Genomic DNA, 56,373 nt, shown 5'->3' with positions numbered 1-56,373 from the left:
TTGTTCGGGCAGCGCGCGAGGCGCGTCGGGGTCGGTGACGTTGCGGCTCTTGGCTTCGGCGGCGCCGGCCAGGCTCAGCGCGAGCAGGGTGACGAGCAATGCGGGACGGAGAATCATGGGTGGCTCCGCGACAAAGCGCCCGTGGGCGATGGCGGAATTGTCCGCCCGCGCGCGAACGCCCGCAAATGCCGGCCTTGCGGCGTGTCAGCTCGCGCTCAGCGTGTCGATCAGGGCGCGCGCCGCCGCCGACAGCTGCCGGTGCGGGGCGTAAATCAGCGAGAACGCACGCGTACGGCCGCGCGACTGCGGCAGCACTTCGACCAGGCGGCCGGCGTGCACACGCTCGCCGACGATGAAGTCGTAGCTATGGCAGATGCCCATGCCCTGTTCGGCCAGCGAGACCATGCCGATCGGGTCGTCGGACACCAGCACCTGGCCGTTCGGCGTCCAATCGCGATCATGGCCGTCCTCTCGCAGCACCCAGGCGAAGGGACGGCCGGTGCTGGGCATCAGGAACGACAGGCACAGGTGCTGCGCCAGGTCGTCGATGCGCTGCGGCACGCCCGCGCGCCGCAGGTAATCGGGCGAGGCGACCAGGCAGGTCGGCGCGTCTTCCAACTTGCGCGCGACCAGGCCGCTGTCGGGCAGATCGCCGAGGCGAATGGCGAGGTCGTAGCCCTCGGCGATCAGGTCGACGTTGCGATTGGCGATGCTCAACTCGATCCGCACGCCTGGGTGGCGTTGCGCGAACGCCTGCAGCTTCGCCGGCAGGCGGTAGTGGCCGTAGGTGGTCGGCACGCTCAGGCGCACGCTGCCGCCGAGTTCGCCGCCCTGGCCCTGGATCGCGCGTTCGGCGTCGTCGATCAGGGCGAACGCGGCGCGGGATTGTTCGAGGTAGAGGCGGCCGGCGTCGGTCAGGCCCAGGCGCCGGGTCGTGCGTCGCAGCAGTTGCACGCCCAGGCGCGTTTCCAGGCGGGCGATGGCGCGGCTGATCGCCGAGGGCGTGGTGCCCAGCGCGGTCGCGGCGGCGGTCAGCGAACCGCGCTCGACCGCGGTGGCGAAGGCTTCGACATCGGCGAGGTGGTCGTAGTGGCGGCTCATTCTTGCGGTCTGCGCACGAGTAATTTGTCCTGAAGCGAGTTTATCGCCATGAGTGGCAGGAATAGAGTGCCTGCACCGGGTCGCCCCGCCGACCTTCCTCAACCAGGATCCCCGCCATGACCGCTTTGTTCGCCGCCGCCCTGTTCGGCCTGGCCGCCACCGCCACCGGCTCCGTGCCGGCTCCCGCCGGCAAGCCGGTATTGATCGTCCTGACCAGTCACGGCACCAAGGGCAGCACCGGCCAGCCCACCGGTTTCTACCTGGGCGAAGTCACCCATCCGCTGGCCGTGTTCGACGCCGCCGGCATCGCGGTCGAGTTCGCCTCGATCCAGGGCGGCGAGCCGCCGGTGGACGGCGTCGAGCTCGACGATGCCACCAATGCGCGCTACTGGAACGACGCCGGCTTCCGCGCCGCGATCCGCAACACCGCGCGCCTGGATCAGGTCGACAGCAAGAAGTACGCGGCGGTGTTCTACGCCGGCGGCCACGGCGCGGTTTGGGATTTCCCGGACAGCCCGGCGGTGCAGCGGGTGACGCGCGAGATCTACGAGTCCGGCGACATCGTCGCCGCGGTCTGCCACGGCCCCGCCGCGTTGGTGAACGTGAAGCTCAGCGACGGTACCTATCTGGTCGCCGGCAAGCGCGTCAGCGCGTTCACCGACGACGAGGAGCGCGCGGTGAAACTGGAGAAGGTGGTGCCGTTCCTGCTCGCCAGCACCTTGAGCGAACGCGGTGCGCTGCATCAGGCCGCGCCGGACTGGACTTCGAAGGTCGTCGTCGACGGTCGCCTGGTCACCGGCCAGAACCCGCAGTCGGCGACCGCCACCGCCGAGGCGGTGCGCGATCTGCTGCGCAAGTCCGACGCTGCGAACTGATCGAGCTCCGATGAAGTCCCGCTCCCTCTCCCGTATGCGGGACAGGGAGCGGGCGAGCGCCGAAATGAGGCGCAGGTCATCCGAAGGTCCCATACCCCGCGTCGCAGCAAGCTCTACACTCGGACTCACCTAACGCTCTGGGGAGAGGCTGGTATGAAGCTACGCAACGCCGCGTTGTCCGCTGCATTGTCCTTGGGTCTGAGCCTGGCGCCGGGCGCGCAGGCGCAGAATGGCGTACCGATCTACGTGCTCAAGGCTGCGCACCTGTTCGATGGTCGCAGCGGGCAACTCGTCTCGCCCGGCGTGGTGGTGGTGCGCGGGGACCGCATCGTCGGCGTCGGCCGCGACGCCACGGTTCCGGTCGATGCGCAGGTGATCGATCTGGGCGATGCGACCCTGCTGCCCGGTTTCATCGACGCCCATACCCATCTCGCGTCCGACCACAGCGAAAACTGGGCGCAGGGGTTCTACGAGAGCATGCTGCGCTTCCCGACCGAGCAGGCCTTCCATGCCCAACGCAATGCGCAGGCGGCATTGATGGCCGGCGTCACCAGCGCGCGCGAACTGGGCGCGCCGGACTTCGTCGACATCGGCCTGCGCAACGCGATCAACGCCGGCCTGGTGCAGGGCCCGCGCCTGATCGTCGCCGGCCATGCCCTGGGGTCCACCGGCGGCCATTGCGACAGCGTCAACGCGCCGCCGGACCGCGTTCGCCCGGCCGGTCCGCTGGAAGGCGTGTGCAACGGCGCCGAGGAGTGCCGCCTGGCGGTGCGCCAGCAGATGAAGTACGGCGCCGACGTGATCAAGATCTGCGCCTCCGGCGGCGTGCTGTCCGAATCCGATCCGGTCGACGTGCCGCAGCTCACCCCCGCCGAGCTCGACGCGATCATCAGCGAGGCCCACAACTGGGGCCGCAAGGTCGCCGCGCACAGCCATGGCGACGTCGCCGCGCGGCTCGCGGTCGAGGCCGGCATCGATTCGATCGAACACGGCAGCTTCCTGACCCCCGGCACCTTGCAGCTGATGAAGAACAAGGGCGTCTACCTGGTGCCCACGCGCATGACCCAGCTGTGGGTGAACGAGAAGGCCGATACCTACCCGCCCAAGATCGGCGAGAAGGCGCGCGCCGCGGCCGCGGCCCACACCCAGATGTTCCGTCACGCGCTGAAGATCGGCGTGCCGATCGCCTACGGCACCGACTCGGCGGTGTTCCCGCACGGCCTCAACGCGCGCGAGTTCGGCGATTACGTCGACATGGGCATGACCCCGGCCGCGGCGCTGATGACCAGCAGCCAGGGTTCGGCCAAGTTGTTGGGCATCGACAAGGACACCGGCACCCTCGAAGCCGGCAAGGCCGCCGACATCGTCGCCGTGCCGGGCGATGTGATCGAGAACATCCGCGCGACCGAGAAACCGGTGCTGGTGATGCGTGCGGGCGTGGTGGTGAAGGGCGGCGCGCCGTAAACCCGGATCGCCTCCAAAAAATCCGGGACGGCGCGCGGGCCCATCCGCGTGCCGCCCCGGAGATCTCCCTGACGAGGAGACGGACAGCTTGCCGGCGCGCTGTCGCAACAGCCGAGACTGCACGTCGATTGGATCGTGCCTGGACAACGCCGTAACCGGCCGCGGTTCAAAATCGGCGCTCCCCCATATGCCGTAGCGTCGGCGCAGGAGCGTGCATGGCATCGATCCAGCAGGAAATCTGGGTGGACGCGCCCGCGGAGTTCGTCTGGCAGGCCCTGCGCGATGTCGGGCGCATCCACGAGCGGCTGGTGCCGGGCTTCGTCACCGACTGCCGCCTCGAAGGCGATACCCGCATGGTGACCTTCGGCAACGGCCTGCGCGTGAGCGAGCCGATCCTGGACGTCGATCCGGTGCGCCGGCGCGTGGCCTGGGCGGCGGTGGGCGACCCGTTCCGCCACTACAACGCCTCGGTGCAGGCGTATACCGAGAACGGCGGTACCCGCCTGGTGTGGATCGCCGACCTGTTGCCGAACGAACTGACGGCGCAGGTCGCCGGGATGATCGACGTGGCCCTGCACACCATGAAGCGCACCTTGGAGCGCGACGCCGGCGGCGCCAAGCAGGGCGCCGGAGCCTGATCGGCCTGCAAACGCAATCAGGGCAGGAAGCGGCAAGACGCGGTCGCAGCGCCTGCTGCGACCGCAACAACTAAGAACTCAGGCGCCGACCCGGCGCCGAACTTCGCCCAGATCGCGCACCGGGCGCACTTCGATGCAGCCGGAGTCGGCCCAGGGGAATTCGGCCGCGATGCGCAGGGCCTCGTCCATGTTCTCGGCTTCGATCAGGTTGAAGCCGCCCAGGTATTCCTTGGTTTCGGCGAAGGGGCCGTCGGTGATCGTGGTGCGGCCGTTGCGCACGCGCACCGATTTGGCGGTGACCGGCGCTTCGAGCTGTTGCGAGTCCAGCAGGTAGCCTTGGTCGCGCAGCTCGTCGGCGTGGCTCAGACAGTTGCGCATCATGGTGTCGGCCTCGGCGGCGGGGATCTCGCCGAGCAGGCTGTGGTCGTTGTAGATCATCACCAGAAACTTCATGCGGGTACTCGTGGCGGAAGGGAGGCCGACAATGTGCAGCCACCGTATCCGCACCGCAAGGCACCCGGCCGGCAGAATCGTGTTCAAGCATCGATACGTCGACGGCGAGGCTGTCGCGAGCGGGGTCGGCGGCGGTCAGGGTTGCCGGCGCTTGCGGCCGGCGGATTTGCGCGCGGGTTCCGGCGCCGGCCGGGGCGTGGCGGCGAGGTAGGGGGCGGGGCGTTCGAGCCGGACTTCGCTGGAGTGCTGATCGATCCATCGCTGCGCCGCGCCCAGGCCGTCGCGGTCGAGCCGACAGGTGCGCACCCGGCCGGTCTTCTGGCTGCGCACCAGGCCGCTGTCCTCGAGCACCTGCAGATGCTGCACCACGGCGGCCAGCGACATCGCCAGCGGTTGCGCCAGCTCGCTGACGGTGGCGGGACCGGTGTCCAGGCGCTCGATCATCGCGCGCCGGGTCGGGTCGGCGAGGACGTGGAACACCCGGTCCAGGTTCGGTGAATAGTCAAGCATGCGCTTGAGTTTAGACCGGCCCCGGCAATTGTAAAGCGGTCGCTTGACTATCGGTCGCCGACCATGCGCGTCGCTTGGGCCTCATGCGCACCCCGTCGTGCAGCGCGCGCGCAGGCGTGAAAGCCGATGGCGAAGCTGAATCCGCGCATTCCCACTCGGAATCTCCACGACGCCTCTGCTAACGTCGGCTAGTCCGTCTTGGGAGGGGAAGCCCATCCGTCGTCTGCGTAGCCCTGCCCGTCTGGCGCTGCTGGTACTGCTGCTGGGATTGGCCGGCGCGGTGATGGTGGGCTTGCGCCAGCATTCCGGGAACCAGGAGCGCACCCAGCGCCTGCTCGACCGCCTGGTGCAGAACGCGGCGGCCGACTTGGCCGTGCGTTTCCAGACCTATGAGTACGGCCTGCGCGGGGCGCGCGGCGCGGTCATCGGCGCCGGCGGATCGATCAATCGCGAACGTTTCCACCGCTACATGGAGTCGCGCGAAGTCGCGCACGAATTCCCCGGCACGCGCGGCTTCGGCTACATCGTGCGGGTGCCGGCCGGTCGCGAATCCTCGTTCCTGGCCGGGCTGCGCGCCGAAGGCCTGCGCGACGTCAAGGTCCAGCAGCTCGCCCCGCACAAGGGCGAGAAGTTCCTGATCAAGTACATCGAACCGGAAGCCGGCAACCGCGTCGCGTTCGGCCTGGATATCGCCTCCGAGCGCAATCGCCGCGAAGCCGCGCTGGCCTCGCTCAAGAGCGGCCGTCCGACCCTGACCGGACCGATCACCCTGGTCCAGGCCAAGGGCAAGCCCAACCGCAGCATGCTGTTCCTGCTGCCGGTGTACGAAGGCACGCAGAACCGCGCTCCGGCGCAGGCCGAAGCGGCGGGCATCGGCTGGGTCTACGCGCCGCTGGTCACCGACGAGATCCTGGCCGACTTCGGCGCGACCCATGCCGACTACGGCTTCGCCCTCACCGACGTCACCGACCCGGCGCGCAGCGAGCGCATCTACGCATCCGACGGTGCCGCCGACGGCATCGACGAAAGCCGCTCGCGCTCGCAGGTGCTGCCGATGTACGGGCGCCAGTGGCGCCTGGATGTCGAAGCCCAGCCGGCGACCATCGCCGCGCTGGACCTGCCGCAGCCGCTGCGCGTGGCCGCGTCGATCGCCGCCCTGGGCGCGCTGCTGGCGGTGATGCTGTACGTGTTCCTGGGCGCGAACGAACGCAAGCGCCGCTCGATCGCGCAGAGCGCGCGCCTGGCGGCGATCGTGGAAAGCTCGCACGACGCCATCATCGGCACCTCGCCCGACGGCCGCGTGACCGAGTGGAACCGCGCCGCCGAGCAGATGTTCGGCTACAAGGCCGAGGAGGCGATCGGGCGCTCCCTGGTCGAACTGGTGGTGCCGTTCGAACGCATACGCGAGGACGGCCAGATCCTGCAGCGTGCTCTGGCGGGCGAGGAAGCGGTTGCGATCGAGACCATCCGCCGCCACCAGAATGGCTCGCTGCTGTACGTGGAGATTTCCGCCGCGCCGATCCGCAGCGGCAGTGGGCGCGTGGTCGGCGTGGCCTCGACCCTGCGCGACATCGCCGAGCGCAAGGAATCGCAGGCCGAGATCATGCAGCTCAACGCGACGCTGGAGCACCAGGTCGAGGAGCGCACCGCCGAGCTGCAGGCCTACTCGGCGCTGCAGCGCGCGATCCTGGCCAACGCCGGCTACGCCATCATCGCCTCCGACCCGGAAGGCAGGATCACCCTGTTCAATCCCGCGGCCGAGGCGATCCTGGGCTACGCCGCGGACGAAGTGGTCGGGATCGAAACCCCGGCGCTGTTCCACGACCCGATCGAAATGGCCGAGCGCGCGCACACGCTGCAGATGGAGCTGGGCCGGCGCATCGATCCGGGCTTCGAGGTGTTCGTGGCCAAGGCGCGGATCGAGCCCGATTCCAACGAGTGGACCTACATCACCAAGAGCGGCGAGCGCATCCCGGTACTGCTCAACGTCAGCGCCCTGCGCAAGAGCGACGGTGAAGTGGTCGGCTACCTCGGCATCGCCGTCGACCTGCGCGAGCGCAAGCGCCGCGAAGCCGCGCTGGAGACCAACGAGCGCAAGCTGCGCGGTCTGTTCGAACTGTCGCCGCTGGGCATCGCCCTGACCGACGAGAGCGGCCGCTTCGTCGAGTTCAACGAGGAGTTCCGCACCCTCACCGGCTACACCGACCAGGAACTGCGCACGCTCGACCAGGGCAAGATCACGCCCAAGGAGTACGAGCAGCAGGAGAGGGCGGTCCTGCGCACCCTGCAGAGCAGCGGCCGCTATGGCCCTTATGAGAAGCAGTTCGTGCGCCGGGACGGCGGGCGCGTGCCGGTGCGCTTGAACGGCGTGGCGCTGCGCATCGACGGCAGGCCTTATACCTGGTCGATCGCCGAAGACATCACCGTGCAGCGCACCGCCGAGGCGGCGATGGTGGATGCCGTCGCGGCGGCGGAGGCGGCGAGCAAGGCCAAGAGCGATTTCCTGGCCAACATGAGCCACGAGATACGCACGCCGATGAACGCGATCCTGGGCATGCTGCAGTTGCTGCAGAAGACCAGCCTGGACCTGCGCCAGTTCGACTACGTCAACAAGACCGAGACCGCAGCCAAGACCCTGCTCGGCATCCTCAACGACATCCTCGATTTCTCCAAGATCGAAGCCGGCCGGCAGACCCTGGAGTCGCACGAGTTCGAGCTGGAGCAGGTGCTGCGCGACATCTCGGTGATCCTGAGCGCCAACGTCGGCGACAAGGACATCGAGATCGTGTTCGACATCGACGAACGCGTGCCCAAACGCGTGGTCGGCGATTCGCTGCGCCTGCAGCAGGTGCTGATCAACCTGGTCGGCAACGCGATCAAGTTCACCCACTACGGCGAAGTGGTGCTGATGGTGCGCGTGTCCGCACGCGACGAAAGCCGGGTGTCGCTGGCGTTCGAAGTGCGCGACAGCGGCATCGGCATCGCCGAGGACAAGCTGGCCGCGATCTTCGAAGGCTTTTCGCAGGCCGAGGCCTCGACCACCCGCCGCTTCGGCGGCACCGGCCTGGGCCTGGCGATCAGCCAGCGCCTGGTGCGCCTGATGGGCGGCGAGCTGGGGGTGGAAAGCGAACGCGGCCGCGGCAGCCGCTTCTTCTTCGACATCGCCCTGGATCTGCCCAGCGAGCCGTCCCAGGCCGCGGCCGGGCCGCCGGAACGGCTGCGCGAACTGCGCGCGCTGGTGGTGGACGACAACGACAGCGCGCGCAACGCGATCCTGGCGATGGTGCAGTCGATCGGCTGGAAGGCCGACGCCGCGCGCAGCGGCGAGGAAGCGCTGGAGTTCGTCGAACGCGCCGCCGGCGAAGGTCCGCCCTACGAGGTGATCTTCCTCGACTGGCGCATGCCGGGGCTGGACGGCTGGGAGACCGGCCGCCGCATCCGCGAGCTGATCGGCGGCACTCAGGCCCCGCTGATCGTGATGGTCACCGCGCACGGCCGCGAGATGCTGGTCGAGCGCCTGGGCCGCGAACAGACGGTGCTGGACGGTTTCCTGATGAAGCCGGTGACGGTGGCGATGCTGATCGACGCGGTCGCCGACGCGCGCTCCGGCCAGGGCCTGCCGCCGCCGCTGCCGGATCCGGCGCCGCTGCAGGCCTCGCGCAATCGCCTGGCCGGCATGTCGCTGCTGGTGGTCGAGGACAACCCGACCAACCAGCAGGTGGTGACCGATCTGCTCGAAAGCGAAGGCGCGCGCGTGGCGGTGGCCGGCGGCGGCGCCAAGGCCTTGCAGATGCTGGGCGGCCAGGGCGGCAAGTACCACGTCGTGCTGATGGACATCCAGATGCCGGACATGGACGGCTACACCGCGACCCGGCGCATCCGCAGCAATCTCGGCCTGAACAAGCTGCCGATCATCGCCATGACCGCCAACGTGCTGCCGTCCGACCGCGAAGCCTGCCTGGCCGCAGGCATGAACGACCACCTCGGCAAGCCTTTCGATCTGGACACCCTGGTCGAACGCCTGCTGCATTGGACCGGGAGCGCGGCGAACGGCGCGCCGCCGACATTGCCGCCCGCGTCGAACGACGCGGCCGCATCGCCGATCCGGCCTGCGACCGGCGAGGGCGCGCGAGCGCCGGTCCAGCCTGCGTCCAATGACGACACCGCGGCGCCGCCGGTTCCGGCGAAGTCCACGACTGTCGAGCCGGCGACGACGGAAACCAAGCCCGCGGAATCGGACTCCACGGTATCCGCGCCCGCGGAATCCGCATCCACTGAAGTCGCATCTACGGAGTCCGCATCCACGGAGTCCGAACCCGCCGCCGCGTCCGCACAGTCGGCACCGCCGCCGCCGGCAGCCAGCGATGCCGCACTGGCGGTGATGCCGCCCAGCGCGGAGCCGCCGAGCGACGAGCGACCCGCCCCGGCATCCCCCAAGCCGACGAAGACCGCGAAGTCTGCGAATGGCGAGCCCCCCGTGCTGGATTGGCAAGCCGCGCTGGCCCGCTTCGGCGGCAAGCGCCACGTCTACGCCGACGTGCTGCGCGGCTTCCCCGACGGCGGCACCCAGATCATGGGCGAACTCGCGACCGCGCTGCGTTCCAAACGGCGCGAAGACGCCATGCGCGAGCTGCATACGCTCCGCGGTGTGGCCGCCACGGTCGGCGCGATGCGCCTGGCGCAGTTGGCCGAACTGCAGGAAAAAGCCATCGCCGGCGCCGGCGACGACTGGCTGCGGACCCTGCAGTTGGGCGCCTTGCGCGGTGCCTTGAATGACGCCGCCGCAGACGTGCGCGAGCGCCTGGGAGCGCTGGACGCCGAGCAGCCGCCGCCCGATGCCGACGCCGCGCCGCTGCCGCGACCGACCCTGCAGCGCCTGCGCGACCTGCTGATCGCCTCCAACCTGGGCGCGCTGGACGTATTCCACTCTCTGGAAGCGGGATTGGCCCGCCACCACCCGGGCGAGCATCGGCAGATGGCCGCTGCCCTGGCCCAGTTCGACTTCGCCACGGCAGCCGAGCTCTGCGGTCGCCTGCTGGCCCGATCGGAATGACAAGGATATGAGCGTGATTTTGTTCGACGTAGAAGCCTTGCCAGGAACGGCGACCGCTTCGCGACGTGCGCGATTGCTGGTCGTGGACGACCAGCCGATCAACATCCGCGCCCTGTATGAGGTGTTTTCGCCCGACCACGACGTGTTCATGGCCACCAACGGCGCCCAGGCCCTGGAGTTCTGCCAGCAGACTCCGCCGGACCTGGTGTTGCTGGACGTGGTCATGCCCGACCTCAGCGGTCTGGAGGTCTGCCGCGCGCTCAAGGCCGATTCTAAAACCCAGAGCATCCCGGTGATCTTCGTCACCAGCCTGGACGATCCGGCCGAGGAGGCCGCGTGCTGGGATGCCGGCGGGGTCGACTTCATCACCAAGCCGATCAATGCCTTGACCGTGCGCAACCGCGTGCGCGCGCATCTGACGCTGAAGCACCAGTCGGACCTGCTGCGGCGCATGGCCTGGGTCGACGGCCTCACCGGCGTCGCCAACCGGCGCCAGTTCGACGAGCGCCTGGTGCGCGAATGGCAGCGCTGCCGCCGCGGCGGCCAGCCGCTGTCGGCCGGCATCATCGATATCGACCACTTCAAGGCCTACAACGACACCTACGGCCATCTCGCCGGCGACGATTGCCTGCGTCAGGTCGCTGCGGCGATCGAACGCAGCCTGGCGCGGCCGGGCGATCTGGTCGCGCGTACCGGCGGCGAGGAATTCACCTGCCTCTTGCCCGAGGTCGATCTGCAAGGCGCGCGGATCGCGGTCGAGAACGTCGAACGCGCGGTACGCGCGCTCGGCATCTCGCATTCGGCCAGCGAACACGGCATGGTCACGGTGAGCATCGGCATCGCCACCGCGCTGCCGGCCGGCGAGGAGACCGCCGAAAGCCTGCTGAAGCGCGCCGACAACGGTCTGTACAGCGCCAAACGCGCCGGCCGCGCACGCGTGCGCAGCGACGAGGATCCGCCGGTCGCCAGCCCCTGAGCGCTCGGCGGCGCACGCTTTCGCCCGAACGCAGGCGCAGGTCTAGATTCAGGTGGTCCGATGCGGCGACCAGCACAAGCGGAAATCGAGAGATACGGCGGGCCGGCCCATGCGCGCCGGCGCCGCGCTGGCTAAGCTGCGGATCCGATCGCGGAGGACGACGATGACACGGCTGTCGATACGGCGCAGCGACGCTGCGATGCGCCTGGTTTCCAAGCAGCCGGCTCCGATGCGCACGGGCGCGGATGTCGGCGCGGCGATGTCCGCATGAGTGGCGCCGGGCGCGTCCCGGAACGCTTGAGCTGGATGGCGGACGTGCTCGATCCGCAGCCCGCCGATGCGGTACTGGAACTGGGCTGCGGCAACGGCACGCTGGCCGCGCTGCTGCTGCCGCGGCTGTCGCGCGGGCGTTATCTCGGGATCGACCGTTCCTCTAGCGCGATCGCGGCGGCGGTGTGGCGCAACTCCGACGCGGTGGCTTCGGGGGCGGCGAGTTTCCGCGTCGCCGATATTGCCAAGGCCGATTTTGCCAAGGCTGAACTCGCGAAGGCCGAGCCCGGCCAAGCCTACCAACGCATCGTCGCGGTCAACCTCAACCTGTTCTGGACCGGCGACGCGCCGGAGCTGTCGCGCCTGCGCGGGCTGCTCGCGCCGCAGGGCCGCTTGTATCTGGCCTATCAGCCGCCAAGCGCGGACGCTCTGATCAAGATCGAAGCCATGCTGCGGCAGAACCTGGAGCGCGAGGCGTATGCGATCGAACGGGTAGCGCGCGCGCCTATGCGGCCGATAGGCCAGATACAACCGGCGCTGTGCGTGGTTGCGCGCGCCGTCTGAGCCGCGCTCAGGCCTTGGCCGACAACCAGCGCTGGATCAGCGAGGCGAGCGTCGCCGCCGCCGTAGCCTCGTCGACGCGGCCGCGCTGCCATTCCTGCGCGATCGCATCGCCGGCTCCGATGATGCCCACGCAGCGCAGATGCAATTCCTGCGCCGATAGCGAGGAATAGGGCGCCAAGGCCTCGCGGTAGCGCGCGACGTAGTCGTCGATCAGGCGCTGGTGTTCGCGTTCCATCGCTTCGTCGCCCTTGAGTGCGGCGGCGATCGCCGGGTACTCCGGACCGGCCGTGGTGTAGCAACGCAGATACGCCTCGGCGAGCACGCGTGCCGCGTCGGCGAGCCTGCGCGGCAGGCGCTCGAAGCTGAGTTCCAGCGCCGCGACCTGACGTTCGTCGATGCGCCGGTACAGCGCGATCAGCAGACCGGAGCGGGTCTGGAAATGCTCGTAGGCGATCGGCTTGCTCACGCCTGCGCGTTCGGCCAGGTAGGCCAGGGTCAGGGCGTCGCTGCCTTGCTCGCGCACGATCGCGAACGCCGTGTCGAGCAACTGCTCGCGCCGTTCGGCCTTGGGAAGTCGTCGGGTGGTCGTCTCGCTCATGGAACGCTGTACCGCCGGGTGGCGGGCTGCCGTGGCGCTGCGGCGAGCGTACATTACCAATCRTAACTTACCAATCGTAGTTTGTCGCCGTAGCGGCAACCACCCGAACCCAGGAGTCCACCCATGTCCGCACACCCACTCGCCCCGGTCCTGATCGTCGGCGGCTCCGGCGTCGTCGGCAGTCAGGCCGCGCAGGCCCTGCGCCGCCTGCACCCGGCGCTGCCGATCGCGATCGGCGGCCGCGACCTCGCCAAGGCGCAAGCGGTCGCCGCTGCGGTCGGCGGCGCCGAGGCGACTGCGATCGATCTGCAACGCGCCGATCTCGGCCTGCCCGAGACCGCGCGCTACGGCGCCGTGATCGTGTTCGTGAAGGACGCGAGTTTGAACACCCTGAAGTACGCCCAGGCGCACGGCCTGCCTTACCTGAGCACGTCGAGCGGTTCGTTCGAAATCGCGCCCGAAGTCGCGCGTTACATCCGCACCCCGGCCGGCGCGCCGATCCTGCTCGCCAGCCACTGGCTGGCCGGCGCCGCGACCCTGCCTGCGTTGCACTACGCGCGCGAATTCGCCCGGATCGAGCGCTTCGACCTCTCGGCCCTGCTCGACGAACAGGACATGGGCGGTCCCGCCGCCTACGCCGACTACGAACGCCTGACCACCGCCGCCGGCGCGCAGGTGCTGGAAGACGGGCAATGGCGCTGGCTGCGCGGCGACGAAGCGGTGCGCGACATCGTCAGCGTCGACGGCGAGACGGTGCAGGCCGCCGCGTACTCGCCGCTGGACGTGGTCAGTCTGGCGGCCGCGACCGACGCCCGCTGGATCCGCCTCGACATGGGCCTGGGCGTTACCGCCAGTCGCCGCCGCGGCGAAGCGTACTCGACCGAAATCGCGATCTCGATCGAAGGCACCGGCCACGACGGCGAGCCCTTGCGCGTGCGCCACGAGCTGGTGCACCCGGCCGGGCAGGCGCCGCTGACCGCGCTGAGCATCGCGCTCGGCGTCGAGCGTCTGCTGGGTCTGGCCGGTGGCGCGCCGGTCGCGCCGGGACTGTACTTCCCCGATACCCTGATCGAACCGGACTACTACCTGCAGCGCTTGCAGGAGGCCGGTGTGCGAACGCGACGCGCATGATCCTCGCTGGCGGTCGCCGCGCGCGGCGGCCGTCGGCGCGACGACATGGGTTGCGCACGCTCGGTGACAGCGGCCACGGAATCGGTGGATACTCGGTCACAGTCGGCCCGCTGGGGAAGCGTCCGGCGCCCGCGCTTACCGTCTCCCGGACAGAGGTCCGGACGTACTCCTACCCGACCGCAAGGACAGGCCGTCAATGAGCAAGATCGCGATTCCCGATCTGGTCGAGAAGCTGGCCGGCGTCGCCGCCAAGCCGCTCAAGGATTCATCGGTCAAGACCGAACTGCTGGACTACGCCAAGGGCGTGGACACCACCGCGCAGAGCGGCAGCATCAAGGCGGTATTCGGCGCCTCCGCCGCGGCCGCGATCCACCTGTACAACAGCGCCGACGACGCCGACGAAGACGGCGTGATCGGCAGCCGCGCCGACGCGTCCGATCCGGCCAAGGCGACCACCGACTGGCGCCCGCAGCTCGCGTTCCAGGCGGGCAGCGCCTGGCTCAAGTATTCGCTGGCCGCCTCCGCGACGGCCAAGGCCACCGGCAAGATCGGCACCGCCGGCGGCAGCATCGCCGGCGATCGCTCGCTGCGCCTGCTTTGCTACAAGCGCCACGACGCCGGCGACCGCATCGGCGACGCGATCCTGTCCGACATCGACGAAATCGCCAGCGTCCTGTCCGCGTCCGACATCGCCACGCTGGAGGTCGGCGAAGCGGTCGCGCTGAAGGCGCGCGGCAAACTCACCGCCACCCTCAGCGTGAGCTGGTCGGACATCTTCTCGACGTCGCTGCACGGCCTGGCCGACGTGCTCGGCGCCAGCCAGACCGGTGCCTTCCTGGTCAACATCGGCGCCAGCGCCGGTGCCAGCTTCACCGCCACCGTCGACGACGATTTCAGCCTGTGTTTCGTGCGCGAAAAGGCCTCCGGCGAGCGCGCGTTCCGGGTCGCGCTGCGCAAGAGCGTGGTCCACGACGATCGTTTCGAGGCCAAGGCCGGCGTCCAGATCGAGTTCGCCGACCCCGCCGCGGTGGAGAAGGTGCTGAGCTCGGTCATGGCCGGCGTGCTCGATGCGCCGACCGCCGCCTTGAAGGCGATCGACGATGCGACCTCGCTGGACCGGATCCCCGAGCAATACCAGCCCATCGTCACCGCGCTGGCCGAGCGCTTCGGCCTGGAAGACCTGAACCCGCTGCAGCCGCTGAAGAAGAAGCTGCAGGAACTCACCGCGCTGCTCAGCGAGCGCATCGCCCAGATCGCCAAGACCAAGGTCGCCCTGGGCTTCACCTACGAGTACACGCGCCTGGCCAGCGAGGCTTCGCTGCTCGAAGCCACATTGTCGGAAGAGGCGCTGTCGCGCCTGCACGGCGCGCTGCTGGCCTTCGACTTCGCCCGCGTGCTGAACTACGGCGGCTCCGGCTATGCGCTGGACTTCTACCTGCACCAGAAGACCGTCGAGCGCGTGCGCGCCTGGGGTTTCAGCCTCGGCGTCGGCACCTGGTTCAACCTCAAGAGCAAGCAGGAGCGCAAGGACCGTTTCGTCAGCCGCCGCTATGTGTCGCCGGCCGGGGAAGCGCTGACCCGCGCCTATCTGGGCAGCACCCAGTACAGCGCCAACGCCAACACCTGGAATACCGACTACGGCGCTACCTTCAAAGCCGACCTGGAGGAGGCGCGCGCGCCGCAACAGACCGCTGCGCGCGACTTCAAGTGCGGCCTGCAGCTGTGGTGGGAGGAGAGCCGGATCAAGACCGCGAGCGAACTGCCGCGGGTGGTCGACGACGCGGTGCTGTGGGGCGTGATCGATGCGGCCGCGGCGCCGGCGCTGCACGCGCAGCTGCACGGCGTGCTCGGCGCCGTCGGCGAGTGCAAGCCGCGCCTGAGCCTGATGCTCAGCGACCACGGCCTGCGCCAGGCCATGCGGGTGTTCGCCCAGGCCGACGACGCGGCCTGGGCGCGCCACGTGGCGCGCGCGCTGCCCTGGTACGCCAAGCAATCGGCGCGCGCGAGCTGCGCCAGCCGCGAAGCGGTCTATGCGCCGCTGTTCGAGGGCTACCGCCGCCGCCCGGACGCCAGCGGCACCGCGCTCAAGCAACTGATCGCCAAGAGCCTGCGCGATTACGGCGGCGGCCTGGCCGGGCAGGAGTCGATCGGCGAAACGCCGTGGACCGTCTACCAGGTGCTGCTGCGCTCGGATATCGAGCATCGTCGCTTCTGGAACCGCTGGGAACGCCTGCGCAGCGGCGCGACACGCATGACCGACCTGCTGGACGTGCGCGGCGACTGGAACGACTTCGACGACAACTTCGCGATGCTGCGCGGCGTGTTCGAGCAGACCTTCCTGATCCGCGCGGCGGCCAGTCTGCTCGCCAGCGAACTGCCGGCTTCGGTCAACGACGGCCGCGCCCGCGCCGCCACGCTGACCATCGCCTACCGCGACGGCAATCAGGACAAGAGCCTGGTGGTGGGAGGACGGGGCTGAACCACGGTCCCGGTTGCGCGAGTCCTTAGGGAGGAGGGGCGGACATGCACGTAGTGCTGAACCTGTGGTCGATGGTGTGGCCGGGCCTGAGCCTGCTGGCGGTGCTCGGCCTGTTCTGGTTCGGCGTGCGCATGATCGCCGGCTGGCTGGTGCGACCGCTCGACACCGTGTTGAGCCTGCAACCGGCCGCGTCCGGCCCAGCCGACACCCTGGTCGTCGCCGTGCACGGCATGCCCGGCCTGCGGAATTTCGGCGGCGCGCTGGATCTGATCGCACAGACCCTGCCGGACGCGGACCGCCTGATCGTCGACTATCGCGGCGGCTGGGTGCGCGGCTACACCAGCAACGCCGACGCGCTGGCGATCGCCGACGTGATCGAGCAGGGCATCCACGCCGAATGCAAGCGCGGCGGGTACCGGCGCGTGATCCTGATCGGCTACAGCGCCGGCGCCTCGCTGCTGCGCAAAGCGCTGGTGTGGGGTTACGGCGAGGAGCAGGATCGCGGCGCCTACGGCCGCCGCGGCAAGCGCGAATGGGTGGACAGGACCGAGCGCCTGGTTCTGCTGGCGGGCATGAATCGCGGTTGGAGCGTGGAGCCGCGCCCCGCGCTGATGTCCTGGCCGACCTACCTCTATATCCGCCTGTGCCAGGTCGTCGGCCATTCCCTGGGGATCGGTCGGCTGATCTCGGCCATGCATCGCGGCTCGCCCTTCATCGCCGACACGCGCGTGCAGTGGGTGCGCCTGGCCCGCTCCGAAGCGGTGCTGCAGGGGCAGCTGCATTTTCCGCAGGTGATCCAGATCATCGGCAGCGAGGACGACGTGGTGTCCAAGGAGGACGGCCAGGACCTGGTCGCCACCGCCGGCACCGTGTTCAAGACCCTGGCGCAGACCGGGCACGCGGAAATCGGCGGTGCGCTGGAGGCGGCCGGCGGCCAGGCAGTCGAACAACGCCGCAAGGCGATCGCGCTGGCGCTGCTGGGCAAGCTCGACGAGCTCGAACCGGACCTGGTCGAGTTCAAGGAAGACCGCGACGTCACCCGCCTGGTCTACGTCATGCACGGCATCCGCGACCTGGGCGAGTGGACCGACAAGGTCCGCGACGAGGTCCGGCGCCGCTACGAGACCAGCGGCGAGAAGGTCGCGGTGTTCAGTGCCAAGTACGGCCGCTTCCCGATGGCGCGCTTCCTGCTGCCCTTCGACCGCCAGCGCAACGTGCGCGATTTCATGGACCGCTACACCGAACACCTGGCGCGTTATCCGAACGCCGAGTCGATGGACTACGTCGGCCATAGCAACGGCACCTACATCTTGGCCAGCGCGCTGCTGCGTTATGTGACGGTGCGGGTGCGGCGGGTGTTCTTCGCCGGCAGCGTCATGCCGTACGGCTATCCCTGGGTCGAGCTGGTCGATGCCGGCCGGGTCGAGAGCGTGGTCAACGTGGTCGCCACCCGCGACTGGGTGGTGGCGATCTTCCCCAAGATGTTCCAGCAGCTGGCGGATCTTTTCCGGCTCGACAACCGCAAGGGGCTGCTGGATCTCGGCGGCGCCGGTTTCGACGGCTTCGCCGCGTCCGGCATGACCGCGGCGGTGGACAACCTGGAGTACTCGCGCGGCGCGCATTCCACCGGCGTGGCGGTCGACGATCCGGCCAAGCTCGGCGCGATCGGCGCCTACGTGGTCGACGGCGACCGTTCTAGTCTGCGCACCTTCGAGGCGGCCAAGAGCAAGAACGCGCTGCTCGCTGTGGTGTCCACCCTGTGCGCGTTCGTGTGGGTCGGACTGCTGGCGGCGCTGTCGGCGCTGGGCTACGCGGTGTTCCTGTACTTCGGCGGCGGCAGCGTCCTGCTGGGCGGCATCGCGGTGGCGCTGTACCTGCTGGTGGTGATCCTGCTGCTGTACTGGATCTGATCGCCGCCGCCGTCGCGGCGGCGGCTTAGGTCAGCAGACCATCCATCGCCCGCACCGCGCGGCTGTCCGGGAACACGTGGTTTTCCAGCGCGTTCTCGGGCACCCGCAGGTGCGCGGCCAACAGGCCTTTGAACAGGCCGCGCAGGTCGCTGGTCGCGCGCAGGTCGCGGCCTTCGTTGAGCGCGCCGGGCGCCAGTCCCGGCCAGTCGCCGGCGATGCGGCCGCCCTTGACCGCGCCACCGGCCAGCAGCGCCAGGCCGCCGGTGCCGTGGTCGGTGCCGGCGGTGCCGTTGACCGCGGCGGTGCGGCCGAACTCGCTGACGATCGCAACGACCGTGCGCTCCCAGATCGGCGCGGCGCCGTCCTGGAAGGCGCGCAGGCCGGCATCGAGTTCGCCGAGCTTGCGCGTCAGCACCGCGGCCTGGTTGCTGTGGGTGTCCCAGCCCGAATCCTCGACGAAGCCCAGACGCGGGCCATCGGCGGCGGCCATGAACTTCGCCGCCGCCGCCATGGCCTGCGGCAAGCGGCCGCCGCGCGCGTTTCCGGCGGCCATGCCGGTGCCCTGGTTTCCTGATGCGTTGTCGAGCGCGCGCGCGAACGCGCCCGACAGGCGCGGGTCGGCCGCGTACAGCGGCTGCAGACGCTGCAGCAGGATCGGATTGACGTCCTCGGGCAACGGCGGCGACCAGGTCGTGACGGCGCCGGGGCCGCGCATGATCAGCGGCATCACCGCGGTCACCGACAGCGCTTCGCCGCCGCGCAGGGATTCGGCGCAGCGGTTGAGCCAGCCGGTGGCGGCGCCGCTGGCGCTGGCGGTGCCGTTCTCCAGGCAGTCCTGGGCTTCGAAATGCGAGCGCTGGCGATACGGCGGCGCGATCGCGAGCACCGGCAGCAGTTCCCCGCGGCCGTACAGCGTGTGCGCGAACGCCAGCGAGGGGTGCAGGGCGAAGTCGCCGTTCAGTGGGCGCGCATCCTGCGGGACCAAGGCGCCACGCAGGCGCGCGTAGGCCGCGTCGTCGCGCGGCGGCAGCACATGCAGGCCGTCGACGCCGCCGCGCAGCAGCACCACCAGCAGGCGGGTGTCGGCGGAGGCGGCGCTCGCGCTCAGGCCCGGCCACAGGCTGAGCGCGGTGACCGCGCCGGCCGCTCCGATGAAATGGCGTCGGCTCAGTCTCATCTCAGCTTCTCCATTGGAAGGCAGGGCTGGCGAACAGCAGCGCCAGTCCGTCGCGCGGGGATTCGGCGCGCCGCAGTGCGTCCAGGGTGTCGGCGTCGGCACGATCGGCGAACACCTCGCGGGCGGTCGCGAGTGCGTCCACGCGGACCTCGGGCGCGGACTCGGACAGGCTCTGCGCGGCCTGCACGCGTTTCCACAAGGCGTCCGGTCCGCTCCATTCGGCGGCCTCGTCGGCGTAGCCGGCGGGCGAGCGCGGGGTGAACGGCGGTTGGCCCATGCGTGCGAGCAGGCCGATCAGGGCGCGCGGTTTCTCGCCTGGGGTGGCGCCGCTGACGCGCAGCGCCGACACCACGAAATCGTCCGGCGTCTTGAACTTGCGCGCGTCCTCGCTCCAGGCCTCGGGCGCGTCGATCAGGGCCGCATAGACGGTGGGCAGGTCGCCGCCGCTGCGCTGCCAGGCCGCGCTCAGGCGCGCGACCAGCGCCGGCGCCGGCGCGTCGCCGACGAAATGGCGGGCAAGCTTGTACGACAGATGGCGCGCGGTGGACGGATGCACCGCCAGGTCGCTCAGGATCGCGCGGCCCTGTTCCAGTCCGCCCTCGGTATAGCGGCGCCCGATCACGCTGCGCGCGCCGCCTTCGTGCGCGGCGGCGCGGAACACGAACGCCGAACGCGCGTCGCCGGCCGCGAGTTCGCGCGGCAGGGGCACGCCCCAGCCGGTGATCGCGCGCGCCAGCTCGGTCACGTCGGCCTGGGCGTAGCCGCCGTCGACGCCGAGGGTGTGCAGCTCCAGGATCTCGCGCGCGAGGTTTTCGTTCAGGCCGACCTCGCGCTTGGGCGCCTGCGCGTCCGCGCGCGCCATGCGCCGGCGCGCGCGCTGCGCATAAGGCGAATCGCCGCCGACCGAGCGCACGTTGTCGAGGTAGCGCAGCATGCCCGGGTGCGATTCGACCGCGATCAGCAGATCGGCGTAGCGCGACAGCAGGTGCGGGCGGATCGCCTCGCGCTCCATCGGCGCGGCGTACAGGGAGGCGGCGCGCTTGTCGATCGAGATCGCGAAATGGTTGGACCAGAACCGCACCAGGCGCTCGACGAAGCCGCGTTCGCTGGCGACCGCGACCCGGTAGCGGCGGCCGAACTCGCGCAGTTGGTCGTCGCGGAAGCGCTGGCCGAAATTGGCGACCTCATCGGCGCCCTCGCCCTGGCGGCGCGCGGCCCGGCGTTCGCGGTAGTAGTCGGCCTCGCGGCGGACGTAGTCCAGGCTGGTGGGCAGGTCGGCGAACTGCGCCTGCGCGCCGTCGCCGCGCAACTGCGCGTGCAGCCAGCCGCGCGGGTCGGCGATCCGCGCCAACTGGCCCGGCGCCGCGCCCAGGCCGAAACGATTGACCGCGCTCACGCTTTCGCGAGTGCCCATGCCGCGCTCTCCCTCGGGGTCCGTCATGACAACGCAGGAGCGCGGCGCCGGTTGACGCGGATCGGGACGCGGATCGGGACGCGGCGCCGGGCGGGGCGGGGCGGAAACGCGGCCGCCGCCCCTACACCTGCGGGCCGGCATCGCGTAGGGTTGCGAGCAGTCGGCGCGCCGCGCCGCGCAACCGCAGGCCCGCGCCCGGCGCGTGGCCAGGAGACCGTGGCAATGCAGAGCGAACCGCAAGACCTACATCGCGGCCTGGGCGAGCGCCATATCCGCCTGATGGCGCTGGGCGCCGCGATCGGCGTCGGCCTGTTCCTGGGCTCGGCCAACGCGATCAAGCTGGCCGGTCCCGGCATCCTGCTCGCCTACCTGCTCGGCGGCGCGGCGATCTTCATCATCATGCGCGCGCTGGGCGAGATGGCCGTGCACAACCCGGTCGCCGGCTCGTTCAGCCGCTACGCGCAGGACTACCTGGGCCCGCTGTCGGGCTACCTCACCGGCTGGAACTACTGGTTCCTGTGGCTGGTGACCTGCGTGGCCGAGATCACCGCGGTCGGCATCTATATGCAGATCTGGTTCCCGGGCACGCCGCAGTGGGCCTGGGCGCTGGCGGCATTGGCGGCGATGGGCTCGGTCAACCTGATCGCGGTGCGCGCCTACGGCGAGTTCGAATTCTGGTTCGCGATGATCAAGGTCGTGACCATCGTGCTGATGATCGTCGGCGGCCTGGGCATGATCGTGTTCGGCTTCGGCAACCACGGCGTCGCCACCGGCATCTCCAACCTGTGGTCGCACGGGGGCTTCTTCCCCAACGGCGCCAAGGGCGTGCTGATGTCGCTGCAGATGGTGATGTTCGCCTACCTGGGCGTGGAGATGATCGGCCTGACCGCGGGCGAGGCCGCGAACCCGAAGAAGTCGATCCCGGACGCGATCAACTCGGTGTTCTGGCGGATCGTGATCTTCTACGTCGGCGCGCTGTTCGTGATCCTGTCGATCTATCCCTGGAACGAGCTGGGCACCACCGGCAGCCCGTTCGTGATGACTTTCGAGCGCCTGGGCATCCGCGAAGCCGCCGGCATCATCAACTTCGTGGTCCTGACCGCGGCGCTGTCGTCGTGCAACAGCGGCATCTTCAGCACCGCGCGCATGCTCTACAACCTGGGCCTGCAGGGCCAGGCGCCGCGCACCTTCGCCCAGACCTCGGCCGGCGGCGTGCCGCGCAAGGCGGTGCTGGTGTCGGTGACGGTGCTGCTGTTCGGCGTGCTGCTGAACTACCTGGTGCCGGAGAAGGTGTTCGTCTGGGTGACCTCGATCTCGACCTTCGGCGCGATCTGGACCTGGGCGGTGATCCTGCTGTCGCACCGCAAGTTCCGCGCCGGCCTGAGCCCGGCGCAGCGCGACGGCCTGGAGTTCAAGATGCCGCTGTATCCGGTCGGCACCTGGATCGCGCTGGCTTTCCTGGTGCTGGTGGTCGGCCTGATGGCCTACTTCCCCGACACCCGCATCGCCCTGTTCGTGGGCCCGGCCTTCCTGATCCTGCTGGTGGTGCTGTATTACGCGCTGGGACTGGGCAAGCGCGCGGCGGCGGTCGAATCGCGCTGAGGTTCGCGCGAGGCTGCGGCGCTTTAGGGTAGGAGCGGCGTAAGCCGCAACCGCGAACCGACGGCCGCGGCGCAATCCGGAAACACCGCGCACGGCCGCCCAACGCGGTCGTCGCGCTCGCCACCGCCCCGGCAGGGCGGTCGCGTACGGACTTATTCCTTCGCCGGCGTCAGGAAGTAGGCGACCACTTCGCCCTTGACCTTGACCGTCATCGGATTGCCGCGACGGTCCAGGGCCTTGCCCACCGGTACCCGCACCCAGCCTTCGCTGACGCAGTATTCCTCGACGTTGTGGCGCTCCTGGCCGTTGAAGCGGATGCCGATGCCGCGCTCGAGCAGGGAATCGTCGTGGAAGGGGCTGCGCGGGTCGTTGGACAGGCGGTCGGGCGGGGTATCGGTCATCGTCGGCATCGCTGAGGCAGGTGGTACCGGCGCAGGGCGCGGGCTGGGATCGCGGCGCGCACGGGGCAGCGCCGGCTGCACAGGATACGCGCCGCGCCGGCCGCGGTCGCCTCAGGCCGGTCGCTGCAGCTCGAGCGCGGTCAGCGGCCGGATCGCGTCGATCTCGTCCAGCCACAGGTCGTGCACGCGGCTGGCGTCGCCGCCTAGCGGCTCTTCCAGCCGCAGCACCCCGTTCAGACCTTCGACATCGCCCGGGCCGTAGAACGACTGCAGGCTCGGCAGGGCCGCGACCACGCCGCGCAGCACGCGGCCGTCGTGCAGGCTCAGTTCGACCCGGGCGTCGTCGCGCAGGCTGGCGATGCGCGCTTCCAGGCGGGCGATGTCGGCGGGCGCGGAATAGACATGGTCGGCGTTGCGGGACATGGCGGCGGCCTCGGTCGGTATGCGCCGACTCTAGTCGCGCACCGCGCAAGCGCAGGTGAAGCGCGGTGGACCCGGCGCCGCCGACCTCGCAGAATCCGGGCAGGCGCGGCCCGGCTTTCCAAGGCCGCGGCCAAGCCTCATCCTGCCCGCCCCCACCCGACGCGACGCGCCCATGAACGCACCCGACGACGACTACGACGGCGACGATTACGGCGACGGTTACGACAGCGACCTCGACGAAGCCGGATCCGAAGCCCTGGTCTGGCAGCTGTTGCTGCTGATCAACCCCGGCGACGAGGAATCGGCGCTGCAGCAGTTCGCCGACTACCGCGAGGCGCTGAACGAGGCCGGCGGCGAAACCGACGAGCCGATATGGCTGATCAAGGACGCGATCGACTGGAAGGCCGGCTACTACGTCGACTGGAAGGACAGCGAATCCTTCATCGACAGCATCAACGAGCTGGCCGCGCGCTGGAACCTGCGCATCGACTGGGGTACCGACGACACCGCCGATCCGGAGTTCCTGGACGGCACCGACATCCCGGCGCTGATGGCGACCGCGCACGACCGCCTGCGCGAGCACGGCTACACCCTGTGGACCTGGAACACCGGCGCCGACAGCTATGCCGGCTGGATCGCGCTGCGCCGCGACGACGAGGGCCTGCAGATGCTGGCGACCGCGCTCGGGATCGAGGCGCGGCCGGGCAGCGACGCGTTCTGAGCCGGCGGCAGGCCCGGCTCAGCCCGCCGGATCGGCCTCGGCGCCGCCGCGCTGGAGCGGATCGGGCAGGGCCTCGCCGTTGCGGCTGAAGGCCAGCGAGACCGAATTCAGGCAGTGGCGCTCGCCGGTCGGCGGCGGGCCGTCCGGGAACACATGGCCGAGGTGGCTGCCGCAGCGCGCGCAGACGATCTCCTCGCGGACCATGCCGTAGCTGGTGTCGCGCACCACCCTGACGTGCGCCGGGTCGTAGGGGGCGAAGAAGCTGGGCCAGCCGGTGCCGGAGTCGAACTTGGTGCTGGAGCGGAACAGCGGCAGGCCGCAGAACCGGCAGGTGTAGACTCCGTCGAGCTTGTTGTCGAGGAACACCCCGCAGAACGGGGCCTCGGTGCCGTGGTGCAGCAGCACCTCGCGCTCCTCCCCGCTCAGGCCTTCGGCGAGTTCGCGGCGCTGGGCGTCGCTGGGCGGGGTCAGGTCGAAGGCGGTCATCGCGGGCTCCGGACGGCGGTAGTGCCCCAGATGGTACGCAAGCCCGCTCTGGCTGGGGTGGAGGGCGCGGAAACGGTGCTTCCCGTCCCTGTTCAGCTGAACGGACGACAAATTTTACGGCGAAGGTATTGCAATCCGCTCAGGAGCGAACTAGGGTATCGAGTGCTGTGTTCGTCAAGGGTCACCATGAACCGTGGCCCGATGCCGTAGATCCCAGATCCGCCCATCGTTGCACCTGGCTTCCTCCTTGCAACCAGCATCACGGCCGCTTAGGCGGCAATTCCCATTACGTTTCAAGGAGCAAGCAAAATGTCGAACCGTGAATTCGGTACGGTCAAGTGGTTCAACGATGCCAAGGGCTTCGGCTTCATCAGCCGTGAGAACGGCGAAGACGTGTTCGTGCACTTCCGCGCGATCGAGTCGCAGGGCTTCAAGAGCCTGCAGGAAGGCCAGAAGGTCTCCTTCACCGTCACCCAGGGCCAGAAGGGCCTGCAGGCTGAATCGGTGCAGGCGGTCTGAACCGCTTATCGGGCCGCGCCTCCGGGCGCGATCCGAAACGAAAAACCCGGCTTCGGCCGGGTTTTTTGTTTTCTGGGGTCCTGGCCTGGGCGCTGTCCGGCCGGTGACTCAGGCCGGCGCGCGACTCAAGCCGGCGCGGCCGCCGTCATCGTGACCGTGGCCCGGCGCAGTGCGCGCAGCAGCAATACCGCGCTGAGGATGGCCTGCAGGGTCACCGAGGCCACCGACACCAGCCACAGCTGGCGCAGCTCGAAGCCCGGCTGGCTCGACAGCCACACCGCCGGCACCACGAAGGTCAGCAGGCGGCTGGCGCTGCTGAGAAAGGCGGGCAGGGTGTTGCCCAGGGCCTGGAACATGCCCGAGCAGGTGAAGATCAGCCCTGAGGCGACGAAGTTCAGGGAAATGATGCTCAGGAACTGCACCGCGACCGCGATCACCGTGGTTTCCTGGGTGAAGGCGCCGACCAGCCAGTCCGGCCGCCACTGGCACAGCGCGGTCAGGCCCAGCATCAGCACGGTGCCGATCGCGACCGCGGCCTGGAAGGTCGCGCGCACCCGCTCGGGCCGGCGCGCGCCGACGTTCTGACCGGCCACGGGCGCGGTCGCGAAGGCCACCGCCATCGCCGGCAGGAAGATCGCCTGCATCACCCGCTGGCCGATGCCGAAACCGGCCTGGGCCTCGGCGCCGAAGCCGCGGATCACCCAATAGATCACCGCCATGTAGACGAACATCAGCGCGAACTCGCCGCCCGGCGGCAGGCCGATGTGCAGGATGCGCTTCCACACCGCGAGCCGGGCGTGGAACTGGCTGGGGTCGAAGCCGACGTACTTTTCCAGGCGCGCGAAGTACAGCGCCATCATCACCACGCCCGCGGCGACCGAGATCGAGGTCGCCAGGCCCGCGCCGGCCACGCCCATCGGCTTGCCGGTCAGCCAGCCGGCGATCAGCACCGGCGCCAGGATCGCGTTGAGGACCACGGTCAGCATCTGCACGACCATGGTCGGCTTGGCGATGCCGGTGCCGCGCAGCGCCGAACCCATCGCGATCTGGGCGAACTGCAGCGCCAGGCCGGGCAGGAACCAGTAGAGGTAATCGATGCCGGCCTGGGTGGTCGCCGCATCGGCGCCGAGCGTGCGCATATAGGCGCCGCCCAGCGCGTAGCCGCCGACCAGGGTGACCGCGGTGCAGGTCAGCGCCAGCAGCAGGCTCTGGTTGAACACCAGGTTGGCGTCCTCGCGGTCCTTGCGCCCGACCGCGTGCGAGATCAGCGCCATCGTGCCCACGCCCAGGATCTGGGTCAGCGCCATCACGATGAACTGCACATTGCCGGCCGCGCCGACGCCGGCGATCGCGGCATCGCCCAGGCGCGCGACGAAGTACAGATCGATCAGGAAATACAGGGTCTGGAACAGCATGCCGATCATGATCGGCGCGGCCATCCGCACGACGTGCTTGGGGATGGAGCCTTGGGTCAGGTCCTGCATGGCGGTTCCGGCGTGTGCGACCCGCGGACGTTAGCGCGCGCCGACGCTGCGCGCCATGGCCGCAAGGCACGGTTCGGCGCAAATCCGCTGCGGGCGTCGTCGCCTACGCGGCGGCATTCGGACGTCGGAACACGATCAGCTTGCCGGTGAAGGCTTGCACGACTTCGCCGCGCTGGTTGCGGGTCTCGTTGCGGACCACGACCAGGCCGCGGTCCGGACGCGAACGCGACGCCGCGACTTCGACGATCTCGCTGTGCACCCGCAGGGTATCGCCCGGCCGGGTCGGGCGCGGCCAGGCGATCTCGGCGCCGGCGCCGATCAGGCCGCCTGCGGGTATGCCGCGATCGACCAGCAGGCGCATGGTGATCGCCGCGGTGTGCCAGCCGCTCGCGGCCAGGCCTTCGAACAGGCTTGCGCGCGCGGCTTCGTCGTCGAGGTGGAAGGGCTGCGGGTCGAACTCGCGCGCGAAGGCTTTGATCTGCGCTTCGCTGACGGTGCAGGTGGCGGTTTCGAAACGCTGGCCGACCGCGAGGTCGTCCAGGTACAGGCCGTCGTCGGGGGTGTCGGTGTGCATGCGCGATCCTCGTTCAGGCCTTGCGTTCGAACACCAGCAGGGTCGAAGTCGCCGAGGCGTACAGGCGGCCCTGGGCATCGGTGAGCTTGCCCTCGGCGAAGGCGACGCGCTTGCCGATCGACAGCAGCTTGGCTTCGGCGCGCACCGGACCGGTGTCGGAGGTCATGGCGCGGTGATAGGCGATCTTGAGCTCCAGCGTCGTATAGGCCTGCTCGGCGCTGAGTGCGCTGTGCGCGGCGCAGCCGCAGGCCGAGTCGAGCAGGGTCGCGGCGTAGCCGCCGTGGATCACGCCCAAGGGGTTGTACGCGTGCGGGCCGGGCGTGCCGGCGAACACCGCGCGTCCTTCGTCGACCTCGGTGAGGATGAAGCCCAGGGTCTCGCCGATCGGCGGCGGGCGGCCGGCGGCGAGCAGGGCGCGCAGGGTATCCAGGCCGTTGAGGCCGCGCAGGGCTTCGAGTTCGAACACATTCACGGTCATCACGGGGGTTTCCGATAGTGGGGATGTCAGCGGGAGGGGATGGAAGCCGATACCGCCTGCAGCACTTCCTGCGACAGGCCCGGATCGTCGACCGCGCGCGCCAGCACCAGCGCGCCGACCAGGCTGGCCAGGGTCGCCAGCGCGCGCTCGCGGCGCGCGGCGCGGCTGCGGCCCGGCAGCAGCGGCGTCAGCAGTTCCAGGTAAGAACTCAGCGCCCGCCCCAGGCTGCGCCGCACCGGCGGCTGCAGGCGCGCGGCGTCGGCGCCCAAGGCGGCGAAGGTGCAGCCGCGCCCGGGCTGGTCGCGGTGCGCGGTGGACAGGTAGGCGGCGGCGATGTTCTGCAGCGCGTGCTCGGGATCGCGTTCGATCAGCTGGCTCCAGTACGCCAGAGACCCGCTCACGGCGTGTTCGCAGGCCTGCGCCATCAGGTCCTGCTTGGAGTCGAAATGGCCGTAGAAACCGCCGTGGGTGAGGCCGGCGTCCTGCATCAGTTCGGCGATGCCGATGCCGTCGTAGCCGCGTTCGCGGAACAGCCGGGCGGCGGCGCCGACGATGCGTGCGCGGTTTTCGGCGGCCTGTTCGCGGCTGACTTTCATGGCTGGGCTCCGCCGGACCGCGTCCGGGCCTGGTCGGGCGATGCTAGCAATATTCATGATGATCGACATTTAAATCCGACGGGCGGCCGGCCCGTCCGGCGCGTCTGTCCGAAAGGCGGGCGACGCGCGCGCTGGCGCCGGTCGCCGCAATTCGCGTCTAATCCGGAAGCCGGCGGAGCGCGCCGGCTCACGACACGGAATTGCGATGCGCCTGCCTGCCGCTGTTTTCCTCGCCACCGCAGTCTGTGCCGTCACCGCGGCGGCCGCGTCCACGCGCGCACCCGCGCCCGCGGCGCATTGCCTGGACGCGCGCGCGATGGGCGAAGTACGGCAGGCGTCGGAGCGCACCCTGGCGGTACTGCAGAACGACGGCCGCCGTTTTCGCGTCGATCTGAACGAGGACTGCCCGGCCGCGGGCGCGGATGCGCAGGCCAGCGTGCTCGCGCGCGAGGGCTGGGTCTGCGGCACCGGCAACGAGTACGTGCGCAGCGGGCAGCGTCTGTGCCCGGTGGCCGCGGTCGCCGAGATCGATGCCAAGGACTACGCCGCGCTGGCGCTGGCCAGTCACCGCCGCCATGGCGACGTCGCCACGCTGGACACGGTCGAGGTGCGCGCCGAGAAGCGCCGCGGCTTCGGCGGCTCGGTGTCGTACTGCCTCAACCCGCGTTACATGCGCGGCTGGAACGAGGACGGCAAGGGCCTGGTGGTGGAAGTCTCGCCGCAGCGCTCCGGCGGCCATCGTTACTACCGGGTCGAACTCGCGCACAGCTGCCCGGAATTGTTCGATGCCACCACCATCGAACTGCGTTCGGGCATGGGTATCAGCGCCGTCTGCGGCAATCCCGGCGATGTGGTCGCGGTGGTGCCGGAAATGCGCGCCGGCGAAGGCATCGCGCGCAGCGGCGGCGCGCTGTCGCGGATCAGCTGCCCGATCGCCTCGGTATATCCGGTCGAAAAATAGGCGCTCGCGATACCGCGCTGTCGCGATCGAATTCACGTTCGCGCGATGCCTTCGTTAGCGTCGCGTGCATGCGTCGTGAAGCAGCGCGACTGAATGGGCGATGTTCACCGTCGGTTGGCGTGCGTGTGACAAGAGTCGGACACCGTCCCCACAGGAGGTCGTCATGAAGCGAGTCACCGTACTGAGCAGCGCTGCGTTCGCGTTCGCGCTGGCCGTATCCGGCGCCGTGCAGGCGCAGGATGCACTGACCGAAGCGCAGGTGCGCGCCACGCTGACCGACCAGGGCTACACCCACATCAACGACATCAAATTCCGCGACGGCGTCTGGAAGGCCGACGCGCGCAGCGCCGAAGGCAACCGCGTGGACGTGCGCCTGGATCCCAAGACCGGCCGCGTGTTTCCGGACGAGCAGGTCGCCAACCTCAGCGAAGCCGACGTGCGCGCGCGCCTGGCCGTGGCCGGTTACACCAACGTGCACGACGTCGATTACGAGGACGGCATCTGGAACGCCGAGGCCGACGATCCGGCCGGCCGCGACGTCGAACTCAAGATCGATCCCAAGACCGGGCGCGTGATCGGCGCCGACAAGGACTAAGGCCGCCCCGGACCGCGCCGCATCGCGGTGCGGTCCGGTCGTGTTTTTGCGAAGCGCCGCATCGCCGGATGCGTTTCCCCGTTGCGTTTACCAGCTGTCCTCGAGCATGCGCGGCCGGCAGGCGAGATAACCGCCGATCGTCAGCACCACCAGGCACAGGGTCAGGAAACCGAACGGCAGCAGCCAGCCATGACTGCGTTCGTGCAGCCAGCCGAACAGCAGCGGTCCGATGCAGCTGATGCTGTAACCCAGCCCCTGCATGAAACCCGAGAGCGCGGCGGAGCCGGCCTGGGTGCGCGTGCGCAGGTTGATCAAGGTCAGCGACAAGGGGAAGGTGCTCGGGCCCAGGCCCAGCATCGCCACCCAGAGCAGGGTCAGCGACATCGGCGCCCACAGCAGTCCGGCGAAGCCGCCCAAGTACATGACCACGCAGGCCAGCACCACCGGGAACGGATTGGCGATGCGCACCGCCAGCGCCGGCAGCGCCAGCGCTGCGATCAGGCCCAGGGTCGAGAACAGCGCGACCATGCTGCCGCCCAGCGCCGGACTGCCGCCGGCTTCGACCAGCAGCTTGGGCAGCCAGGTGAACATCGAATAGGTGATCAGCGAGGTCATGCCGAACATCAGCGCCATGCCCCAGGCCACCGACGAGCGCCAGGGCCGGCCGCGCGGCGCGGGCGCGCTCAGTTCCGGCGCTTCGTCCGCGCCGGTGACGGCGTGGTCGTGCGCCTCGCTCAGCGCGCGCGCTTGCGCCGAGCGGCCGTAGCGTTCCATCCACAGCGTCGCGATCCACGGCAATGCCGCGGCCACCGCGACCAGCGACCACGATCCCAGCGACGTGCGCCAGCCCGCGGCCTGCGCCAGCGGCACCGCCGCCAGCGCCGGCAGGATCGTGCCCAACTGCAGCACGGTGATGTAGAGCGAACTCACCGCGCCGACGCGATCGGCGAAATAGCGCTTCACCAGCGGCGGCAGCACCACGTTGCCGATGCCCATGCCCGACAGCGCCACCGCCGAGGCGACCAGCAACTGCCAGGTGTCGCCGGCGAATGCGCGGGCGAGCAGGCCCAGCGCGGCCAGCGCCATCGCCGACAGTGCCGCGCGTTCCAGGCCGAGGCGGTGCGCGATCGCCGGCGTGAGTACGCCGAATGCCGCGAACGCCGCGGTCGGCACCATGCCGAACACGCCGGTCATGGTCGGACCGAAGCCGAAGTCGCGGCCGAGGCTGTCCAGCAGCGGCGTCAGCGAAGTCACCGCGGTGCGCAGGGTGAACGCGGACAGCACGATGCCGGCCAGGATCAGGCCGCGGCCCTGCCACAGCGAACGCGAGCGCTGAGCCGGGGCGACGTAGGCGGTCGCGCTCATCGCGCGCACCGGGCGGTGGGATGGGAGGTCGTGTTGCGGGCAGCGGGGTTCATTGCGGTGCAGCCATCGGGGTGCGCGGGCCGGCCGCGACGGTGCGGCGTCTGTGAATGCGGTGCTGCGGCGAGCGGCGGGGCTCACGCGGCGGTCGGCGGGCGCTACAGGGGGAGGGGCGACGCTGCGGTCGTGGCCGCAGCGTCGGAGGCGACAGTGTGCCCGACAAGATGAATGCGCGGCAGCCGCGCCAGGACAACGCATAGTTCCAGGCGCCGGCCACCGAAACGACACAAAGTGCAAAGCCGGGGCCTGCAACCCTGACTTCCGCCGCTGGACCGGCCGATCCGCGCTCAACTAGTATCGGCCGCACTTTGGTCACAGGCGTCCCGTCCATGAAACTGCTGGTTGCGTCCTTGCTGTCCCTGTCGGTGTCCGCGGCCCTGGCGGCCGAAGCCCCGAAGTTCGATCCCCAGCGTTTGTCCGACGAGGTCAAGACCTTGTCGTCGGACGAGTTCGAAGGTCGCGGTCCGGCCACCGCCGGCGAGACCAAGACCGTCGACTACGTGGTCGCGCAGATGAAGGCCGCGGGCCTGAAACCGGGCGGCGACCTCAAAGACGGCAAGCGCGCCTGGACCCAGGCGGTGCCGCTGACGCGTTCGCAGATCGAAGGCGTGCCGACCCTGTCGGTGGCGGTGGACGGCAAGTCGCAGGCATTGACCCAGGGCGGCGAGATCGCCGTGCGCGCCGCGCTCGACGGTTCCAAGTCGGTGTCGATCGCGAACGCGCCGCTGGTGTTCGCCGGTTACGGCATCAAGGCGCCGGAGCGCAACTGGGACGACTTCAAGGGCGTCGACCTCAAGGGCAAGATCGCGGTCGTGCTGATCAACGACCCCGACTTCGAGAGCGGGCAGGGCGACTTCGGCGGCAAGGCCATGACCTACTACGGCCGCTGGACCTACAAGTACGAAGAAGCCGCGCGCCAGGGTGCGCTCGGCCTGCTGATCGTGCACGAGACCGATCCGGCCTCCTACGGCTGGGCCACGGTCAAGAATTCCAACACCAACACCATGTTCGACGTGGTCCGCGACCGTCCGGGCGCGACCCACCCGACCATGGAAGGCTGGATCCAGCGCGATTTCGCCGTCGACCTGTTCAAGCGTTCCGGCCTGGATTTCGAAGCGCTCAAGCGCCAGGCGCAGACGCGCGACTTCAAGCCGGTCGAACTCAAGGGCGCGAGCTTGTCGGCGAACTACGCGGTCAAGAGCGAAGTCATCACCTCGCAGAACATCGTTGGCCGCGTCGACGGCGCCCAGCGCCCGGACGAGACCGTCATCTACAGCGCGCACTGGGACCACCTGGGCGTGGGCGCGCCGGATGCCAAGGGCGACAAGATCTATAACGGCGCGGTCGACAATGCGACCGGCACCGCTGCGCTGATCGAGATGGGCCGCGCTTTCGCCCATGGTCCCAAGCCGCAGCGTTCGGTGGTGTTCCTGGCGGTGACCGCCGAGGAAAAGGGCCTGCTGGGTTCGGAGTACTACTCGTCCAAGCCGCTGTACCCGCTGGCCAAGACCGTGGCGGTGATCAACACCGACGCGCTCGACCCGACCGGCCCCTCGCGCGACTTCACCACCTCCGGCAGCGCCAAGCAGGAATTGCTGGACGAGCTGATCGCGCTCGGCCAGCGCTGGAACCTCAGCTACGTCACCGATCCCAAGCCCGAGGCCGGCCACTTCTTCCGCTCCGATCACTTCCCGTTCGCCAAGCGCGGCGTGCCGGCGATCTCGTTCGGCTCCGGCGACGACAAGGTCGAGGGCGGCCGCGCCGCCGGCGAGGCCGCGCAGCAGGCCTACACCGCCGACCGCTACCACCAGCCGGCCGACCAGTGGGAAGCCAGCTGGACCTTCACCGGCATGGCCCGCGATCTGGAACTGCTGTACACGCTGGGCAACGGCCTGGCCAACTCCAAGCGCTGGCCGAACTGGAGCCAGGATTCGGAGTTCCGCGCCGCGCGCGACGCCACCGCTGGCGAACGCAAGTAAGGCCACGTCGCCGCTCTCTCCCACGACGGAGGGAGCGGCGATGCGTCTGCGCATACTCATATGAGCCACGACCTTCGACTCCGCAACTGCGTCGCCGGCGACGAAGCCGCGCTGGCGCTGGTGGGCCAGGCCACGTTCCTGGAAACCTTCGCCGGCATCCTCGGCGGCGCCGACATCGTCCAGCACTGCGCGAACGCGCATGCTGCGGCGGTGTACCGCGCCTGGCTCGACGATCCCGCCAGCGCGCTGTGGCTGGCCGAGGCCGCGCCCGGCGAAGCGCCGGTGGGCTACGCGGTGATCGCACCGGCGCAGTTGCCCTTGGCCGATATCGATCCCGGCGATCTCGAACTCAAGCGCATCTATCTGCTGAGCCGTTTCCACGGCGGCGGCTGGGGCAAGCGCCTGCTCGCCGCTGCGGTCGCGCACGCGCGCAGCGCCGGCGCGAAACGCCTGCTCCTGGGCGTGTACGAGGGCAATACCTCGGCGATCGGCTTCTACGAACGCTGCGGTTTCCGCGCCCTCGGCACCCGCCGCTTCAAGGTCGGCGGCCGCGACTACGACGACCGCATCCTGGGCCTGGCGCTGGATTGAACGGCGCCAGCGGGCCACCGCTGGAACGCAGCGGCCCACCCATGACCGCCTCGCGCGGTTGATCGGCAGGATGTCGCGCCGCATCTTGGACCGATCGAGGCCGCGTTCCGGCCGCATCCCCACGGTGTCCCCATGTCCCAGCCGATCAAGATCGATTTCGTTTCCGACGTTTCCTGCCCCTGGTGCGCGGTCGGGCTGAAGTCGTTGGAGCAGGCGATCGCGCGCGTGGGCGACGAGGTCGCGGTCGAACTGCACTTCCAGCCGTTCGAGCTCAACCCGCAGATGGGCCCGCAAGGCCAGGACATCGACGAGCACCTGATCGAGAAGTACGGCTCGACCCCGGCGCAGCTCGCGCAGAACCGCGAAGCCTTGCGTCAGCGCGGCGCCGCGCTGGGCTTCGAATTCAACCTGCGCAACCGCATCTACAACACCTTCGATGCCCACCGCCTGCTGCATTGGGCCGCGCTCGAGGGCGGCGACTACGAACGCGCGCTCAAGCATGCCCTGCTGCGTGCTTACTTCACCGAGGGCCGCGACGTGTCCGCACACGAGACCCTGGCCGAGGTCGCCGCAGCGGTCGGCCTGGACGCGACGCGTGCGCGCCAGATCCTGGCCTCGCAGGAATACGCCGACGAAGTGCGCGCGCAGGAACGCCACTATCAGAGCCAGGGCATCAGCGCGGTACCGTCGGTGATCATCAACGACCGCCATCTGATCCAGGGCGGCCAGCCGGTGGAACTGTTCGAGCGCGCCCTGCGCCAGATCGCCGGGCTGGAACCGTCGCAGGCCGCGGGCGCTTGATCGCCCGCGTACCGCTGCGCGAACAAGACGGCGCCGGCCGCTACTGACGAATCGTTCTGCGCTCATGCGTCGGCGTGCGCGACGGCGACCGTCGCCACGCGGTACGCTTGAGCCCGGCGTCCTCAACCCCAGCTTTCGTGATCGAATTCCAGCAGGCCAGCAAGTCGTACCGGATCGCTAGCAAGGACACGCCCGCGCTGCTTCCGCTCGACCTGCGCATCGAGGCCGGCGAAGTGTTCGGCATCATCGGCCATTCCGGCGCCGGCAAGTCCACGCTGCTGCGCTTGATCAACCGGCTCGAAAGCGCCAGCGGCGGCCGTATCCAGGTCGACGGCGAGGACGTGGGCGCACTGGACGCCGATGGTCTGCGCGGTTTGCGCCGGCGCGTCGGCATGATTTTCCAGCACTTCAACCTGCTGTCGTCGAAGACGGTCGCGGCCAACATCGCGTTCCCGCTCGAACTCGCCGGCGCCTCCAGCGCGGACGTCGCCAAGCGCGTCGACGAATTGTTGGCGCGGGTCGGCCTGAGCGAACAGGCGCACAAGTATCCGGCGCAGCTGTCGGGCGGACAGAAGCAGCGCGTCGGCATCGCACGCGCGCTCGCCACCGGCCCCAAGATCCTGCTCTGCGACGAGGCCACCAGCGCGCTGGACCCGCAGACCACCGCATCGGTGCTGCAACTGCTGTCGGGCATCAACCGCGAACTCGGCCTGACCATCGTCCTGATCACCCACGAGATGGAAGTGATCCGTCGCGTCTGCGACCGCGTCGCTGTGCTCGACGCCGGCGCGCTGGTCGAGAGCGGTCCTGTCAGCGAGGTCTTCCTGCATCCGCGCCATCCGACCACGCGCCGTTTCGTCGCCGAGGCCGAGCATGTCGACGAGGGCGAGCTGCACCGCGACCTGGCGCAGGTGCCCGGCCGCGTCCTGCGCCTGACCTTCCTCGGCGAGAAAACCTACGAGCCGCTGCTGGGCCGCGTCGCACGCGAGTCCGGCGTCGACTACAACATCCTGGCCGGCCGTATCGACCGGATCAAGGACACGCCCTACGGTCAGCTCACCGTGTCGCTGGTCGGCGGCGACGCCGAACTGGCCATGGCCGCGTTCGCGCGCGCCGGCGTGCACGTCGAGGAGCTGTGCCGATGAACTGGGCGGTCGTCGGGGCGTGGTTCCCGCACCTGGACGCGGCCAAGTGGGCCGAGATCGCCCAGGCCGGCGGCGACACCTTGCTGATGCTCGCCGGCGCCTTGCCGCTGACCTTGCTGATCGGCCTGCCGCTGGGCGTGCTGCTGTTCCTCACTGCGCCGCGCCAATTGCACGCGCGGCCCAAGCTCTACGGCGCGCTGTCCTTGCTGGTCAATCTGCTGCGCTCGGTGCCTTTCATCATCCTGATGATCGCGATGATTCCGCTGACGCTGGCGGCGATGGGCACGTCGCTGGGCGTGCGGGGCGCGATCCTGCCGCTGGTGGTCGGCGCCGCGCCCTTCTACGCGCGCCTGGTCGAAACCGCGCTGCGCGAGGTCGAGCGCGGCGTGATCGAGGCCAGCTTGGCGATGGGCGCGAACACCCGCCAGATCGTGCTGCGCGTGTTGTTGCCCGAAGCCTTGCCGGGCCTGATCGCCGGCGCCACCGTCACCACCATCGCCCTGATCGGCTACACCGCCATGGGCGGCGCGATCGGTTCCGGCGGCCTGGGCGATCTGGCCTATCGCGACGGCTACCTGCGCTCGCACGGCGATGTCGCCTTGGTCACGGTGATCTTGCTGTTGATTCTGGTCCAGGCGCTGCAAAGCGTCGGCGACCGCCTGGTCGCACGCTTCAGTCGCCGCTGAAGCCGCGGCACCTAATCCCCCTTCGGAATTCCCTCGATGAAGAAACTCGCCCTGTACTCGTTCGCGTTGGCCGCGCTCGCCGGCTGCTCCGGCAATCAGGCGCCCGCCGACACGCTGACCGTGGCCGCGACCGCAGTGCCGCATGCGGAGATCCTCGAGGTGGTCAAGCCGATCCTGGCCAAGCAGGGCGTGAAGCTGGAAGTGCGCGTGTTCAACGACTACGTGCAGCCCAACGATCAGGTCGCGCAGAAGCTGCTCGATGTGAACTACTTCCAGACCGAGCCCTATCTGGACGCGTACAACCGTACCCGCGGCACCCAGCTGACCACGGTGGTCGGGGTGCACATCGAACCCTTCGGCGCCTACTCGCGCCGCTACAAATCGCTGGACGCGCTGCCGGCCGGCGCCGACGTCGCCATCCCGAACGATCCCAGCAACAACAGCCGCGCCCTGATCCTGTTGCACAAGGCCGGGGTGATCAAACTGCGCGATCCCGCCGATCCGCTGGCGACCCTGCGCGACATCGTCGACAACCCGAAGAAGCTGGCCTTCCGCGAACTCGATTCGGCGATGCTGCCGCGCGTGCTCGACCAGGTCGACCTGGCCATGATCAACACCAACTACGCGCTCGACGCCGGCCTGGATCCGACCCGCGATGCGCTGACCATCGAAGACCGCAATTCGCCCTACGTCAATTTCCTGGTCGCGCGCCCGGACAACATCAACGATCCGCGGGTGAAGAAGCTCGCCGCCGCGCTGACCAGCCCGGTGGTCAAGGTGTTCATCCAGACCAAGTACCGCGGCGCCGTGCTGCCGGCGTTCTGAACGCTAGCGGCCGAGGATCTGCAGAATCTCCAGCGCCATCCGCCGCCGGCTGCCCGACAGCCGGCGGAAATGCGACAGCGCCTCGCTCTCGTGTTCGTCGCGCGCGTAGTCGTCGACGAGCACCGCCGGCGCCAGTTCGGCGCCTTCGCAGCGGCTCGGGCCGCGCCCGGTCGCCAGCCATTCGAAGCTCAGCACGGTTTCCTGGGCGATCTGGATCAGGTGCTCGACGCTGGGCGTGGTGCCGGCGGGGTGCTCCCATTGGGTGACCGCGCTGCGCTTGACGCCGATGCGGCGGGCGAGTTCGGCTTGCGACAACGCAGCCAGCGCTCTGGCTTTGCGGATCCTCAGCGACAACGCACTCACGCAGCACTCCTTCGGTCGACATCCTGGTCGCGCCGCCCGGTCCCTGGCCCGCCGCGGCTTACCGGCAAGCGATTCTTGCCCAATCTTGTCCGGTATCGCTTTCCTGGCGGTGGGCAGGCCATCACGGCTTACGGCTACAGCTAACGGCTAGTGCGGCTGTCCCAGGACAGCCGGCGCGCGCACTTCTCAGCCGGTGGGCGGATATGCGAAACAGGTCGGGCGCCGCGGACCTGGCTCCGCGGCGTTGCCGTCGATACCGCCGCCACGGTGTCGGGCACGGGGGACGGTCCGGATCCATCCTCGCCGCGCGCGTCGCGCCGGCCCAGCACGGAGCATCGGGATGTTCAGGATCTGCCTGTTCGGATCGCTGTCGATCGCCAGCGGCGGCGCGCCCTCCGAAGCCGTCGCCATCGCCGGCCGCTGCGCGAGTCTGCTCGCCTACCTGGCCCTGGGCCGCGGCCGCTACTTCAGCCGTTCCGAACTGCTCGCCAGCCTGTGGCCCGAGCGTTCGTCCTCGTCCACCGCCGGTTCGTTCAACACCGCCCTTTGGCGTCTGCGGCGTTTGGTCGAGAAACCGCCGCTGAAGCACGGTGACCTGATCGTCTGCGACCGGCGCGGCGCGATTGGGCTGAACGGGCCGGCGGCGGTGTGGCTGGACGTGGACGAGTTCGAGCGCCTGGTCACGCCCGGCCTGAGCCGCGCGCCCGAACGCCTCAGCGACGCCGACATCGACGGCCTGCGCCGCGGCGTGGCGATGTACACCTCCGACATCCTGCTCGACGTTACCGACGACTGGGCCCTGCGCGAACGCGAGAAACATCGTCGCAACTATCTGAACGCGCTGGGGCGGCTGGTGCAGTTGGCGACGATCCGGCGCGACTATGCCGAGGGCATCGTGCATGCGCAGGCGATTCTGGACAGCGACGCGCTGCGCGAGGACGTGCATCGCGATCTGATGCAGCTGCTCGTGCTCAGCGGCCAGCGCGCGCAGGCTCTGCGCCAGTTCGAGCATTGCCGCGAACTGCTGCGGCGCGAGCTTGCGATCCAACCGATGCGCGAGACCATGGCCCTGTACCAGAGCATCGCCCAGAGCGCGATCGGCAGCGAGGCGGCGTCGCCGCCGTGGCCGGCGCAGGGCGCCGTCGGCTACGCGGTCCAGCCGATGGTGCCGGTGCAGGTGCCCGCGTATGCGGCGATGATCGCCGACGAGGGCATGCGCGCTTATGGATTGATCAATGCGGCGCGGCGCAGTCTGGCCACGGCGGATGCGCAGCTGCAGTTGAGTCTGCAGTTTCTGGAGCGATGAGAGGGCGGGAGCTTGGCCGCAAGGGCGCCCGTTGAGGACTGGTTGAAGACCTGCCTGTACCGATCGCGACTTACGTCGCTCCTACAGTGGGAGCGACGCAGCCCGGACTGTGACCCGGTCGACTACGCGATATCTGCCCTGCTCCGTGTGGGAGCGACGTAAGTCGCGATCGCCATCCCATCGGCCGCGCAGCTATCGGATCACGCAGCCGCATTCGCCCCCCCCCTCTTCGCGGCGCTCATCACTGCGCCTACTACCGAAGCCGGCGGCGGCCCCATCCCTCTCACCCGCATCACCGCACATCACACGCACCGACGATCGCGTGATTTCCCCGTGATCCGCCGGTGATGCCGCGGTGACGGCGCCGGTGCAGCCTCGGCCGCAAGCGTTTCCGCAGGGGCACCGTCGCAATGGCACTGCTCGAGGACCGTACCGCCGTCTTCATCGTTCGCGTCTGGTGCGAGCGCGGCGAGGCCGAGGCCGCCGTCGCCGAATGGCGCGGTTCGGTCGAGCACGTCCAGTCCGGCCAGCGCGCGTTCTTCCGCCATCTCGAGTCGGTGGTCGAGTTCATGAAGCCGCACCTGGAAGGCATCGGCATCGACGCCCAACAACGGTTCTGGGAACGAATTTCTTCGGTCATCAACGACGTCGGCGGCACGCCGATCGAACTGGCGCTGGATGCTCGCGCGCCGGCGATCGAACGTCGCGACGTCGCGGCTTCTTCCATCAGTGAACGCAAGCGTCGCTAGGAGTCAGTCATGGCACTCATCCGAGCCAACCGCGAATCGATCGACGATCGCTTCAGCGTGCTGGGCTTCACGGTCCGCAGCGAAAACCCGCTGTTCGAGATCGGCCTGGCCACCGACCCGGACCTGCTCAAGGCCGAGAATCGCGCCCGGCGCACGGCCAGCAATTTCTACTCCAGCCGCGTGCTGGGCAGCGGCGCGCGCCGCGGCGACGCGGTGTACCTGGTGCCGCCGAGCGTGGTCGCGCGCTTCGTCGGCCAGCCGCGCCTGTATTTCGGCCTGGCGACCTACAACGAGGGCGATCGCAGCCGCCCGGTATCGGTGAAGATTCCCGACGCCGGCAACATGTACGTCAACCTCAGCGGCCTGACCGAACGCGGCCTGCGGCGCACGGCGCGCCTGGACACGGTGTCGAGTTACGGCGTCGCCGCCAACGGCGGCCTGGCCTGGGGCGGCGATGCGCTCGACACGGCCGCGGCGATCAAGACCAACGGCAACGGCCGCAGCAACGGCAACGGCGCCGCGCACGCGGCCGCGCCGGTGGAACCGGCGCCGTACAGCGACGGCTACTCCGACGATCTGTGGCAGCAGGGCCCCGCGACTGCGGCGCCCGTCGCGCCCGCGCCGGCCAGCAACGGCAACGGCGCCGCACCGATCGACGGGAGCGCCCCGATCGCCGCCGCGCCGGGCGATGCCGCGCCCGCGACCGCGCAGTCCTATGGACGCTACAGCCAGCGCTACGACGCTCCCACGCACCGCACCCCAACGCCGAATCCGCGTTCGCTGCTGGTGTCCTCGTACTATCAGCCGAGCAACTGGTTCGACGCCCTGACCAGCCAGATCGGGTTCTTCCTGAGCAGCGCGATGTGGTTCCTCGGCGTGACCGACACCACCGTGCCGCCGCACTCGGCGATCTGCCAGGTGCGCAGGCCCGACGGCAGCGAAGAAGGGGCGCTGCACGGCAGCGCGTTCTTCATCGGCCCCTGCCTGCTGCTGACCGCCGCGCATGTGGTCGACGGACAGAGCGAGCTGATCATCGTGCCGGGCAAGAACGGTGTCGGCGTGAGCACGGCCACCGAACCCTTCGGCCGCTTCCGCGTCGCCGCGGCCGACTGCCGCAAGCATCCGTCCTACAGCGCCGGCAACAGCGACTTCGACATGGCGGTGATCCGCGTGCCGGCCGCCAACGCGGTGCCGGCCGACCGCACCTTCGACCTGGTCGAGGAGTTGACCCAGTCGCGGCCCGAGGGCGTGGTGGTCTGCGGCTACTCCGCGCGCTGGTACGCCAACGACGCGATCGAGCAGTGGGTCAACGACAACATCGACCCAAACAAGCAGCACATGCACGGCGGTTACATCCGCAGCCTGCCCACCGACGAAACCTTCGACTACGACCTGCAGACCCTGGGCGGCGCCAGCGGCTCGCCGGTGTACTGGATCGAAGGCGGTACCTTCCCGCGCGCGCACATGGTCGGCGTGCACGTGGCCGCGCATTCGGCCACCACCAACCTGGGCTGCCGGATCACCGCGGCCAAGCGCCAGTGGATCGCCCAGGAGGCCGCGGGTTTCGGCATCTCGTTCTCGCTCGCCAGTCGCGCCGCGCCGCGTGCGCAGGCGTTGGGCAGCGGCAAGGTCCATGCGCGCGCGCAGGAGATCATCACCCCGTTCTACGACCCCGCCGATCCGTCCACCGCGCTGAGCTGCCAGGCCGACGCCTTCAGCCTGGCGCGCGAGGAGTGGTTCGCCGGCGTGCCGAACACCTCGCTGTATCCGCATTCGGCGATCTGCCAGTTGCTGATCACCGGTCCCGACGGATCCGGCTACCAGGGCACCGGCTTCTACATCGGCCACAACCGCATCCTGACCTGCGCCCATAACCTGCACGGCATGAGCAGCGTGCAGATCGTCCCCGGCCGCAACGGCGCGAGCGGGCGTCCCTATGGGCAATGCACCGTGCAGTCCTCGTCCTGGCGGATCGCGCCGCGCTATACCGGCGACGGCGACTGGAACAACGACCTGGCGGTGATCGATAACGTTCCGCTGGCCGCGCCCAATGGTCAGTACTTCGAGTTCCTGCAGGCGACGCCCTCGGACCGCTTGCCGATCGTGGTCTGCGGCTATTCCGCGGCCTCGCGCGCGGTGCCGGAGCTGGACACGATCATCGACGGCGACAAGCAGCACCTGCACGGCGGTTATGTGCGCGAGCAGCCCAATCCCGAGACCATCGACTATCCGATCCTGTCGCTGATGGGCGCCAGCGGTTCGCCGGTCTATACCTTGTCCGACCGCGGCGGCGAGCTCAAGGCGCTGATCTGCGCGGTCCATGTCAGCGGCGAACCGGCGGCGCAGGGGCTCAATCGCGGCTGCTTCATCACCCCCAGCAAGATCGACTGGATCGAAGGCCGCGCCACCACCTTCGCCCTGGGCATGCCCGGCAGCAGGCGCGCGCATACCCGCGCATTCGCGCTGGAGGACGACGAGCAGGACAACAAGGGCATCAGCGAGGCGATCCCGGACGAGACCGTGGCTGCCGAGCAGTCGTACCGGCAGGCGCGTGCGTTCGACGCGCCGACCGCCGAGTACCCGGGTGCCAGCCGTTTCGCCCCAGCCTACACCGGCAACTACCGCAGCATGCGCACCCAGCGCACGGTCGACCGCATCGTCATCCACATCACCGACGGCGGCTCGCGCATCAGCGGCACCATCGGCTGGTTCCAGAACCCCGACCAGCGCAACTCGCGCAACGAGCACATCACTGTCAGCGCCCACTACGTGATCGGCCGCGACGGCGAAGTCGTGCAGATGGTGCGCAACAACGACGTGGCCTGGCATGCCAGCAGCGCCAACACCCACGGCATCGGCATCGAGCACGTCGCCAACAAGCGCGGACTGGACCCGACCGAAGAGCAGTACCAGGCGTCGTCGGCGCTGGTCGCCTGGCTGTGCGCGCAATACGGCCTGCCGATCGATCGCGAGCACATCGTCGGCCACCAGGAAGCGTCGCCGCGCGACAACCACGATTGCCCGAGCCGACTGTGGAACTGGGACCATTACATGGATTGCGTGCGCGCCGCGGCCGCCGCGCCTGCGCCGACCACGCAGGGCTTGCGCGGGCGTGGGCGCGCGACCGCGCTCGCCCTGCCCGGCCGCGCCTACGCGACCGCGCAGGAAATCATCACCCCGTACTACGACCCCTCCAACCCGATGAGCGCGCTGACCTGTCAGGACGACGCCTTCAGCCTGGCGCGCGAGGAATGGTTCGTCGGCGTCGAGGATACCCACGCGTTCCCGCATTCGGCGATCTGCCAGTTGCTGATGACCGACAGCGCAGGCAACGGCTGGGGCGGTACCGGCTTCTACATCGGCCCCAACCGCATCCTCACCTGCGCCCACAACCTGCACAACAAGGTCAACGTGACCGTGGTGCCGGGCCAGAACGGTGCCGGGGTCAAGCCGTTCGGCGAATGCACCCTGCCCAGTTCGTCGTGGCGGATCGCGCCGCGCTACACCGGCACGGGCAACTGGGAGAACGATCTGGCGGTGATCGAGAACGTGCCGATCGCCGCGCCCAACGGGCAGTACTTCGAATTCCTCAACGCGACCCCGTCCGATCGCCTGCCGATCGTGGTCTGCGGTTACTCCGGCGCGTCCGACGCAGTGCCCGAGCTCACCGCGGCGATCGACGGCGACAAGCAGCACCTGCACGGCGGCTATGCGGCTTCGCAAAGCAACGGCGAGGTGATCGAGTACCCGATCCTGACCCTGCATGGCGCCAGCGGTTCGCCGGTCTACCATCTGGATCGCAGCAGCGGCCAGCTCAAGGCCCAGGTTTGCGCGGTCCACGTCACCGGCCAGCCGGCGGCGCAGGGACTCAATCGCGGCTGTTTCATCACCCCGACCAAGATTGACTGGATCGAAGGCCGCGCGACCACGTTCGCGCTCGGCGGCGGGCGTCCGGTGCGCGCGCTGTCCGGCGGCGGCGCCGACTGTCCGGTGGTGCTGGTTCCGCAGCCGAACAAGGACGCTTGCTGGGCCGCGTCGATGGCGATGCTGCTGTCGTGGCGGCACAACGCTTCGTACACGCCCGAGACCCTCGCCAACCAGGTCGGCGGCTCGCTCGCCAGTTCCTACGGCTGGGATTTGCTCAATGCCGTGCGCGACCGCTACGGCTTCGTCGTGATCCCGCATCCGTCCAACGCCAGCGTCTACAACACGCCCAGCCAATGGGCGCAGTGGCTGCGCGACTGCGGCGCCTTGTGGGTGGTGATCGTGGGCGCGCCGCATGCGGTGGTGATCGCCGGCATCCGCGGCAACCTCGAGGATCCGGCCTCGGTGCAGGTCAAGGTGCTCAATCCCTGGGACACCCGCGTCGCCTTCGACGCCGATCCGATCGACTTCCATCCGGCCAACAACGGCTACGAAGACTGGCTGCCGTTCGCCGACTTTGCCGCCGACTTCGGCAACATGGCCGAACCCGACTACGGCAACTGGCGCGTGCTGTACCTGCCGCCCGAGGCGCCGAGCCCCAGCGCGCAATCGCTGGGCTACGGCGGCGGTCTGCGGCTGGCGCGTCCGCCGTCGCCGGTGCGGGCGCTGGACAGCGGCAGCGATGCCAGCGCGTCGGGCGAAACCCGCGAGCCGATCGAGCCCAGCCGCGTCGCCGGCACGCGCATGAGCGTGCTGCGCGGCAGCGCCGGCGCCTGCCGCTGGGCCCTGGACCAGCTCGAAGGCCTGAAGTCGCCGGCGCTGTTGTCGCCGAGCGTGAGTTCGGCCGCGGCCTTGGAGGTGCGCATCGAGCTCGGCGAATGGCCGGCGATCGAAGGCCAGTCCTCGCCGCTGCCGATCACGGTCGATTTCCGCGCCTCGCAGGGTTCGGTCGGCGACGTCCGCGTCGTCGCCGGCCTGCCGGCCAATCTGGCCTACGGCGTGGAAGCGACCGCGCGCATCGAGGACGCCGCCGATGTCGGCAGCGTCGCGGCGCTGAAGCTGAGCATCGATTACCGGTTCAGTGGGCTCGCACAGGGCAGTCCGGCGGCGCGGATCGAATTGCGCCTGCTCGGCGACGGCCGCTACGAGCGCGAGAACCGCTGGGTGACGACGGCCTGAGGATCGCACCGTGTCCGAGCACAACGGCACTCGCGGCAGGATCTTTCCGCCCAGGAACGGGGCGCCGTCGCCCGCGCTCGCGCTGGCCGATGCGCCCGCCGCAAGCGGCGCCGCCGCGACGCCGGCGGCTGCGCCCAAGCCGCAGGCCACCGAGACCATCGCCCGCCGCGCCGGTGCGATGGTCAACGAGATCGACTTCCCGGGCTTCGTGGCCCAGCTCGTGCACGGCACTTTCGACGCCATCGTCGATGCCTCGATCCGGCAGATGGAGAGCTACTCCAGCCTGGTCGCGGCGGTGGCCAAGACCTTGGATCAGTTCACCGAAGAGAACGTCAGCCCCAATCAGGCGCGCGACTGGCTCGCCACCCGCTATCCCGGCGAAGTGCAGCTGCTGCTGCCCGACGGCGGCGAACGCAGCGAGCCGCAGCTGGCGCCGCGCGCCGAGGGCCTGATGCCGGCGTGGCTGAGCGAGTACGGCGTCGACGGCGAGGAACTGAGCACCGAAGTGCTGGAGCAGCGCGTGCTTCCGCAGGTCCGGCTCAAGGTCGGCGGCGAGCGCCAGCAACTGCTCGCGACCATGGTCATGCTCGGCATGAGCCGGGTCGTGGTGCGCGACGGCAGCATCACCAGCAAGGTGATGTTCCGCGCCGCGGCCCAGGATGCGGCCAAGGTCGGCTACGCGGTCGGCGCCGATCCGCAGTCGGTCAACAACTGGGGCGAGCGCGGCGCGATGAGCTACAGCGGCCAGAGCTCGACCATGGTGTCGACGGTCGCGGTCAACGCCCAGAACGAATCCAACGTCCGCGCCGACCTGTTCGGCGAGGTCAAGCTCAATTTCGTCAGCGAAACCCTGCCGCTGGAACGATTGGCCGATGCGGCCAAGATCGCCTTGGTGCAGCGGCACTCGCCGGCGATGCGTGCGGCCGTGCCGGCTGCGGCACCCGCCGCCGCACCGGCACCGACAACGGCACCGGAGGGAGGCGTGTGATGCTGCGCGAGCTCTCGCAATTGCTGGACGAACTGCATGACGGCCTGATCGCGACAGAAGCGCGCGGTCTGCCGGTGCAGGTGCAGCTGGCCAACGTCGAGATGACGCTGCCGCTGGAACTGCGCCCGATCCTGCGCGACGGCGGCTGCGTGCTGCTGGCCGATCTGCCGCGCAGCCGCGAGGTCAACCCCTGGAACGCGATGCCGTCGCGCCTGACCGTGAGCTGGAGTTGCGGCGGAGGCCAGACATGAGCGCGCAGATGCCGGCCCTGCTGCGCGACAGCGGCGTGCCCTTCGACCTGTTCATCCAGGCCCTGACCGAGCAGTTGGACAAGGCCCAGGCGGCGATGGCGATCAAGGCCCGCGTCGGCAAGATGCCGCTGACCTTCGCGGTCAAGGAAGTGTCGATGGACCTGCGCGCCTTCGTGCAGATGATCGACGACGACGTCTACCTGCGCCCGGCCGGTCCCGGCGAATCCGAAGCCAGCACGATCAAGCTCGCCCTGACCACGATCACCAAACCGATGATCGAAGAGAACGCGATCGACTTCAAAGCCGAGGACCCGAAGTTCAATCTGCGCGAGGCACTCGGCGATTCGATCAGCGAAGACGACCAGCGCCGGCTCGAGCGCATCGGCGTGCGCACCATCACCCAGCTCAACGAACTCAAGCAAAGCGCCGGCACCGACGTGATCTCGCGCCTGTCGCGGATGCCGGTCAACCGGCTGCAGCAGGCGCTGATGAGCGCCGCCGCGCCGCGCGTGACCCGGGTCGAGCGCGGCGACGAGCGCGATGCGCGCGCCACCCAGCGCGTGCACCTGAGCGCGCCGGCCCTGCGTGCCGGGCGCCTGCCGCTGGTGCGCGCCGCGGGCGAGGCGGTGCCGGTGGTCGAGAGCGACGACGGCCGCCTGGTGCTGGCGCCGCTGGCCAGCCAGCTCGGTTGCGATGCCGAACTCGATTTCGGCGGCGGCGAGGTCGCGCACGTGCGGCTGACCGAAGGCCATCTCGGTCGCTGGAGCGAAGACGCGAACGGAGGCCGGCCATGAACGCCGCCTGGTCGCCGCGGGTTCCCGGCCGGCTGCTGGTGACCCTGCGCCTGGGCGAAGTGCCCGAGCACGTGCCCGGCCTGCGCGCCTGCACCCAGTACGGCACTCCGATCGCCGAGCACATCGACGGCGGCGCGATCGACCGCCTGCTGCGCCATCACGCCGGCGCGTTCCGGGTCGCGCGCCTGCACAGCGCACGCACGCCGCGCAGCGAACGCGCGGTCGCGGGCGCGCGTCGCTTCGACGATGTCGAACAGATCAGCGGCGTCGCGCGCGTGCTGCGCATCGAACTGCGCGACCCCGCCGGCGCCGCGGCGCTGCTGCAGGCGCTGGCGGAACTGCCCACGGTCGAGCGCATCGGCGCCGATCATCTATGCCGCGCGCCCTTCGACGCGCCCGGCGAAGGCGGCGCGGCCGACACGCGCCGCGCCTGGGCGCGCGAACTGATCCGGCTGCCGCAGGCGCTGGCCTACGAACCCGGCGATCCGGCCACCGTGATCGGCCTGGCCGATACCGGCGTCGCGATCCAGCACGCGGAACTCTCGTCGCGGCTGCGCGCCGGCTTCGACAGCGTCGATCTGGATCCGGCCGCGGTCGGCGGACTGACCCTGGTCGGCGACTACCGCCGTCGCGGCGAACGTCCGCAGGACGAAGTCGGCCACGGTACCGGTTGCGCCGGCATCCTGGTCGCGCGCGGCCACGATATTCCGCCCGGCGGCGCCGGTGCCTGCGGCCTGACCCCGGTGCGCGTGCTCGGCGCGGCGGTGGGCGCGGACGAGCGCCGTTTCGGCGTCGGCGCGCTGGACAACATCGACGCGGGCATGAAGCGCCTGATCGACCTGGGCGTGAAAGTGATCAACATGAGCTTCGGCACGCCGGAGTCGGCGCTGGGCGCCGACGCGCCGAAGCCGCACGAAGAGATCGTGCGCTACGCCCTGGCGCGCGGCGTGATCCTGGTCGCGGCCAGCGGCAATTCCGGCCTCACCGAGAAGTACTACCCGGCGGCCCACGAAGGCGTGATCGCGGTCGGCGCGATCGACAGCCAGCGCCGTCCGTCCAGCTTCAGCACCCGCGGCGATCACGTCGCGGTCTGCGCGCCGGGCCGCGACATCCTCACCTGCGGCCTGGAGGGATACCAGACCGCCAGCGGCACCAGTTTCGCCTCGCCGTTCGTCGCCGCGATCTGCGGTCTGCTCGCCTCGCGCTCGCAGCGCCGGGCCTGGCCGCTGGACAGCGCCGAAACCCGCGAGGTTCTGATCGAGAGCGCGCGCCCGTTCGCCAGCGCCGGCGTCGAAGGCTGCGGCCATGGCGTGGTCGACGCGCTGGCCGCGCTGCAGGCCCTGGATGCGCGCATCGACCGCGCGATCCGCGAGGAAGGCGATGAGTCCACCGATGTTCCACCCGCGCTGGCCGCGGCCTGACCCACTCATCACACACGCACCACGCAACGCTGCCGAGGAGAGCCCCATGGCGAGCAAACGACACAACAGCAAGTCCCGCAAGCACGCGGGCGCCGCGGCGGACCAGCGTAACGCCGTGCGCCGCGCCCATCCCAGCCGACTCGACTTCGTCCAATCCGGCTCCAGCCATTCCGGCTCCACCCATTTTGTTACCAACGCGAGAGAACCGTCATGAAACGTATCCTGCTGGTTGACCTGGGCGAGCGCGAGCTGAAGAAGCGCCAGGAGCTGCGTGCCCGCCAGCAAGTGCTGGAGACCATCCAGAAGACCGCCGACACCAGCGGCGGACTGAGCAGCCGCCAGCTCGACGAGCTGGAGCGGATCAAGAAGCAGCTGGGCAGCGACGTGGTCATCGACCCGTTCTACCGGCTGGTCGCGGCGACCCATCAACAGGAAGCCTGGGACGACTTGGAGCGCAAGAAGAAATTCGTGCACAAGTACGGCCTGCTCGGCTCGCAGCGCATGACCGGCAGCCTGATCGAGCCGCTGGACAAGTACGAGCGCGAGATCGCCTCGATCTGCGGCTTGCTTCAGGTCGACGGCTACACCGATGCGGCGCGTCCGGACTTCGTTCAGCGGATCAGCACCGCGCAGGGCGAGTACCGCAAGAACCGCAGCCTGTTCGACGCGGCCTACGCCCAGCTCGGGCAGCGCTATTCGGTGGTGCTCAAGTCGCAGATCGACTCGGGCCTGATCGATCCGGACATCGTCGGCTGCATCGACCCCAACGAGGACCCGCGTACGCGTTGCGACGCGCTCGACGGTTCCGCCGCAAAGCGCAACGCGATCGCCGCGGCGCAGGCCGCGTTGGCCCGCTCGCGCGAGGCCGACCAGGCCGCCGCGAGCGCGCGCGAGAGCGCACGTGCGGCCGCCAAGACCGTCAAGGAGAAGCAGTCCGAACTGGAGGCGCTGAGCGACGAGAAGCCGAGCAAGGCCGAGCTGGCCGCAGCACGCCGCGCCGTGACCAGCGCCACCAAGGCCGCCGAGGCCGCGACCGCGCAGGCCCGCCGCGCCGCCGACGCCGCCGTCGCCGCGCGCAGCGCCGCCGAAGAGGCGCAGGAGGAGGCCACGGACACCGCCGTCGCCGAGGACATGCGCGATACCGGCAACGCCTTCGTGCCCGCCGCCAACGAAACCGTGTGCGCGCTCAGCGGCCGCAACGTCGCCGCGGTGGTGCGGCGCCTGGCCACCGACGGCGTCAGCGCGAACGATGCGTGGCTGGCCAGCCGCATCCAGAACGTCTACGACATGCAGACCGGCGTGGTCTCCGGCGCGCCTCCATCGGCCATGGAAATCATGCTGCCGGACCTGGAGGAAGCCACCGACGTCGAGATCATTCGCGAGAACCTGCATGCGGTGCAGGCGATCTACTTCGCCTACATGCTGGAAGAGATGCGCATGCCCCAGGTGATCGAGCGGATCGTCGAGCTGTTCCGCGCCGGGCTGCTGCCACTGGGCCGCGGCAAGGCCGGCGACTACCTGTTCAACTACTACAAGAAGGCCGGCGAGCGCATCACCGAAGGCGAGCGTCGCGACCTGTACATGCGCGTGTTCGGCGCCCCGGGCGGCGATCCCAACGCCAACCAGCCCAACCGCGACTTCAACGAGCTGTGGCTGCGCTTCGTCTCGGCGGTGTCTTCGTTCGGCCGCCAGCTCAGCGTCGACCGGCTCCTGCGCAGCAACATCCCGGTGGCCGTGTCGCAGGAGCAGGTGCGCAAGGCCGGGCGCGATCTTGGCGCCAATCTGTCGCTGAACGGCTACGGCATCGCCTATTTCGCCGCGACCGAACTGCAGCAGATGATCCTGGAATTCCGCGACCAGCTCAGCGATCCGGAAATCCGCGGCGCCTTCGGTGCGCGCGACATGTGGCAGGTGATCGACCAGGTCAACGCCAACTACCTGGGCGGCACCCGCAACACCCATCGTTATCGCACCCAGGCCCGCGCCGGCGCGGTGATCATCCGCTGGCTGGCCAACAACCACCAGCGCCTGAGCGGCCGCTTCGGCGAGGTGATCTCGCTGGCGGCGCTGACCAACCCGCAACTGCGCGGCAGCGACCAGCCGACGGTCGATCCCAACGACTGGGATCTGCTGCAGGCCTGCGAGCAGTGGCTGGCGGTGGGCGGCGTGCAGGACGAGAGCGTCGAGCACTATTCGCAGTCGACCGAGTCGCCGGTCATCACCAGCAAGCCGATCGAGATGCCCGCGTTCGCACGCGAGGCGATCGAATCGCTGACCGGCGGCCTCAACGGCTCCATGCCGTTGATGTGATCGCGACCCATGCCGCCTGAAGTCTCCACGGGAGCACCGCAATGAACCAGCCCTCGAGCCATCACGGCAAGCAGCCCATGGCGACGCACGTCAAGCGCTCGCTCGCCACCGCCGCGCGCGCCCTGGGCACGCGCGATCCCCTGCCGTACCTGGATTCGCTGATCGACCGCACCTTCCGCCTGCCCGACGACGACGTCTCCTACGCCCGCAATGCGCTCACGCCCGGCGCGGTGCCGTACGAGCCTTCGTTCTCGGAAACCGAGCCGGACATGCTGCGCTTCACCATCGAACCGCTGGGCCCCGGCGCGCCGCCGGTGGCCCGGCGCGACGAGGCCACGCGCGAGATGCGCCGGCTGGTGCAGCCTGTGTTCGGACGCGAGGCGCTGCGCTGGTTCGATTCGCGCAGCGAGGAATGGCGCGGCTTCGGCGGCCTGGGCTGGATGAACTATGGCGCCTGGTTCGGCAGCGCCTTCGACGAGGACGGCCTGTACGCAGCCAAGATCTACTACGAGCTGCTGCCGACCCAGATCGAAGCGCTGTCGCCGGGCCTGTCGATGCTCACCCGCCAGGTGATGGCGGAGATGCCGAGCCTGATGCCGATCTTCACCTCGATCGGCTGCAAGCGCGAATCCGGCAGTCAGCGCGTGACCTTCCTGCATCGCGGAAAACTCGCGGTATCGGCGCTGGGACCGATGATGAATCGGCTCGGCATCGGCCATCAGCTGCCCAGCCTGATGCGTATCGTCGGGGTCGCATTGGGCGGGCGCTTCGAGCTGCCCGACGGCGGCGTGCTGGTGGGCGTGCGCGAAACCGCGGACGGCGCCGAGCTCAAGCTGGAGATCCTGCTGGCGGCGATTCCCGATCTGCCGGCACGCTTCCTCGACCTGCTCAAGCTCGGCCTGGCCGAACGCCCGCGCCAGCTCGCCGCGCTGTCGCGCTGGCTGGAAGCCTTCGGCATGGAGGAGGCGCGCGAGCAGGGCCACTTCTCGGTGCTGAGCATCCGGGTCAATCCGAACTCGCCGGCGCGCATCAGCCTGTACGTGCGTCCAATCGAATTCGAAATGCGCGACAGCATCCAGGAAGCGCGTCAGCTGCAGTAGCGCGCACCGGCGCGGCGGTGGGGCGCGCGCCGTCGGGCGGGCGCGTCCCCGGGTGTTCTTCGGCGGGCGGGGCGACCCCGGTGCCGGACTTTGCAAAGACATAGAGACGGAGTCATAGCCATGTCAGCCGCGAGCGTCAGATCCGCGATCTTTCCGCCTACCGCGCGTCCCGCCGATTCCGGCTCGGCGCCGGTGGCCAGCCGCGAAACCCACGAATCCGCGCGCCTAGCCGTGCGCGAACTGCTGCAGAGCAGCCAGGCCTTCCACGAACTGGCGCCGGAGAAGCGCGAAGCGCTGGCCCAGGGCCTGGTGCGGATCGGCAGCTATCTGGCCGAGCCGGGGATCAAGCTCAAGCCCGAAGAACAAAGCCCGCAGGTGCGCGCCTTGGCCAACGAGGGTCTGTCGCGGGTCAGCCAGCGCGGCAGCAACACCGACCAGGAGGGAAAATTCACTGCGCAGAGCGCGCGCGAAGGCGCGGCCGTGGCCGGCGCCTTGCTGCGCGAGGTCAACTTTCCGGAATTCTGCGCCGGCCTCATCAACGGCGTGTTCCATTCGCTGGTGCAGAGCTCGATCGAGCAGATGGAGGCCTACGCCAAACTGGTCGCCGACGTTTCCAAGAGCCTCAACCAGTTCCGCGACGACAACACCACCCAGAACCAGGGCCGCGATCATCTGGTCGAGCAGTTCCCTGACATGTTCCAGTTGAGCATGGACACCGGCGGCTTCGGCGACATGGGCGGATTCGGCGACGAGAGCGCCGCCTCGTCCGGACCGCGCGTGACCCTGCGCGAAGGCGTCGACGAGCGCGCGGCGGTCGGGCGGCTCAACAGCTCGCTGCCGCTGGACAAGCCGATCGAACGCCTCGACGACGAACTGATCGAAGCGGTGCTGGTGCCGGCCGCGCGCACCCAGGTCGCGACCGGCCGCCAGCAACTGCTGGCGACCATGGTGATGCTGGGCATGAGCCGGATCGTGGTCACCGACGGCAAGATATCGGCCAAGGTCATGTACGACTTCCAGGCCCGCGACAACATGTCGTTCCGCAAGAGCGCGCAGCAGTTCGACTACGGCGACCAGTACGCGACCACCTCCAGCGGCGACTACGAGGGCAGCTCCGAGGGCGGCGAGCGCAGCAGTTCCTACAGCAAGGACGCCGGCTACCAAAGCAGCAACCGCGACGCCAGCTATTACTCCAAGGGCACCTACAAGACCACCGCGCAGCCGGTGCTGAAGATGGCGTCGGCCTCGCAGACCACGATCGACGCCAGCCTGCAGACCAAGGCCAGCCTGGCCGGCACGATGGAGGTCAACTTCAAGAGCGACTATCTGCCGCTGGAAAAGCTGGCCAATCCCGAATCGATCGCGGCGATCCAGATGAACGCTCAACCGGGCATGGTCAAGACCCTGGCCGGACGTCCGCCCGCGCAGGGCGGTCAGGCCGCGACGCCGGCGACCACACCGCCGGCAACGCGTTGAGGCGGCGGGCAATGGAGCGATGGCCATGAGCGACTCAGTGCGCAGCGCAGCCGCCCCGCCGTCGTGGCTGGACGACGACACCCTGTCGGCGGTGCGGCCGCAGGTGCGGCGCCTGCTCGAATCCTCGCCCGGCTTTCGCGAGCTGCCGGTGGCCGAGCAGCAGGAGCTGGCGCGCAACATGGTGCGCGTGGCTTCGTACATGACCAATCCCGACGGCCTCGCCAAGCAGGAGCTCACGCCGGGGCAGGGCATCCTGGCCAAGAGTCAGGGCAGCGAAGACGGCCTGACGCGTGCGCTCGCCGGCGAAGTCGATCAGGCCAAGGGCAAGGCGTCCGACAAGATCGGCACCTTCGCCGGCAGCGACTTCAAGGCCGGTTCGGTCGAACAAGGCGCCGACAATTTCAAGAAGTACATCGGCTCGGTGGATTTCCCGGCCTTCGTCGGCGGCCTGATCCAGAACGTGTTCCAGGCCATCGTCAACGCCTCGATCCAGCAGATGAACGCGTACGGCGAGCTGCTGAAATCGGTGGCGCAGACGGTCGACCAGTTCGCCGCCGACAACATCAGCCTCAACAATGCGCGCGATTGGCTGGTCGACCGCTTCCCCGGCGATCTGGGCATCGACACCAGCGACTCCGAGGGCGGCGGCCCGCGCCTGACCAACATCAACGAGGAAGACGACCAGGCGGCCTTGGCCCGGATCAACGCCGAACTGCAGATCGCCCAGCCGATCACCGACATTTCCGATGCCGACCAGGAGGCGCGGCTGACCCAGGCCGCGCGCCTGCAGATGGCGCGCAGCCGCCAGCAGCTGTTGTCGTCGATGGTGATCTTGGGCATCAACCGCATCGTCGTCACCGACGGCGCGATCAACGCCAAGGTCGTGTTCGACTTCCGCGCCAGCGACGAAGCCTCGCGTTCGGCCGGCGCCTCCCTGTACGACAGCCAGTCGAGCATGAACCGCAACCGCAGCGCGGCCGGCGTCCATTTCGGCTGGGGCGCGGCGGGCTCGGTCAACGAGAACGTGCAGCGCCACATGACCACGGTGTCGTCTTCGGTAAGCGAGGACTCCGAGTCCAAGCAGGACATGAAGGCCAAGCTCACCGGCGAGGTGCGGGTCAACTTCAAGTCGGACTACTTCCCGATGGAGAAGCTGGCCTCGCCGGCCATGATCGCGGCGATCCAGGGCAATTCGACGCCGGTCGATCCGAACTACGTGCCGGGCGCGCGCGGCGGTGCCGCCGCCGGCGGCGCGCAGGGCAGCGGCAATCGCTGACGGGGCACGCGCATGCGCCTGGCCCCGCCGCCGCCGGACATCCGCCTCGCCCCGCGCCACGAGCACGAGCCGTTGCTGCGCGCCCTGGCCTTGTCGCTGGCGGCGCTGGAGCGGCAGTCGGCGATGGCGCTGGCGCTGTCGGCCGATCCGCTCGACAGCGCGATCGACCTGCCGCCGGGCGCGCCCAATGCGATGGACCGCGCCCAGCTGCAGGCGGCCGCGCCGCTGTACTTCGCCGCCGAACTCGAAGCCGCCGGCCTGCTGCCGACCGCCGAGCTGATCGCCGGCCTGTTCGCCAGCGGTGCGATCACCCAGCCGCTGGGTCCGGGCGCGCAGCTCATCAACAGTTTCTGGCGCGCGCGTCGCGAACGCCTGGACGTCAACGAGCGTCAGGCGATCTTCGCCCGGGTGATCGAAACCCCGTACTTCGAACGCCTGATGGCGGCCTTGTGCGAAGCGATCGTGGCCCAGGCCGACGGCGGCGACCTGCGCGAGCGCGTGGCGCTGGAAACCGCGTGCGCCTCGCTGGGCGAGTTCCTGGCGCTGCGCGTGGACCCGATGGCGAACCTGGCGGCGCGCGACATCGTCGCCAACATCAACCTGGCCCTGGGCTTCCTGCGCGATCGCATGCTGCAGGCCGCGTTCGGGGTGAACTCGTTGTGGCAGCTGGTCGCGATAGCGGGTGCCACCCAGGGCCAGAGCGCGAGCCTGATCCAGCGCCGCGTCGATCAGGGGCGCGCCGGCCAGACCGTGCTGTTGTGGCTGGCCGAGCACTACGCCGATCCCGCACCGCAGATCGCGGCCGAGGACTACGAGCTGATCGGCGCCGCCCAGCGCTGGCTGTCGGGGCGCATCGCCGCGCCGGCATCGGGGTCGGCGCCGACCTTGTCGGCGGCGGCCTGAGATGAGCGTCGCCGCCGCCCGTGCCGCTGCGTCCGCGTCGGCTGCCGCGCCGCCGCCGCCGTGGATCCGCAGCGCGGTGCGCGATGTACTGGAGCAGTCGCCCAACTATCAGAGCCTGTCGCTGCAGGACCGGCAATCGCTGGCGCGCTCGATGGTGCGGGTGTCGGCGCTGGCGGCGGACCTGATCGCCGAAGAAGGCCAGGCCGATGCGGAGCTCGCGCAGCGCGCCTCGCCGCCGCTGGCGCGCGCGCAGGACCAGCCAGGCTTCGCCGCGGCCGCCGACCGCGTCGCCGACACCACCCGCAACGTGCTCAATGCGGTCTCGTTCCCGCGCTTCGTGACCGACCTGATCAACGGCGTGTTCAGGGCCATGCTCGATTCCAACTCGCAGCAGATGCAGATGTACGTGCAACTGCTCAACAGCGTGTCGGCCTCGGCCGAGGGTTTCGAGCGCAGCCAGTTCAGCATCATCCAGGTCCGGCAATGGGTGGCCGAACATTTCCCGCAGAACATCGAGTACGAGCAGCCCGAGGAGGGCGAGGAAGTCGATCCCGAAGAGGCCGCGGAGATCCGCCTGCGACTGCGCGGCGGCGCTTCGATGCCGAGCGCGGAGGAGATACGCGCGCAACTGGGCATGCAACCGGAAGAGTCGGTCGACGCCAGCAACCCCGAGCAGCTGGTGCCGCTGGCGCGGCGCTACATCGCGCGCCAGCGCCAGCAGATGCTCGCGACCATGGTCATGCTGGGCATGCAGCGCATCGTGATCGACAGCGGCCGCATCAACGCCTCGATGCGCTTCCACGTCGACACCCGCAGCGCGGCCAGCGAGGACCGCGGCAGCCAATTCAACATGAACAACCGGGTGCGCGCGTCCGGCAGCTTCGGGGTCGGCCCTTGGGGAGCCAGCGCCGAGATCGAGAACAACATCGGCTACGTCTCGACCCAGCGCTCGCAGAGTTCCGAGGAGATGAACACCGACCTCGAACTCAATTCCTCGGTCGAGCTGAATTTCCGCAGCGATTATCTGCCGCTGAATCAGATGGCGGCGCAGGCGCAGGCCGACCGCATCCGCAATACCTCGATCAACCCGGCCGCCGAGCCCGATCCCAACGTCGCCCGCAATGCGCGCCTGGCCTCGCAGCAGGCGGGCGATCGCGAGCGGCGCACGGCCATGGACACCGCCATCGCCGATGCCGCGCGTCCGCCGCCGCGGCCGGCTACGCCGCCCGCGCCCGCAACCGCTCCAGCAACGGCACCCGCGACCGCACCGGCAACTGCGGCGCGGCCTGCGACCGCACCAGCCACTGCGCCCGCTACGGCGCCGGCCACTGCACCCGCCACGGCACCCGCGACTGCGCCGGCTACCGCACCAGCGACCGCAGCTCGCCCCGCGACTGCACCTGCCACGGCGCCCGCAACGGCACCTGCAAC

49 protein-coding genes and 1 pseudogene (2 of these 50 only partly in view) are annotated in these 56,373 nt (G+C 69.6%); 34 read left to right on the top strand and 16 right to left on the bottom strand.

Going from position 1 to position 56,373, the window contains the following annotated elements:
- Positions 1 to 117, bottom strand: the 5' portion of a protein-coding gene (locus tag ASD78_RS09460) for a DUF3016 domain-containing protein (RefSeq protein WP_056100586.1). It extends 441 nt beyond the left edge of the window; only the first 117 of its 558 coding nucleotides appear in the window; the start codon lies at positions 115 to 117; its stop codon lies beyond the left edge, outside the window.
- Between the two features lie 87 nt (positions 118 to 204).
- Positions 205 to 1,101, bottom strand: a complete 897-nt coding sequence (locus ASD78_RS09455; RefSeq protein WP_055904739.1) for a LysR family transcriptional regulator — start codon at positions 1,099 to 1,101, stop codon at positions 205 to 207.
- 116 nt (positions 1,102 to 1,217) lie between these two features.
- Here ASD78_RS09455 and ASD78_RS09450 point away from each other — a divergent pair, with 116 nt between their 5' ends.
- The 3 genes from ASD78_RS09450 (at position 1,218) to ASD78_RS09440 (ending at position 4,078) form a co-directional block, all read left to right on the top strand.
- Positions 1,218 to 1,976, top strand: coding sequence for a type 1 glutamine amidotransferase domain-containing protein (locus tag ASD78_RS09450; protein ID WP_082575518.1), 759 nt, complete (start codon positions 1,218 to 1,220; stop codon positions 1,974 to 1,976).
- A 153-nt stretch (positions 1,977 to 2,129) separates the two neighbouring features.
- Positions 2,130 to 3,440 (top strand): amidohydrolase family protein, encoded by a 1,311-nt coding sequence (locus ASD78_RS09445; protein WP_082575517.1) that lies wholly within the window; start codon positions 2,130 to 2,132, stop codon positions 3,438 to 3,440.
- A 215-nt stretch (positions 3,441 to 3,655) separates the two neighbouring features.
- Positions 3,656 to 4,078, top strand: a complete 423-nt coding sequence (locus tag ASD78_RS09440; protein ID WP_055904733.1) for an SRPBCC family protein — start codon at positions 3,656 to 3,658, stop codon at positions 4,076 to 4,078.
- A 78-nt stretch (positions 4,079 to 4,156) separates the two neighbouring features.
- On the opposite strand, the gene ASD78_RS09435 is transcribed toward ASD78_RS09440, so the two are convergent.
- On the bottom strand, positions 4,157 to 4,531 hold the full coding sequence (locus ASD78_RS09435; protein WP_055904730.1) for a YciI family protein: 375 nt from the start codon (positions 4,529 to 4,531) through the stop codon (positions 4,157 to 4,159).
- A gap of 135 nt (positions 4,532 to 4,666) precedes the next feature.
- Positions 4,667 to 5,041: a metalloregulator ArsR/SmtB family transcription factor gene (locus ASD78_RS09430; protein WP_056100578.1), complete on the bottom strand. Its 375-nt coding sequence runs from the start codon at positions 5,039 to 5,041 to the stop codon at positions 4,667 to 4,669.
- A 292-nt stretch (positions 5,042 to 5,333) separates the two neighbouring features.
- On the opposite strand from ASD78_RS09430, the gene ASD78_RS09425 reads away from it, so the two are divergent.
- The 3 genes from ASD78_RS09425 to ASD78_RS09415 all read left to right on the top strand — a co-directional run bounded on the left by ASD78_RS09425 (position 5,334) and on the right by ASD78_RS09415 (position 11,904).
- Positions 5,334 to 10,094 (top strand): PAS domain S-box protein, encoded by a 4,761-nt coding sequence (locus tag ASD78_RS09425; RefSeq protein ID WP_162250153.1) that lies wholly within the window; start codon positions 5,334 to 5,336, stop codon positions 10,092 to 10,094.
- Positions 10,095 to 10,101: 7 nt separating this feature from the next.
- A complete protein-coding gene (locus ASD78_RS09420) occupies positions 10,102 to 11,070 on the top strand; it encodes a diguanylate cyclase (RefSeq protein WP_055904726.1) in 969 nt (322 codons plus the stop codon).
- 306 nt (positions 11,071 to 11,376) lie between these two features.
- Positions 11,377 to 11,904, top strand: coding sequence for a class I SAM-dependent methyltransferase (locus ASD78_RS09415; protein ID WP_056100573.1), 528 nt, complete (start codon positions 11,377 to 11,379; stop codon positions 11,902 to 11,904).
- A 7-nt stretch (positions 11,905 to 11,911) separates the two neighbouring features.
- Here the strand turns inward: ASD78_RS09415 and ASD78_RS09410 are convergent, their stop codons facing one another.
- Complete coding sequence (locus ASD78_RS09410) at positions 11,912 to 12,502, bottom strand: TetR/AcrR family transcriptional regulator (protein ID WP_056100569.1); 591 nt, start codon at positions 12,500 to 12,502, stop codon at positions 11,912 to 11,914.
- A 123-nt stretch (positions 12,503 to 12,625) separates the two neighbouring features.
- Here ASD78_RS09410 and ASD78_RS09405 point away from each other — a divergent pair, with 123 nt between their 5' ends.
- From ASD78_RS09405 to ASD78_RS09395, 3 genes are all read left to right on the top strand, one after another.
- Positions 12,626 to 13,633, top strand: coding sequence for a hypothetical protein (locus tag ASD78_RS09405; RefSeq protein ID WP_056100567.1), 1,008 nt, complete (start codon positions 12,626 to 12,628; stop codon positions 13,631 to 13,633).
- A gap of 196 nt (positions 13,634 to 13,829) precedes the next feature.
- On the top strand, positions 13,830 to 16,112 hold the full coding sequence (locus ASD78_RS09400; protein WP_056100564.1) for a hypothetical protein: 2,283 nt from the start codon (positions 13,830 to 13,832) through the stop codon (positions 16,110 to 16,112).
- 44 nt (positions 16,113 to 16,156) lie between these two features.
- Positions 16,157 to 18,022, top strand: coding sequence for a hypothetical protein (locus ASD78_RS09395; protein ID WP_056100561.1), 1,866 nt, complete (start codon positions 16,157 to 16,159; stop codon positions 18,020 to 18,022).
- A gap of 25 nt (positions 18,023 to 18,047) precedes the next feature.
- Here the strand turns inward: ASD78_RS09395 and ASD78_RS09390 are convergent, their stop codons facing one another.
- On the bottom strand, positions 18,048 to 19,199 hold the full coding sequence (locus ASD78_RS09390) for a DUF1501 domain-containing protein (protein WP_056100558.1): 1,152 nt from the start codon (positions 19,197 to 19,199) through the stop codon (positions 18,048 to 18,050).
- A 1-nt stretch (position 19,200) separates the two neighbouring features.
- Complete coding sequence (locus ASD78_RS09385) at positions 19,201 to 20,613, bottom strand: DUF1800 domain-containing protein (protein WP_056100555.1); 1,413 nt, start codon at positions 20,611 to 20,613, stop codon at positions 19,201 to 19,203.
- A gap of 222 nt (positions 20,614 to 20,835) precedes the next feature.
- Between ASD78_RS09385 and ASD78_RS09380 the strand changes: the two genes are divergently transcribed.
- On the top strand, positions 20,836 to 22,215 hold the full coding sequence (locus ASD78_RS09380) for an amino acid permease (protein ID WP_055904702.1): 1,380 nt from the start codon (positions 20,836 to 20,838) through the stop codon (positions 22,213 to 22,215).
- 152 nt (positions 22,216 to 22,367) lie between these two features.
- On the opposite strand, the gene ASD78_RS09375 is transcribed toward ASD78_RS09380, so the two are convergent.
- Together ASD78_RS09375 and ASD78_RS09370 are read right to left on the bottom strand one after the other, a co-directional pair.
- Positions 22,368 to 22,616, bottom strand: coding sequence for a DUF3297 family protein (locus ASD78_RS09375; protein ID WP_055904699.1), 249 nt, complete (start codon positions 22,614 to 22,616; stop codon positions 22,368 to 22,370).
- A gap of 111 nt (positions 22,617 to 22,727) precedes the next feature.
- Entirely contained in the window at positions 22,728 to 23,039 is a 312-nt protein-coding gene (locus tag ASD78_RS09370; RefSeq protein ID WP_055904696.1) for a DUF3247 family protein, read from the bottom strand.
- Positions 23,040 to 23,211: 172 nt separating this feature from the next.
- On the opposite strand from ASD78_RS09370, the gene ASD78_RS09365 reads away from it, so the two are divergent.
- Positions 23,212 to 23,760 carry a hypothetical protein gene (locus tag ASD78_RS09365; protein ID WP_055904693.1) on the top strand — a complete coding sequence of 183 codons (549 nt, stop codon included), beginning with the start codon at positions 23,212 to 23,214 and terminating at the stop codon, positions 23,758 to 23,760.
- Positions 23,761 to 23,778: 18 nt separating this feature from the next.
- On the opposite strand, the gene msrB is transcribed toward ASD78_RS09365, so the two are convergent.
- Positions 23,779 to 24,246: a peptide-methionine (R)-S-oxide reductase MsrB gene (msrB, locus tag ASD78_RS09360; RefSeq protein ID WP_056100552.1), complete on the bottom strand. Its 468-nt coding sequence runs from the start codon at positions 24,244 to 24,246 to the stop codon at positions 23,779 to 23,781.
- 309 nt (positions 24,247 to 24,555) lie between these two features.
- Between msrB and ASD78_RS09355 the strand changes: the two genes are divergently transcribed.
- Positions 24,556 to 24,765 (top strand): cold-shock protein, encoded by a 210-nt coding sequence (locus ASD78_RS09355; protein ID WP_055904688.1) that lies wholly within the window; start codon positions 24,556 to 24,558, stop codon positions 24,763 to 24,765.
- A 125-nt stretch (positions 24,766 to 24,890) separates the two neighbouring features.
- On the opposite strand, the gene ASD78_RS09350 is transcribed toward ASD78_RS09355, so the two are convergent.
- From ASD78_RS09350 to ASD78_RS09335, 4 genes are all read right to left on the bottom strand, one after another.
- Positions 24,891 to 26,249, bottom strand: a complete 1,359-nt coding sequence (locus ASD78_RS09350) for an MATE family efflux transporter (protein WP_056100549.1) — start codon at positions 26,247 to 26,249, stop codon at positions 24,891 to 24,893.
- A 103-nt stretch (positions 26,250 to 26,352) separates the two neighbouring features.
- Positions 26,353 to 26,823 carry a MaoC family dehydratase gene (locus ASD78_RS09345; protein ID WP_055904677.1) on the bottom strand — a complete coding sequence of 157 codons (471 nt, stop codon included), beginning with the start codon at positions 26,821 to 26,823 and terminating at the stop codon, positions 26,353 to 26,355.
- Between the two features lie 13 nt (positions 26,824 to 26,836).
- A complete protein-coding gene (locus ASD78_RS09340; protein ID WP_056100546.1) occupies positions 26,837 to 27,301 on the bottom strand; it encodes a PaaI family thioesterase in 465 nt (154 codons plus the stop codon).
- Positions 27,302 to 27,327: 26 nt separating this feature from the next.
- Entirely contained in the window at positions 27,328 to 27,897 is a 570-nt protein-coding gene (locus tag ASD78_RS09335) for a TetR/AcrR family transcriptional regulator (RefSeq protein WP_056100543.1), read from the bottom strand.
- A 205-nt stretch (positions 27,898 to 28,102) separates the two neighbouring features.
- Here ASD78_RS09335 and ASD78_RS09330 point away from each other — a divergent pair, with 205 nt between their 5' ends.
- Both ASD78_RS09330 and ASD78_RS09325 read left to right on the top strand, forming a co-directional pair.
- Positions 28,103 to 28,858: a hypothetical protein gene (locus ASD78_RS09330; RefSeq protein ID WP_056100541.1), complete on the top strand. Its 756-nt coding sequence runs from the start codon at positions 28,103 to 28,105 to the stop codon at positions 28,856 to 28,858.
- Between the two features lie 163 nt (positions 28,859 to 29,021).
- Entirely contained in the window at positions 29,022 to 29,453 is a 432-nt protein-coding gene (locus ASD78_RS09325; RefSeq protein WP_056100538.1) for a PepSY domain-containing protein, read from the top strand.
- Positions 29,454 to 29,540: 87 nt separating this feature from the next.
- Here ASD78_RS09325 and ASD78_RS09320 read toward each other — a convergent pair whose 3' ends face one another.
- Positions 29,541 to 30,818 carry an MFS transporter gene (locus tag ASD78_RS09320; protein ID WP_055904662.1) on the bottom strand — a complete coding sequence of 426 codons (1,278 nt, stop codon included), beginning with the start codon at positions 30,816 to 30,818 and terminating at the stop codon, positions 29,541 to 29,543.
- Between the two features lie 386 nt (positions 30,819 to 31,204).
- Here ASD78_RS09320 and ASD78_RS09315 point away from each other — a divergent pair, with 386 nt between their 5' ends.
- The 6 genes and pseudogenes from ASD78_RS09315 to ASD78_RS09290 form a co-directional block, all read left to right on the top strand.
- Complete coding sequence (locus ASD78_RS09315; RefSeq protein ID WP_056100534.1) at positions 31,205 to 32,854, top strand: M28 family metallopeptidase; 1,650 nt, start codon at positions 31,205 to 31,207, stop codon at positions 32,852 to 32,854.
- Positions 32,855 to 32,914: 60 nt separating this feature from the next.
- On the top strand, positions 32,915 to 33,445 hold the full coding sequence (locus tag ASD78_RS09310; RefSeq protein WP_056100531.1) for a GNAT family N-acetyltransferase: 531 nt from the start codon (positions 32,915 to 32,917) through the stop codon (positions 33,443 to 33,445).
- Between the two features lie 132 nt (positions 33,446 to 33,577).
- Entirely contained in the window at positions 33,578 to 34,246 is a 669-nt protein-coding gene (locus ASD78_RS09305; protein WP_056100529.1) for a DsbA family oxidoreductase, read from the top strand.
- Positions 34,247 to 34,383: 137 nt separating this feature from the next.
- Positions 34,384 to 35,391, top strand: coding sequence for a methionine ABC transporter ATP-binding protein (locus ASD78_RS09300; RefSeq protein WP_056100527.1), 1,008 nt, complete (start codon positions 34,384 to 34,386; stop codon positions 35,389 to 35,391).
- Positions 35,388 to 36,077, top strand: coding sequence for a methionine ABC transporter permease (locus ASD78_RS09295; RefSeq protein WP_055904648.1), 690 nt, complete (start codon positions 35,388 to 35,390; stop codon positions 36,075 to 36,077). The genes ASD78_RS09300 and ASD78_RS09295 overlap by 4 nt, the downstream gene beginning before the upstream one ends.
- 108 nt (positions 36,078 to 36,185) lie before the next feature.
- Positions 36,186 to 36,902, top strand: a pseudogene (locus ASD78_RS09290) (MetQ/NlpA family ABC transporter substrate-binding protein); the annotation flags it as partial.
- Between the two features lie 3 nt (positions 36,903 to 36,905).
- Here ASD78_RS09290 and ASD78_RS09285 read toward each other — a convergent pair.
- Positions 36,906 to 37,265 (bottom strand): helix-turn-helix transcriptional regulator, encoded by a 360-nt coding sequence (locus ASD78_RS09285; protein WP_055904642.1) that lies wholly within the window; start codon positions 37,263 to 37,265, stop codon positions 36,906 to 36,908.
- Positions 37,266 to 37,605: 340 nt separating this feature from the next.
- Between ASD78_RS09285 and ASD78_RS09280 the strand changes: the two genes are divergently transcribed.
- From ASD78_RS09280 to ASD78_RS09220, 14 genes are all read left to right on the top strand, one after another.
- Entirely contained in the window at positions 37,606 to 38,571 is a 966-nt protein-coding gene (locus ASD78_RS09280; RefSeq protein WP_056100520.1) for a BTAD domain-containing putative transcriptional regulator, read from the top strand.
- Positions 38,572 to 38,981: 410 nt separating this feature from the next.
- Positions 38,982 to 39,320: a hypothetical protein gene (locus ASD78_RS09275; RefSeq protein ID WP_055904635.1), complete on the top strand. Its 339-nt coding sequence runs from the start codon at positions 38,982 to 38,984 to the stop codon at positions 39,318 to 39,320.
- A 9-nt stretch (positions 39,321 to 39,329) separates the two neighbouring features.
- Positions 39,330 to 44,423 carry an N-acetylmuramoyl-L-alanine amidase gene (locus tag ASD78_RS09270; RefSeq protein WP_056100516.1) on the top strand — a complete coding sequence of 1,698 codons (5,094 nt, stop codon included), beginning with the start codon at positions 39,330 to 39,332 and terminating at the stop codon, positions 44,421 to 44,423.
- A gap of 10 nt (positions 44,424 to 44,433) precedes the next feature.
- Entirely contained in the window at positions 44,434 to 45,411 is a 978-nt protein-coding gene (locus ASD78_RS09265; protein ID WP_056100513.1) for a hypothetical protein, read from the top strand.
- Positions 45,411 to 45,662, top strand: coding sequence for a hypothetical protein (locus ASD78_RS09260; RefSeq protein ID WP_056100510.1), 252 nt, complete (start codon positions 45,411 to 45,413; stop codon positions 45,660 to 45,662). Before ASD78_RS09265 ends, ASD78_RS09260 begins: the two co-directional genes overlap by 1 nt.
- A complete protein-coding gene (locus tag ASD78_RS09255; RefSeq protein ID WP_056100505.1) occupies positions 45,659 to 46,456 on the top strand; it encodes a hypothetical protein in 798 nt (265 codons plus the stop codon). Before ASD78_RS09260 ends, ASD78_RS09255 begins: the two co-directional genes overlap by 4 nt.
- Positions 46,453 to 47,877, top strand: coding sequence for a S8 family serine peptidase (locus ASD78_RS09250; protein ID WP_056100502.1), 1,425 nt, complete (start codon positions 46,453 to 46,455; stop codon positions 47,875 to 47,877). The genes ASD78_RS09255 and ASD78_RS09250 overlap by 4 nt, the downstream gene beginning before the upstream one ends.
- Positions 47,878 to 47,923: 46 nt before the next feature.
- Positions 47,924 to 48,091: a hypothetical protein gene (locus tag ASD78_RS20695; protein ID WP_156087678.1), complete on the top strand. Its 168-nt coding sequence runs from the start codon at positions 47,924 to 47,926 to the stop codon at positions 48,089 to 48,091.
- A complete protein-coding gene (locus ASD78_RS09245) occupies positions 48,088 to 50,187 on the top strand; it encodes a hypothetical protein (protein ID WP_056100499.1) in 2,100 nt (699 codons plus the stop codon). The genes ASD78_RS20695 and ASD78_RS09245 overlap by 4 nt, the downstream gene beginning before the upstream one ends.
- Before the next feature lie 41 nt (positions 50,188 to 50,228).
- Entirely contained in the window at positions 50,229 to 51,287 is a 1,059-nt protein-coding gene (locus ASD78_RS09240; protein WP_056100496.1) for a hypothetical protein, read from the top strand.
- A 120-nt stretch (positions 51,288 to 51,407) separates the two neighbouring features.
- Positions 51,408 to 52,763, top strand: a complete 1,356-nt coding sequence (locus tag ASD78_RS09235; RefSeq protein ID WP_200944150.1) for a hypothetical protein — start codon at positions 51,408 to 51,410, stop codon at positions 52,761 to 52,763.
- A gap of 25 nt (positions 52,764 to 52,788) precedes the next feature.
- Positions 52,789 to 54,039 carry a hypothetical protein gene (locus tag ASD78_RS09230; protein ID WP_056100939.1) on the top strand — a complete coding sequence of 417 codons (1,251 nt, stop codon included), beginning with the start codon at positions 52,789 to 52,791 and terminating at the stop codon, positions 54,037 to 54,039.
- Positions 54,040 to 54,051: 12 nt separating this feature from the next.
- Positions 54,052 to 54,942 carry a hypothetical protein gene (locus ASD78_RS09225; RefSeq protein ID WP_056100490.1) on the top strand — a complete coding sequence of 297 codons (891 nt, stop codon included), beginning with the start codon at positions 54,052 to 54,054 and terminating at the stop codon, positions 54,940 to 54,942.
- Position 54,943: 1 nt separating this feature from the next.
- Positions 54,944 to 56,373 carry the 5' portion of a hypothetical protein gene (locus tag ASD78_RS09220; RefSeq protein ID WP_056100487.1) on the top strand. Its footprint extends 73 nt past the window's final position, so the window shows 1,430 of its 1,503 coding nt (coding positions 1-1,430); it begins with the start codon at positions 54,944 to 54,946; the stop codon falls past the right edge of the window.

Source organism: Lysobacter sp. Root667, from assembly GCF_001427715.1.
Classification (GTDB): domain Bacteria; phylum Pseudomonadota; class Gammaproteobacteria; order Xanthomonadales; family Xanthomonadaceae; genus Lysobacter.
This window is presented reverse-complemented; position numbering and strand designations above follow the sequence as displayed.

Excerpts from the sequence above, each read along its gene's own strand:
- ASD78_RS09415 (WP_056100573.1), top strand. The coding sequence starts at position 11,377 with ATGGCGGACGTGCTCGATCCGCAGCCCGCCGATGCGGTACTGGAACTG.
- ASD78_RS09345 (WP_055904677.1), bottom strand. The coding sequence starts at position 26,823 with ATGCACACCGACACCCCCGACGACGGCCTGTACCTGGACGACCTCGCG.
- ASD78_RS09305 (WP_056100529.1), top strand. The coding sequence starts at position 33,578 with ATGTCCCAGCCGATCAAGATCGATTTCGTTTCCGACGTTTCCTGCCCC.
- ASD78_RS09340 (WP_056100546.1), bottom strand. The coding sequence starts at position 27,301 with ATGACCGTGAATGTGTTCGAACTCGAAGCCCTGCGCGGCCTCAACGGC.
- ASD78_RS09445 (WP_082575517.1), top strand. The coding sequence starts at position 2,130 with ATGAAGCTACGCAACGCCGCGTTGTCCGCTGCATTGTCCTTGGGTCTG.
- ASD78_RS09310 (WP_056100531.1), top strand. The coding sequence starts at position 32,915 with ATGAGCCACGACCTTCGACTCCGCAACTGCGTCGCCGGCGACGAAGCC.
- ASD78_RS20695 (WP_156087678.1), top strand. The coding sequence starts at position 47,924 with ATGGCGAGCAAACGACACAACAGCAAGTCCCGCAAGCACGCGGGCGCC.
- ASD78_RS09380 (WP_055904702.1), top strand. The coding sequence starts at position 20,836 with ATGCAGAGCGAACCGCAAGACCTACATCGCGGCCTGGGCGAGCGCCAT.
- ASD78_RS09400 (WP_056100564.1), top strand. The coding sequence starts at position 13,830 with ATGAGCAAGATCGCGATTCCCGATCTGGTCGAGAAGCTGGCCGGCGTC.
- ASD78_RS09350 (WP_056100549.1), bottom strand. The coding sequence starts at position 26,249 with ATGCAGGACCTGACCCAAGGCTCCATCCCCAAGCACGTCGTGCGGATG.
- ASD78_RS09455 (WP_055904739.1), bottom strand. The coding sequence starts at position 1,101 with ATGAGCCGCCACTACGACCACCTCGCCGATGTCGAAGCCTTCGCCACC.
- ASD78_RS09405 (WP_056100567.1), top strand. The coding sequence starts at position 12,626 with ATGTCCGCACACCCACTCGCCCCGGTCCTGATCGTCGGCGGCTCCGGC.
- ASD78_RS09395 (WP_056100561.1), top strand. The coding sequence starts at position 16,157 with ATGCACGTAGTGCTGAACCTGTGGTCGATGGTGTGGCCGGGCCTGAGC.
- ASD78_RS09450 (WP_082575518.1), top strand. The coding sequence starts at position 1,218 with ATGACCGCTTTGTTCGCCGCCGCCCTGTTCGGCCTGGCCGCCACCGCC.
- ASD78_RS09245 (WP_056100499.1), top strand. The coding sequence starts at position 48,088 with ATGAAACGTATCCTGCTGGTTGACCTGGGCGAGCGCGAGCTGAAGAAG.
- ASD78_RS09410 (WP_056100569.1), bottom strand. The coding sequence starts at position 12,502 with ATGAGCGAGACGACCACCCGACGACTTCCCAAGGCCGAACGGCGCGAG.
- ASD78_RS09325 (WP_056100538.1), top strand. The coding sequence starts at position 29,022 with ATGAAGCGAGTCACCGTACTGAGCAGCGCTGCGTTCGCGTTCGCGCTG.
- ASD78_RS09230 (WP_056100939.1), top strand. The coding sequence starts at position 52,789 with ATGAGCGACTCAGTGCGCAGCGCAGCCGCCCCGCCGTCGTGGCTGGAC.
- ASD78_RS09430 (WP_056100578.1), bottom strand. The coding sequence starts at position 5,041 with ATGCTTGACTATTCACCGAACCTGGACCGGGTGTTCCACGTCCTCGCC.
- ASD78_RS09250 (WP_056100502.1), top strand. The coding sequence starts at position 46,453 with ATGAACGCCGCCTGGTCGCCGCGGGTTCCCGGCCGGCTGCTGGTGACC.
- ASD78_RS09330 (WP_056100541.1), top strand. The coding sequence starts at position 28,103 with ATGCGCCTGCCTGCCGCTGTTTTCCTCGCCACCGCAGTCTGTGCCGTC.
- ASD78_RS09375 (WP_055904699.1), bottom strand. The coding sequence starts at position 22,616 with ATGACCGATACCCCGCCCGACCGCCTGTCCAACGACCCGCGCAGCCCC.
- ASD78_RS09260 (WP_056100510.1), top strand. The coding sequence starts at position 45,411 with ATGCTGCGCGAGCTCTCGCAATTGCTGGACGAACTGCATGACGGCCTG.
- ASD78_RS09390 (WP_056100558.1), bottom strand. The coding sequence starts at position 19,199 with ATGAGACTGAGCCGACGCCATTTCATCGGAGCGGCCGGCGCGGTCACC.
- msrB (WP_056100552.1), bottom strand. The coding sequence starts at position 24,246 with ATGACCGCCTTCGACCTGACCCCGCCCAGCGACGCCCAGCGCCGCGAA.
- ASD78_RS09240 (WP_056100496.1), top strand. The coding sequence starts at position 50,229 with ATGAACCAGCCCTCGAGCCATCACGGCAAGCAGCCCATGGCGACGCAC.
- ASD78_RS09275 (WP_055904635.1), top strand. The coding sequence starts at position 38,982 with ATGGCACTGCTCGAGGACCGTACCGCCGTCTTCATCGTTCGCGTCTGG.
- ASD78_RS09315 (WP_056100534.1), top strand. The coding sequence starts at position 31,205 with ATGAAACTGCTGGTTGCGTCCTTGCTGTCCCTGTCGGTGTCCGCGGCC.
- ASD78_RS09440 (WP_055904733.1), top strand. The coding sequence starts at position 3,656 with ATGGCATCGATCCAGCAGGAAATCTGGGTGGACGCGCCCGCGGAGTTC.
- ASD78_RS09270 (WP_056100516.1), top strand. The coding sequence starts at position 39,330 with ATGGCACTCATCCGAGCCAACCGCGAATCGATCGACGATCGCTTCAGC.
- ASD78_RS09225 (WP_056100490.1), top strand. The coding sequence starts at position 54,052 with ATGCGCCTGGCCCCGCCGCCGCCGGACATCCGCCTCGCCCCGCGCCAC.
- ASD78_RS09355 (WP_055904688.1), top strand. The coding sequence starts at position 24,556 with ATGTCGAACCGTGAATTCGGTACGGTCAAGTGGTTCAACGATGCCAAG.
- ASD78_RS09280 (WP_056100520.1), top strand. The coding sequence starts at position 37,606 with ATGTTCAGGATCTGCCTGTTCGGATCGCTGTCGATCGCCAGCGGCGGC.
- ASD78_RS09385 (WP_056100555.1), bottom strand. The coding sequence starts at position 20,613 with ATGGGCACTCGCGAAAGCGTGAGCGCGGTCAATCGTTTCGGCCTGGGC.
- ASD78_RS09435 (WP_055904730.1), bottom strand. The coding sequence starts at position 4,531 with ATGAAGTTTCTGGTGATGATCTACAACGACCACAGCCTGCTCGGCGAG.
- ASD78_RS09335 (WP_056100543.1), bottom strand. The coding sequence starts at position 27,897 with ATGAAAGTCAGCCGCGAACAGGCCGCCGAAAACCGCGCACGCATCGTC.
- ASD78_RS09295 (WP_055904648.1), top strand. The coding sequence starts at position 35,388 with ATGAACTGGGCGGTCGTCGGGGCGTGGTTCCCGCACCTGGACGCGGCC.
- ASD78_RS09320 (WP_055904662.1), bottom strand. The coding sequence starts at position 30,818 with ATGAGCGCGACCGCCTACGTCGCCCCGGCTCAGCGCTCGCGTTCGCTG.
- ASD78_RS09370 (WP_055904696.1), bottom strand. The coding sequence starts at position 23,039 with ATGTCCCGCAACGCCGACCATGTCTATTCCGCGCCCGCCGACATCGCC.
- ASD78_RS09235 (WP_200944150.1), top strand. The coding sequence starts at position 51,408 with ATGTCAGCCGCGAGCGTCAGATCCGCGATCTTTCCGCCTACCGCGCGT.
- ASD78_RS09255 (WP_056100505.1), top strand. The coding sequence starts at position 45,659 with ATGAGCGCGCAGATGCCGGCCCTGCTGCGCGACAGCGGCGTGCCCTTC.
- ASD78_RS09420 (WP_055904726.1), top strand. The coding sequence starts at position 10,102 with ATGAGCGTGATTTTGTTCGACGTAGAAGCCTTGCCAGGAACGGCGACC.
- ASD78_RS09365 (WP_055904693.1), top strand. The coding sequence starts at position 23,212 with ATGAACGCACCCGACGACGACTACGACGGCGACGATTACGGCGACGGT.